Origin of the sequence: Salmonella sp. SAL04162 (assembly GCF_046551535.1) — a bacterium.
In the GTDB taxonomy this organism is placed as follows: domain Bacteria; phylum Pseudomonadota; class Gammaproteobacteria; order Enterobacterales; family Enterobacteriaceae; genus Salmonella; species Salmonella enterica.
In genome coordinates, this window is the sequence record NZ_JBGDVX010000002.1 from 452,857 (window position 1) to 510,527 (window position 57,671).

Sequence of the window (57,671 nt, forward strand, 5' to 3'; positions counted from 1 at the left end):
AACTAACCGGGCGGTGCGTCAATAGCCTTGCTACTCAACCGGCTATTTTTGCACCGCTCGACATTAATTACGCACGAATCGTACCATCGCCAAAGCCTATCCACTTATAGGTGGTAAGCGCTTCAAGCCCCATCGGACCGCGGGCATGTAATTTCTGCGTGCTGACCGCCACTTCTGCGCCAAGCCCAAACTGCCCGCCGTCGGTAAAACGGGTAGAGGCGTTGACATAAACCGCAGCGGAATCCACTTCGTTCACGAAACGCGCAGCATTATGCATATCACACGTCAAAATGGCATCGGAGTGCTGAGTACCATGTTCGCGAATGTGGGCGATAGCGCCATCCATATTTTCGACCATCACAACGTTCAGATCCAGAGACAGAAACTCGTTATCCAGCTCTTCCGGTTTCAGCGGCACCAGTTTGGCAGGGCCATGCAGTGCCTGCATGACGGTTTCATCCCCATGCAACGTTACGCCGCTCTCCGCCATCTGCTTGCTCAGCGCAGGCAAAAAGCGTTCTGCGATGTCCTGATGCACCAGCAAGGTTTCCACCGTGTTACAGGTGCTCGGGCGCTGGGTTTTGGCGTTGACGATAATCTTCAGCGCCGGGGCGATGTCTGCGCTGCTATCGACAAAAATATGGCACACGCCAATCCCGCCGGTAATCACTGGGATTGTGGATTGCTCGCGGCACAGTTTATGCAAGCCTGCGCCGCCGCGCGGGATCAGCATATCGATGTACTTATCCATACGCAGCATTTCATTGACCAGCGAACGATCCGGATTATCAATTGCCTGAACCGCTGCCTCCGGTAAACCGCAAGCTTTCAGTGCCTTCTGAATGACACGAACGGTTGCGGCATTCGTGCGATGCGTCTCTTTCCCACCGCGTAGAATCACCGCATTACCGGTTTTCAGACACAAAGAAGCCACATCAACGGTAACATTCGGACGCGCCTCATAGATAACGCCAACCACGCCCAACGGCACGCGGCGGCGCTCCAGACGTAGCCCGCTGTCCAGCAGACCGCCGTCGATCACCTGCCCGACCGGGTCGGCGAGATTACAGACCTGGCGCACATCGTCAGCAATCGCTTTCAGACGCGCAGGGGTCAGCGCCAGGCGGTCCAGCATCGCTTCGCTCAGGCCGTTGGCTCGCGCCTGCTCAACATCTTGTACGTTCGCGCTGAGGATACTTTCCATTTGCGCTTCCAGTTCATCGGCTATTTTTTCCAGCACGCGATTTTTTTCGCAGCTGGAGAGCAGCGCCAGCTTATACGACGCCGCTTTAGCAGCAATGCCCATTTGTTCCAGCATATGCCTGTTCCTTATCGAGTAATCATGTCATCACGATGAACAGCGACCGGGCCATATTCATAGCCCAGAATCGCATCGATTTGTTGAGAGTGGTGGCCGGCTATCCGCCGCAGAGCATCACTGTTATAACGGCTGACGCCATGAGCGATATCACGCCCTTGCAGGTTACAAATTCTGATGACCTCCCCCCGCGAGAAATTGCCCGTCACGCTTTTGATGCCTTTTGGCAGAAGTGAACTGCCACGTTCCAGCATTGCCGCAGTCGCACCTTCATCAACCGTAATTTCGCCTGCCGGCGGCGCGCCGAAGATCCAACGTTTGCGGTTCTCCAGCGGCGAGGCTTGCGCATGAAAACGGGTGCCGACGGAAATCCCCTCCATCACATCGCCGATCCCGCCCGGTTTACTGCCTGAGGCAATAATCGTATCAATACCCGCGCGACAGGCCACGTCTGCCGCCTGAAGCTTAGTGCTCATACCACCGGTCCCCAGTCCGGAAACGCTGTCTCCCGCGATAGAGCGCAGCGCATCGTCAACGCCATACACATCTTTGATAAGCTCCGCCTGCGGATTGCTACGCGGATCGGCGGTAAATAATCCTTGCTGATCGGTCAGCAGCAGCAGTTTATCCGCGCCTGCCAGGATCGCCGCCAGCGCGGAGAGGTTATCGTTATCGCCCACTTTAATTTCCGCTGTCGCAACGGCATCATTTTCATTGATAACCGGCACAATATGGTTATCCAGTAATGCACGCAGCGTATCGCGGGCGTTCAGAAAGCGCTCTCTGTCTTCCATATCCGCACGCGTCAACAGCATCTGCCCGATATGGATACCGTAAATTGAAAACAACTGCTCCCACAGTTGAATCAGGCGGCTTTGCCCTACCGCCGCCAGAAGCTGTTTAGAGGCAATTGTTGCCGGCAGTTCCGGGTAGCCGAGATGTTCACGTCCGGCGGCAATCGCGCCAGAGGTAACAATAACAATACGATGTCCCGCGGCGTGTAGCTGCGCGCACTGGCGGACAAGTTCTACGATATGGGCACGGTTCAGGCGGCGCGATCCGCCTGTTAGCACGCTGGTGCCGAGTTTTACGACCAGCGTCTGGCTGTCACTCATGATTCTCTGCCGTTCAAAATAAGAAATAAAGACCAAATGAACGTTTTAGCAGGACTGGCTCCGGTTGCCAACAACCTGTACGCGTAGCGTGAAATTTTGTTGCGCAGGATCAGCAAGCGTAGCGGCAGAATTTGACCATTTTATTACCGCAACAATTAAACATATTTTTTTAAAAAAATTCTCACTTTGTCATAAATCTTTCATTACCGAACGTTAAAAACCTTCCTGTTTTTTACCGGGTCTCCCGACAAATCATAGCGCGTAATTAAAACAGGAATGGAAATGAATAAGAGCACTCTGGCAATAGTGGTGAGTATCATCGCATCAGCATCTGTTCACGCCGCCGAGGTTTACAATAAAAACGGTAATAAGCTTGATGTGTATGGAAAAGTTAAAGCCATGCACTATATGAGCGATTATGACAGCAAAGATGGCGATCAAAGCTACGTTCGTTTTGGTTTTAAAGGCGAAACGCAAATTAACGATCAATTGACCGGCTACGGGCGCTGGGAAGCTGAGTTTGCCGGTAATAAAGCCGAAAGTGATTCGTCCCAGCAAAAAACCCGCCTGGCCTTTGCTGGTCTGAAATTAAAAGATATCGGTTCTTTTGACTATGGACGTAACCTGGGCGCGCTGTACGATGTTGAGGCCTGGACGGATATGTTTCCCGAATTCGGCGGCGACTCTTCCGCCCAGACCGATAATTTTATGACTAAACGCGCCAGCGGGCTGGCGACTTACCGCAATACCGATTTCTTCGGCATCGTTGATGGACTGGATCTTACCTTACAGTATCAGGGGAAAAACGAAGATCGCGATGTGAAAAAGCAAAACGGCGACGGCTTCGGCACATCCGTGAGCTACGATTTCGGCGGCAGTGATTTTGCCGTCAGCGGCGCTTATACTCTCTCCGATCGCACCAGGGAGCAAAATCTGCAGCGCCGCGGTACGGGCGATAAAGCCGAAGCCTGGGCTACGGGTGTAAAGTATGACGCGAATGATATTTATATTGCGGCTTTCTATTCAGAAACCCGCAACATGACGCCAGTTTCCGGCGGATTTGCCAATAAAACCCAAAATTTCGAAGCGGTTATCCAGTATCAGTTTGATTTTGGTCTGCGTCCGTCATTAGGCTATGTGCTGTCAAAAGGCAAAGATATTGAGGGCGTCGGCAGTGAGGATTTGGTGAATTACATTGACGTTGGCGCAACCTATTACTTCAACAAAAATATGTCCGCGTTTGTAGATTACAAAATCAATCAGCTTGATAGCGATAACACGTTAGGCATTAATGACGATGATATTGTGGCAATAGGGTTGACCTACCAGTTCTGATAAGTCGCATTGTGCCTGATGGCGCTACGCCATCAGGCATGGCAGCAGGGTTATGCCGACAGTTTTACCGGCTCGTCGTTGAAATCGTCAGACGGCTCCAGCGCCAGCTCCATAGAAATCAGCAGGTCGCGTAGCTTTTCATGAAACTCGCGTAGCGTGTATTCCAGTCGCTCCACCACTTCGGTTTCGTTAATCGGCACTGCGGTCCAGTTGCCCTCTTTATCAAACAAACCAAACTGATAACGATAAGTGAAGCGTTTCTCTTGTGCTTCCAGCTCCATCCACCAGCCCCAAAATTCACGCTTCTCTGGCGCGGGCTTCACGTTGACGCAAACTGCCAGGCAATCGAAAAAAAAACGATTGTCTTCGCACTGCCCTTCCCGGATATAGGGGCCAAGCGCGGTAAATTTCTTGATCAATCTACTTTTCGGGTGTCCACTCGGTAACGTCATTGCGATCTCCTTTAATGAAGCAACTGTTTTACCAAATCAATAGAATTTATCAATCTATTAACACAATCTATGATTAATCCAGTCGGTAATTTCTTGCAGCGCGTGGTCAAAATTGCGGTACACCGGGTTAAAAGGGATCTCTATCAGCTTACCGTCTGAAGATGATGTTGTAATTAAGCGAGACTCTTCTTCCGGGCTGAAAGGATCGTTTTTCCAGAATCCGGAAAGCATTGGCGTAGGACAACGTCTGCCCAGTAGCCCCTGTACTTTCAACGAATAGCGATTGAGCTCCACACGCAGCGCCTCATCCGAAGCATCATGCATACCCAGACGGCTGGCCAGCACATCCAGATACATCTCCGGCACCGTGCTCTGTCGTTGCGGATCGCTAAGTAGCGCATGGACCACCGGCCCCAGGCAAGCCACCGCTTTCAAACGCGGCGCTTCCAGATAGGCCAGACGCACCGCAACGTTGGCGCCAAAACGGAAACCAAACGCCGCAACACGGGTATGATCCACCCAGGGGACATTAGGAAGCGCTTTTAACACATGCTGGTGGAGCAAGCTGGAATCCTGGGTTAATTTCCACTTTGATGAAAATCCAACCGAAGGCATATCAAGCGTTAACATCGCGATACCGCGCGGCGCGAAATAGCGTTCATACAGGGTGTAATAGTCGGTTTGCATGGCGTCCAGGCCGCCGCACATGAGCACCGTCGGAAACGGACCATCCCCTTTCGGCATATGTAAAAACGCGGTGACAGGCGAACCGCCAGGAACGGCAAATTCCATTTCACGTAACGAGCCGGGCAACCGCTGCGCGGCCTCTTCATAGGCGCGATTCGCCAGCGCCTGCGCCTGCTCCGCCAGCTCATCGCCCTTCAAATGCGGGTAGGCGGCAATGTTATAGAGCGTTGAGGCATGAAGCCAGTAGCGTCCGCTGCGCATGGCGTCCTGTTCCTGACAGGCTTTCTGCTGCCAGTCCATCGCCTGCTTTGCCCACTCATAAATCCAGTTGCCGCCGCGGTAACCGATGACCGTATCGTATAAATCATCATCCGTTCGCTCTGCGTCGCTCATCACAATGCGCGCCTGCACATCAAGGATTTCTCGTGGGTCAACGCCGCGCCAAATCCACATCAGGCGGTTTATCATGCGATACCAGTGCGGAACGTTCTTACCGTCCAGCGCGGATTGCATGGGCGGCTGCGACCCACGATTGAACCGACGGACAAGGGTAGACGTTTCAGTATGTTTAAAGCGGGGTTTGAACAGGGTTTCGCTGAGGTTAGCCTGTGTCATTCGTGCAGCCTCCTTGGATACTCATAGAGGCTTATTGTAACCAATAAAACAGCGCCCGGCATTGCCGGGCGCTCTGAAAAGCTGCTGATTAACGACCTGAAATCGGCGGTACAAATACCACACCCATATCCCAGGGCTGCTCAATCCAGGTGTTCTGAGGAATATCAATAACATAATCATCAACCAGCGGACGGCCCGCCGGTTTAGCGAAAATCGTGACGAAATGCGCTTTAGGGTACATTTCGCGAATCGCGACGGCGGTACCGCCGGTATCGACCAGATCGTCGATGACGATAAAGCCTTCGCCATCGCCTTCTGCACGTTTCAGCACTTTCAGTTCGCGCTGGTTATCGTGATCGTAGCTGGAGATGCATACGGTATCGACATGACGAATGCCCAATTCACGCGCCAGTAGTGCGCCCGGTACAAGGCCGCCACGACTTACGGCAATAATGCCTTTCCATTGTTCTGAAGGCATGAGGCGGCTCGCCAGTTTGCGTGCGTGAATCTGCAACATGTCCCAGGTGACGACGTATTTTTCGCTCATGTGAAGTGTCCCAGCCTGTTTATCTACGGCTTAAAAAGTGTTCGAGGGGGAAATAGTTGCGCGAGATTATAGAGACCTGACGCGCTAAAAACCAGTGTTTAGCGGAATCCACGCCTCTTTTTGTATGCTTTATACTACCCGCAGGCGGAGAAAGTGGTATTCTCAGTCGCATCTCGTAAGAGTTATCAATTCCGCTAACCCTGTGGCCTGTAAGAACGTTTTTCAGACCACCGCCAAGGAGACTTATCGTGTCTGAACTGTCTCAGTTATCACCACAACCTTTGTGGGATATTTTTGCCAAAATCTGTTCTATTCCTCACCCGTCCTATCACGAAGAGCAACTCGCGGAACATATTGTGAGTTGGGCCAAAGAGAAAGGCCTTTACGTGGATCGCGACCAGGTCGGTAATATTCTGATCCGTAAGCCCGCCACTGCAGGTATGGAAAATCGCAAGCCGGTCGTTTTACAGGCGCATCTGGATATGGTGCCGCAAAAAAATAGCGACACCGTTCACGACTTCACTACAGATCCTATCCAGCCTTATATTGATGGCGAATGGGTTAAAGCGCGCGGTACTACGCTCGGCGCCGACAATGGTATTGGAATGGCTTCTGCGTTAGCGGTACTGGCTGACGATAATGTCGTCCACGGCCCGCTGGAAGTGCTGCTGACCATGACCGAAGAAGCGGGCATGGATGGCGCGTTCGGCCTTCAGTCCGGCTGGTTGCAGGCCGACATCCTGATCAACACCGACTCTGAAGAAGAAGGTGAGATCTATATGGGCTGCGCAGGCGGTATTGATTTTACCTCTAATCTGCCGTTGACCCGTGAAGCTGTACCCGCAGGATTTGCATGCTTTAAGCTAACCCTGAAAGGTCTGAAAGGCGGCCACTCCGGTGGTGAAATTCACCTCGGCCTTGGCAATGCCAACAAATTGCTGGCGCGTTTCCTGGCCGGGCACGCAGAAGAGCTGGATCTGCGTCTGATCGATTTCAACGGCGGTACGCTGCGTAACGCGATTCCGCGCGAAGCGTTCGCTACCCTCGCCGTTGCCGCAGACAACGTAGGCGCTCTGAAAACATTAGTGAACGCTTACCATGATATTCTGAAAAACGAACTGGCGGAAAAAGAGAAAAACCTGACGCTGCTACTTAATGATGTTGCCAATGATAAAGCCGCATTGACCGCGCCGTCACGCGATACCTTTGTGCGCCTGCTGAACGCAACGCCGAACGGCGTGATCCGCAATTCAGACGTGGCGAAAGGCGTAGTGGAAACATCGCTGAACGTTGGCGTGGTCACAATGTCTGATGCGAATGTCGAAATTCACTGCCTGATTCGCTCTCTTATCGACAGCGGTAAAGATTATGTGGTGAGTATGCTGGATTCGCTGGGCAAGCTGGCTGGCGCGAAAACCGAAGCAAAAGGCAGCTATCCTGGCTGGCAGCCCGATGCGAACTCGCCGGTCATGCACCTGGTGCGGGAAACCTATCAGCGTCTGTTCAACAAGACACCGAACATCCAAATTATCCACGCCGGCCTGGAATGCGGTCTGTTTAAGAAACCCTATCCGGATATGGACATGGTTTCTATTGGGCCTACCATTACCGGACCTCACTCTCCGGATGAGCAGGTGCATATCGAAAGCGTCGGCCACTACTGGACTCTGCTGACCGAATTGCTGAAAGCGATTCCTGCGAAGTAAGAAAGCGCTAAAATGCCCGTCCCATTTCTGGACGGGCTATCAATATGGAATATCGGGTATCCATTGCCAGATAAGCTCTCCTGGATGCGCTGAAATAGCGCTGCGGCTACACGCGAATAGCCAGACAGCCCGATAACAGCGCCGGTAACACCTAATTATTGTGGCGTAAACGCCATTCCTTTAAATATCCGCAGCGGATTGCCGCGCTCAATCTGATGATGGAACAGACGCCTTTCAGACTTCAACGCCGCACACTCATTTTGCCGTTGCTGTTCCAGCCGCCAGGCAATCAGCAGCCGGGCCAGACGCTTATTCGCATGTTGACTGCGCTCCGACTGAACCTTCACGCTAATCCCGCTCGCCAGGTGCGTGGCCCGCACTGCCGAGTCGGTTTTATTAACGTGCTGCCCACCCGGGCCGGAAGAGCGCAGAGTCTCGAAATGAATCTCATCAGACTGCATCTGTTCGTCGGCGGAAAAGCGCCCAATGCCGACGTACCAGTTTTTTCGCCCATGGTGCGGGCGATACGGGCTGGTACAAATCCACAGTAACGTTCCACACCAACGTTCACTGAAAGCCATAGCTTTTTCACCGTCCAGCGAGACCAGTGCGGAGCGCAGCGTGTCTGGTAATCGTCCCGGCTCCGTTTCAAGTCGTGTCAGCGATACCTTTTCTCTGGCAGCTTCTTTCGTCAGACAATCCAGCGCTTTTTTTACCGCCAGACAACACTCGTCCGGTCCCTGTGCGGAAGAAAGTTGCAGTAAGATCATGCGCTTTTCTCCCCTGAGGTTTTCAGCGTCAGCACCGGACGCAGGCAGGCAACCGGCGTAATCAGTCCGGCGTCTGCCAGACAATCCACAACGCTATCGATGGATTTATACGCCTGCGGCGCTTCCTCATAAATGAGCTGGCGATCGCGGCAAATCACCCGGCTGCCCATCCCGGTACGGCAGAGCTGTCGCGGGGTAAATTTTGCCGATAACCGGTCTTTACACTCGGTACGCATCCATTTGCGCCCCGCGCCGTGCGCCAGGGAGAAGAGGCTCTCCTCGCTGACGACGGGTTTCACCAGCCAGCTATAATCGCCGCGCGAGCCGGGGATAATCACCAGTCCCTGCCCATCTGGCGTAGCGCCTTTACGATGCAGCCACCCCGCCTCACCCGCGACAGTACAGGGTTCAACGAAGTTATGCGCCACATCCAGCCGCGGTTCGCCCTCAGCCCTGAGCTGTTGCAGTATCCGGCGGGCAATCAGCGCGCGATTACTGCGGGCAAATGCCAGCGCATCGTCATGTTCTGCAAGGTAGCGGCGCGCATCGTCGCTATCTTCCGGCAAACCGTTATGCGAAAACGCCTCCACATGACGACGCAGGATAGCTTGCCCCAGACCGCGTGAACCACTGTGTACCAGCAGTAATAACTGCGCTTTTTGCAACCCCGACAAAGCGAACGAATCAGCATCGACGATGCGATCGACCTGCTGCAGCTCGGCAAAATGATTGCCGCCGCCAATGGAACCCAGCGCAGAGCGCCACGAATGATGCTGCATTGCGGCGGGGACATTCTCCTCCAGCCACTGCGCGTCCGCCACGTCAGGCAGCGACGCCAGCCGCTTCTCCAGTTTATCGGCGTTATATTTACGCCCTAAAATATCCGTTTGCCATAACGCCATGCCGCAGCCGATATCGTTGCCGACCAGCGCCGGATAAAAGCGTCCACGCGAGAAAAAGGCTGCGCCAATAGGGTAGCCGCGCCCCGGATGCAGATCTGGCATCCCGATAACGCGTCTCATACCGGTTAACTTAGCCGTCGTATATAATTGTTGGATCGCGGAATCTTCGATCCACAGGTTATCTGATGCGATAGAAAATACCACATCTGATAAAGGACGAATATAATTGCCCATATACCATTCCATATATGAATTAAAAAATCAGGAAATGGCAGACTAATCCAGAGCAATAAGAGAAAATTAATCCTGGAAATGTCTGCAAAGTGCGTTCAGAGAATAAAGTGTCATGATGAACCTCCTTTGCAGTTATTGAGAATGAGAAAACGCGGGTATAGTAATACTGAAATTTAGATGGCGCAATCGTAATAGTGATAAAATCTTAATGGCCTGACTTATAACCCTAACACCAACTGTCGTTCCAATTGAGGGTCGAGCAGCGTTACGTGTAGCCCCACCAGCCGTACGCCGCGCTCGCCGCGACGCTCGTTCCAGGTTTTACGGGCGGTGGTAATTAAGTCTTCTTTATTTAATTGCGGCCAGACATGTTCCTGAGTGGTTTGCTGAAAATCATTAAATTTTAATTTAACGCCCTGTCGGGCAATCAGTAAATCGGGCTTCACTATAGCCAGACGACGCTCCAGCTCCGGATATAAATGCTCAATAATAGCCTCGCAGTCCGACCATTCATGAATATCCTCCGCCAGAGTACGCTCAACACCTACCGATTTACGCAGCCTTTCGCTGTTAACATCACGCTCGTCAATACCCTGACTACGCTCCCATAATACCCGGCCAAATTTACCAAAGCGTTTGAGAAGCATCGCCAGATCGCACTGTTGAATATCCCCGCAGGTTCTTAACCCCATATTTTCCAGTTTGGCGGCGGAAACTTTCCCCACGCCTGGAATTTTGGCTAACGGCAACGTTTTAAGAAAGTCGGGTACATCGGCTGGCGTAATAACATATTGTCCGTTCGGTTTATTGAGATCGGAGGCGATCTTCGCCAGAAATTTCACTGGCGCAACGCCGGCGGAGGCGGTGAGTTGCAGTTCATTGAAAATAGTCTGACGAATCTCCCTGGCGATCAGAGTCGCCGATCCATAACAGTGTGGGCTGTCAGTCACATCCAGCCAGGCTTCATCCAGCGAGAGCGGTTCAATCAGTGAAGTGTAGCGGGAAAAGATGTCACGTACATGCCGCGAAGCCTCTTTATAGGCGTCAAAGCGGCCAGGCAGTAAGGTGAGATGGGGGCACAGCTTTAGCGCCATGGCAGTCGGCATCGCGCTACGTACGCCAAACTGGCGCGCAGGATAGTTGGCGGTACTGATAACGCCTCTTCGCTCACGACTCCCGCCAATGGCAATGGGAATATCGCGTAACGCCGGATTATCACGCATCTCTACCGCGGCAAAAAAACAGTCCATATCAACATGTATGATTTTGCGCATCGCTCGCCCCCACAATACTGTTTAAGTGTACAGTATGTTTTATTGCGCGCAAAGAGACATTCGCGTTAAAAATGCGACATATTCGAAGGTATGACGACGAAAGCTGCGGGAAAATTGTAAACGTACACACGGGGACTTGCGAAAAACTGCCGTGGTGCTAATGTGAGCGCTCCAAATCCAGATTACTCCGATTTGGGGACTCTTTTGCCGTTCTGGCGTGTGTAACCGTTTTATCAAGGAACAAGCAGTATGCGTAAAATCGCATTTTTTCTTGCGATGCTTCTGATGCCGTGCGTCTCATTTGCCGGTTTGCTGAGCAGCAGCAGCCCCGTCACGCCGGTCAGTAAAGAGTATAAGCAGCAGTTAATGGGCTCACCGGTCTATATTCAGATTTTTAAAGAAGAGCGCACTCTTGATCTCTACGTCAAAATGGGTGAGCAATACCAGTTGCTTGATAGCTACAAAATTTGCAACTATTCCGGCGGGTTAGGCCCGAAACGCCGTCAGGGCGATTTTAAAAGTCCGGAAGGGTTTTACAGCGTTCAGCGTAATCAACTCAAGCCAGACAGCCGTTTTTATAAGGCCATCAACATTGGTTTTCCCAATGCCTACGATCGCGCGCATGGCTATGATGGTAAGTATCTGATGATTCACGGCGCCTGTGTTTCCGTCGGCTGCTATGCCATGACCGACAGCGGCATTGATGAGATTTTCCAGTTTGTCACCGCCGCGCTGGTCTTTGGTCAGCCGAGCGTGCAGGTGAGTATTTATCCGTTCCGGATGACCGACGCCAATATGCAGCGTCATAAATATTCTTATTACAAAGATTTCTGGGCGCAGCTAAAACCCGGCTACGATTATTTTGAACAGACGCATAAGCCGCCAACTGTTTCTATCGTTGATGGACGTTACGTCGTGAGCAAACCGTTGAGTCACGAAGTTGTTCAGCCACAGCTGGCCTCAAATTATACGCTCTCCGAGGCAAAATAACGCCCATTCGCCTGGCATAATCTTTTGCCAGGTTTCATTCCCCGTTAGCGGCTGGGTAGCAATCACGGTAACCACGTCATTTGGCGTGGTCTGTGAACTGAAATCAATTTCCATGTCCTGATCCACCAACGTGGCTACGCCGAACGGCGCCCGGCGAGTGATCCAGTGCAAATGGGTTGAGCAAAACGCCATCACATATCGCCCATCTGACAGCAGCATGTTAAAAACGCCTTTTTCACGTAATACCGTCGCCAGTGTCGCAATATATTTAAATACCGCTGTCATGTTGCCCGGCGTGCGGGGATAACGCTGCGTTAATTTATGCAATAGCCAGCAAAACGCTTTTTCGCTGTCGGTTTCCCCCACCGGACGAAAATTACCGGTTTCCAGCGACTTATAACCGTTGAGCTGACCGTTATGAGCATAAGTCCAGTTGCGTCCCCATAATTCCCGGGTAAAAGGGTGTGTATTTTCCAGCGCCACTTCACCGCGATTAGCCTGACGGATATGGGCGATAACCGAGCAGGACTTGATCGGGTAATTCTGTACCAGTTTCGCAATCGGCGAATGGTAGCTCGGTTGCGGATCTTTAAACGTGCGACAGCCCTTTCCTTCGTAAAAGGTAATTCCCCAGCCGTCTTTATGCGGCCCGGTTCCGCCGCCACGCTGCACCAGCCCGGTGAAGCTAAAGCAGATATCCGTCGGCACATTGGCGCTCATCCCAAGCAGTTCGCACATACATCACCTCCACAAACGCCTTAAGCGGGAAGGCGTAATTTTTACAGCCAATCAAAACTAAAAATATCAAAGAAAACAATATGCTATACCCTAAATAATTCGAGTTGCAGGAAGGCGGTAAGGGAGGAAATCCCCAGGAGCATAGATAACTATGTGACTGGGGTTTCTGAGCGCAACCAACGCACCTGCAGCTTGAAGTATGACGGGTATAGTTATTTAACCATCTCTTTTTCGATCAACTGAATCAGGATATGAATCACTTTGATATGAATTTCCTGAATACGATCGGCATAACCGAAGTGCGGTACGCGAATTTCAATATCCGCCGTTCCCGCCATTTTGCCTCCGTCTTTGCCGGTCAACGTAATCACTTTCATGCCTTTTTCACGGGCCGCGGCAATCGCTTTAATCACGTTACCAGAGTTACCCGACGTCGAGATCCCTAACAGGACATCGCCTTCGCGCCCTACCGCTTCAACGTAACGAGAGAAAATATAGTCATAGCCAAAATCATTACTGACGCAGGATATATGGCTAACATCAGAAATCGCAATTGCCGGGTAGCCCGGACGATTTTCACGATAACGACCTGTCAGCTCTTCAGCAAAGTGCATCGCATCGCAATGGGAGCCGCCGTTACCGCAGGAAAGTACCTTACCACCCGCTTTAAAACTGTCAGCCAACAGGACCGCCGCGCGCTGAATGGCGTGAATATTGGCGTCATCTTTTAAAAAATTAGCCAGCGTTTCCGCCGCTTCGTTCAGTTCGTTACGAATAAGATCCTGGTACATGAGGATATCCTTCAGCATGAATGTAAATGACAGTATGCAGTGTACCGGATAGCAGTACAGGCGAGAAGCATAAGCCGAATTAACGCCTCACGCTTTTGATTTTTCGTGCCCCCAAAAACGGCAACAATGTGAGCTTTGTTGTAATTATTTTGTAAACACATTGCTAAAAGATTTTACATCCACTACAACCTAATCATCACAAGTGGTCAGACCTCCTACAAGCAAGGGAGCTTTTCGTTATGATGATTTTGAGTATTATCGCTACGGTTGTTCTGCTCGGCGCATTGTTCTATCACCGCGTGAGTTTATTTCTCAGCAGCCTGATTCTGCTCGCCTGGACCGCCGCACTTGGCGTCGCTGGCCTGTGGTCCATCTGGCTGTTGGTTCCTCTGGCCATTATCCTCGTGCCGTTTAACCTCACACCGATGCGAAAATCAATGATTTCCGCACCGGTGTTCCGCGGCTTCCGTAAGGTCATGCCGCCGATGTCGCGCACTGAGAAAGAAGCGATTGATGCCGGTACAACCTGGTGGGAAGGCGATCTGTTCCAGGGCAAGCCAGACTGGAAAAAACTGCACAACTATCCGCAACCGCAACTCACTGCCGAAGAGCAAGCGTTTCTCGACGGTCCGGTAGAAGAAGCGTGCCGGATGGCGAACGATTTTCAGATTACCCATGAACTGGCGGATCTGCCGCCGGAACTGTGGGCTTACCTGAAAGAGCATCGTTTTTTTGCGATGATCATTAAAAAAGAGTATGGCGGGCTGGAGTTCTCCGCTTATGCGCAGTCCCGTGTACTGCAAAAACTGTCCGGCGTCTCCGGGATTCTGGCTATCACCGTCGGCGTTCCAAACTCACTCGGCCCTGGCGAGTTATTGCAGCACTATGGTACGGAAGAGCAGAAGAATCACTATCTGCCGCGACTGGCGCGCGGCCAGGAGATCCCCTGCTTTGCGCTGACCAGCCCGGAAGCAGGTTCTGATGCAGGCGCCATTCCGGATACCGGCGTGGTTTGCATGGGCGAATGGCAGGGCCAGCAGGTGCTGGGTATGCGCCTGACCTGGAACAAGCGTTACATTACGCTGGCGCCGATAGCTACCGTGTTGGGCCTGGCGTTTAAGCTTTCCGATCCGGATAGATTGTTAGGCGGAGAAGAAGAGCTGGGTATTACCTGCGCCCTGATCCCCACCTCAACGCCGGGTGTGGAAATTGGTCGTCGCCACTTCCCGCTTAACGTTCCGTTCCAGAATGGTCCAACCCGCGGTAACGATATTTTCGTGCCTATTGATTATATTATCGGCGGCCCCAAAATGGCCGGACAGGGCTGGCGTATGCTGGTGGAATGTTTGTCGGTAGGACGCGGTATTACCCTGCCGTCCAACTCCACTGGCGGGGTGAAATCCGTCGCGCTGGCAACCGGCGCCTATGCTCACATTCGTCGTCAGTTCAAAATTTCTATCGGCAAGATGGAAGGTATTGAGGAACCGCTGGCGCGTATTGCAGGTAACGCTTATGTGATGGATGCCGCCGCATCGTTAATCACCTACGGCATTATGCTGGGCGAAAAACCGGCGGTACTGTCGGCTATCGTGAAGTACCACTGCACCCACCGCGGCCAGCAGTCCATTATAGACGCGATGGATATCACCGGTGGTAAAGGCATTATGCTGGGCGAGAGCAACTTCCTGGCGCGTGCTTACCAGGGCGCGCCTATCGCGATCACCGTGGAAGGCGCGAATATCCTGACCCGTAGCATGATGATCTTTGGTCAGGGCGCCATTCGCTGCCATCCTTATGTACTGGAAGAGATGGCCGCAGCGCAGAATAATGATGTGAATGCCTTTGATAAACTGTTGTTTAAACATATTGGTCATGTCGGCAGCAATACCGTCCGCAGTTTCTGGCTTGGCCTGACCCGCGGATTAACGAGCCATACGCCAACCGGCGACGCCACGAAGCGTTATTACCAGCATCTGAACCGACTGAGCGCAAACCTGGCGCTGCTGTCCGACGTGTCAATGGCGGTACTGGGCGGCAGCCTGAAACGCCGCGAGCGTATCTCCGCGCGTCTGGGCGATGTGTTGAGTCAGCTTTATCTGGCCTCAGCCGTACTGAAGCGTTACGACGACGAAGGTCGCCACGAAGCCGACCTGCCGCTGGTGCACTGGGGCGTACAGGATGCGCTGTATCGTGCTGAACAAGCGATGGACGATCTGCTGCAGAACTTCCCGAACCGCGTCGTGGCCGGATTGCTCACCGCGATGATCTTCCCGACTGGCCGTCATTATCTGGCGCCGTCTGATAAGCTGGATCACGCCGTGGCGAAGATCCTGCAGGTGCCGAACGCCACACGTTCACGCATTGGGCGCGGTCAGTATCTGACGCCCGCCGAACATAATCCGGTCGGTTTACTGGAAGAAGCGCTGCGTGATGTCATCGCTGCCGACCCTATCCACCAGCGCATCTGCAAAGAGCTGGGTAAAAATCTGCCGTTTACTCGTCTGGATGAACTGGCGCGCAATGCGCTGGCGAAAGGGCTTATAGATAAAGATGAAGCCGCCATTCTGGCGAAAGCGGAAGAGAGCCGCCTGCGCAGTATCAACGTTGATGATTTTGAACCTGAAGCGCTGGCGACCAGGCCGGTAAAGCTGCCGGAGAAAGTGCGTAAAGTCGAAGCCGCATAATCAGTCTCGTGTCTTTCCTGCCCCGCTTTCGCGGGGCTTTTTCTTGCCGCTTTTTTATTATTGCTCATGCTACAGTGTAAAGACGCTGTTCAATGAGGAGCTCCGATCGTGTCTGGTTTGAAAATTACTCTGTTGCAACAACCTTTAGTCTGGATGGACGGCCCGGCAAACCTGCGTCATTTTGACAGACAGCTAGAGCTCGTATCTGGCCGGGATGTGATTGTTCTGCCTGAAATGTTTACCACCGGCTTCGCGATGGAGGCCGCTAATAACTCACTTTCGCAAGATAGCGTGATTACGTGGATGCAGGCCAAAGCCCGACAAACTGACGCTCTGATTGCCGGCAGCGCGGCGCTACAAACTGAGCGCGGCGCCGTAAATCGCTTCTTACTGGTTGAACCGGAAGGCAAGGTTCATCTCTATGATAAGCGCCATCTGTTTCGTATGGCGGATGAACATCAACATTATGCCGCAGGCGATAAACGCATCATCGTGCAGTGGCGCGGTTGGCGCATCCTGCCGCTGATCTGTTACGATCTGCGCTTTCCGATATGGTCGCGCAACCGCAATGATTACGATCTGGCGCTGTATGTAGCGAACTGGCCTGCGCCGCGCTCGCTACACTGGCAAACATTACTGACAGCGCGCGCTATTGAAAATCAGGCTTATGTCGCAGGCTGCAACCGGGTTGGCACCGATGGCAATGGGTTACATTATCGCGGCGATAGCCGGATCATTAATCCCCAGGGCGACATTATTGCCACCGCCGAACCACACCAGGCGACACGTATCGATGCCGATCTTTCTCTCGTCGCCTTGCAGGACTATCGCGAAAAATTTCCAGCCTGGCGCGATGCCGATCCATTCACCTTGTAAGCAACCTGCCGCTCACCGCGGCGGGATTGTTTCACTCCGTAACTCTCCGTAAAACAAATTCGCGTGGCGTAATGTGGCAGGCAACGTATTCTGACTAAGAGCCTATCCCACCAGGCGTTATTGGCGCAGCCAGTTTGGACACGGACAGCGCGCAAAAACCGGAGCGTACACGTAGTACGTGAGGATTTTGAGCACTGCCCAGGTCCAAAATGGCAAGTAAAATAGCCCTAATGGGATAGGCTCTAAGATAATTGCTCGCCATTCGTGGGTAATAAAAACGGTTAATCACTCCCTTATCAGGATATCTTCATGAAAAACTTTGTACGCACAACTTTACTGGCAGCGACTCTGGCGGGCGTTTCTTTTGGCGCTTTCGCCACCGCTGTCCCCAATCCTCCCCTGCCCGCCCAGGATCCTATTGTCCAGCATCTGAAGCTGACAAACGATCAGATTACCCGGATCAAAAAACTTCACCAACAACTGGAAACCGACGTCAGTCAGATTTCTATGAAGGGAATTAAAGACGGTGCGCTGATAGAGGTGATTAAATCCGGTAAATGGGATGACGCCGCCGTAAAACAGCAGCTTGCAGCCTTCAGTAACATAGAACAACAGGCTCGCTATTATCGGGTTAAATATTATTTTGATTTAAGCAAAGTCTTGACACCAGAACAACGTCAACAGGTACAACAAGATCTCGCCCAGGCACTTGAGTAAATATTTTTGCCCGTTATTCCTGGATAACGGGCTTTATTCTGGTCGGGTACAAATTCATCTTCATCTTTTTCTTACAGCATCGCTCCATCTCACACTACCCGTTACATAACATAGAAGTGAAACCGTACGTGGGGCTGGCATACGTTGGGCAATTTGGCGAGGAGATGGATTTCCATACCGACGATTATCGTATTGTTATTTAAAATCTTCATCTCATTTTTTACCCGCTTACAGAAAACCCAGCGTTACAATAGACCGTTTTTTGGGCTTCGTTTATGTAATCGTTATATCACACCCTATACCGTGAAACTTGTCTTTTAGCCCAATATTAAGGCAGGTTCTGAAATGAAAAACTTTTTCGCAGTCTGCATCATTCCCCTTGTGGTAGCCTGGTCCGCTACTGCATCAGCAAAAGAAGGGATCTATATCACCGGGAAAGCGGGGACATCCGTAGTAAATGTCTATGGAATCAACTCAACCTTCAGCCAGGATGAGATAGTCAATGGTCATGCAACGTTACCTGACCGTACCAAAGGCGTTTTTGGCGGCGGGGTTGCTATCGGTTATGACTTTTATGATCCATTCCAGCTTCCAGTACGTTTAGAACTGGATACCACTTTCAGAGGTGAGACGGATGCTAAAGGCGGGCAGGATATTATTGCATTTGGTCAGCCAGTACACATAAATGTAAAAAATCAGGTCCGAATGACCACTTACATGGTTAATGGCTATTATGATTTTCACAATAGTACGGCGTTTACACCCTATATCAGCGCAGGCGTTGGCCTCGCTCATGTGAAGCTAAGTAATAACACCATTCCTGTTGGTTTTGGTATTAATGAAACTCTGTCTGCTTCAAAAAATAACTTTGCCTGGGGCGCAGGTATCGGTGCAAAATATGCTGTAACAGATAATATTATGATTGACGCCAGTTATAAATACATTAATGCAGGCAAAGTAAGCATTTCAAAAAATCACTATGCTGGTGATGAACATACCGCTTATGATGCAGACACAAAGGCTGCCTCCAATGACTTCATGCTCGGCATTACTTACGCCTTTTAAACACTATCGGTAAAATAGCTGGTCCTGTGGGTTCCCGAAGGCGCAATGGAGGATATCAGTAATGAATACTCCTGCGCCTTCAGAAAATCGTTGAACAGGTGCAACCTGGCGCCATTTTTCAGTACACTGCAACGTTTCTGGTATGGGCTTAACTTCCGGCTGCCCAAAAACAGCCCCGTCCTGTTGTATGATCTCTAAATGTGAATGGCACGATTATGCGAGATACTTACAAGTGTCTGGTATGAAGATATACTGCGAACGCCGATGTAAACGGCGCGCGTAACATTTTAGAGCGGGACACGCCGTGCTTGCCTGTGGAAGGAGCGTGCAGTCAGGCAGCCCGTTGGAGCAGGAACCCACGCCCTTCAGGACGTGGAGGATGTCAATGCACAAGAATTGGGGAATCTTTAGCAGAATTTATTATCTCTACAGTAGCATCTCTCTTGTTCCCGTCATAAATAACCCAATGCCTCCAGAGCTGAAGCCGCCTTCAGCATGAGCACTGGCTGCAAATAACACCAAATAAAATAATAATATAACAACTACCGAGACAAAAAACACCTCTCTAAAGTATTTAGAATTCATACAGTCAGCTCATTTAAATTTAACGTCACATGCAACCATGCATGCGTAAAACAAGAACCACACTCATATTAATAATGATTAGTAATGTGAGTGTGCGTATAACGAGATACAGATGTATATTCCTTAATGTAACGGAACATCATCAATGCAAATAGCAACCATCGATATATTAAACTAAAATAATACATCTAGTGCATATATAAACCATTCGTATGGTGGCTGTAATAAACTTGTTGATAAACGGTCACCCCCTAAACTTCCAGCCTCCCCACCACACGAACAATGATGTTCTTTATATTTAATCGTAATAAAAAACAAAACAATAATTAAACAAAAAATAAATAAGATATTTTTGATTCAAATTTTCACTCCTTCTGTTATATACACCAAGTTTCATTTTTTTTATGATCCCGAAAGAAAAAACCGTCATATGACGATGGCCATTGCATTCCATACATGTAATCAACTTCGTTCTGGTACACGGCCCTCTGTTCTACATCATTTATATCCCCGACAAGAATCTTTTGGAACTTATGATAATGATAAACACTACTAATAAAATTAGGATCACGAGGCACTACGCAAGCCTGAAAAAAGAACCCAAGGTTTTTAATTTCACTGGAATAAGAATGTTTACCACAAAAATCAAACCAAACTTCCATACCATAATCTCTGCGACTCCTGATGTACTCGCTCAGAAATTTGTGGTTGTTATTAAAGTCAACAGAAACAGCAAATAACCCGACGCTATTTAATTTACTGATCCTTTCCATATGTATGAGCACAAATTCCCAGGGAATCCTGAGTATATATTTATTTAACCCATATTTATGGTTGAATAAATTAAATGACTTTTGTAACTCTTCAAAAAACATCAATGACTCAATTATGTGGTTTTCGCCTTCTTTCCAGAAGGGTTCAACGAAATAAATATCAGTAACATCATCTGTTTTAATGCGGTTTTTTGTTACATGCACGGGGTGATATTTAACCATGTGATATTCCGCTGTGTTATTCTGTGCCGCTTAATTTCACCACTGCTGATTAAAATCCTTGTTCAACAGCCGCAATCTGCCGTTGTTGTTCCGTAAGAAGGATAATAATGTATTAAATCAGTAAGTACACATCACACTTTCACACTGGCAGTTCGTTTGTTTCTTTTATTTGCTCAAGAACAAAGCTCGATGCAGATCCACTAATTGAAGAATTAGTTAATATTATTTTCTCATAAAAACTATAGTAATCGTTCATATCTGTAAATACTGTATGCATTAAATAATTAAATGATCCAGAAATTCGATAAAAGGCAATAACCTCACGCATTGACTTTATTTTCTCAGAAACACTAGCGTATTGCTCCTCAGATATGTTAATCATAATAAAGACATTAAGTGAAAGACCTAGTTTTTCTTTATCCAATAAAGCGAACTGACCAATGATAACCCCCCTGTCTTTAAGTTTTTTTAAACGCTTGAAACATGGTGTGGGCGTAAGTCCCACTTTATATGCAAGTTGCCATAAAGTTTGCGCACAATCTTTTTGGATTTCTTTCAATAATTCTTTATCTTTATCATCTAAATACTCAGTCATAGGAAAGCAGAACCTCACGCATTGATTTTCATAAGTGAATAGATTTTCTTTATTAAATAAAACAAGTATATAAAGAGAACTCTGATTTAAAAAACCATATAAGAAAGATATCAATAAAATAAATAATTACTGTCAGGGGGTTTGTGTTCCCATCAGCATTGTCACTGTCAGCGTTCCCTGATACTCACCAGAACGCTTCTCCCTGATGTTAAAGGGTTGTGTTGTCAGGGTAAGGGGCACTGGCACACAACGTACCGCCTGCCGTTGCCCGGGAAGTAGCACCGGACGCGTTGCTGCTTTATCCACGTTATCCAGACTGAACTCCACGCCACGGGTGACAGGAATACTTCGTCCCCCATAATTCATACTGACCGCATAATCAATCGTATCAGCAGAATCGCTCTTTATAACCTGAAATCCCGTACCTGACTTATTGCTTCCTTCTATCTTCATCTGTAATGAACGGGCTTTCACACCTCCGTCATACAGACACATATCCAGATTAGCCCTGCCCGACATTTGTGAGGCATTCAGCCGGTGAAGATTCAGGTCAACACGAGGGGTTGCAGTACCAAACTGCGGAAAGTAAATAGCCGCATTTTCTGCAAAGTGGTCTGTTACATTCAGCGTGATATCTGTAGTTGATGTGCCTAAAGGATCGTCTCCGCCCCATTGTAAATAATCCAGGACTAACGTTGCTTTCCATGTTCCGCTTGTAGGTATCTTCGCAAGCTCTTCTGAAGGTATCCTAAGTTTCAGCGACCTACCCCATTGACATGCAGCAGCGTTCATGTGCACGACACCAGTATAACAGGCATTACGAACACTGCCGAGCAGTATGAGCGTGATTTCAGCATGGCTGATTTGTTCTCTGAAACGCAGACGAATTTTTGAATAAGCTTCAAAAGAATACCACCATACCAAATGTGTTTCTTCACACGCCCCCTCATTTTCATTCCTGTTTGAACGACATACCCATCCCCCCAACACATTTGCTACACTCCATTCTTGGGACCAGACAGGAGTGATGACCGGTACATTGTTCTTGTCGTAATTCAGGTCGACGGTAATCGCATCGGCGACTTGTGGCAGTGTAGCGCCAGCCATCAGCAGGATGGCAATTATCCTTGCTGGATAAACATATTTTCGGATGAAATTAATAATTGCTGACCAATGGGCTGTCATACTTGTCCACTTCATTTTATTCTTCATACTATCGCCTTTATCTTTATGTCAGGCTTCCTGAACGGAATGGCGCAGCAAACCTGCCACGTTCAGCAAACGGATGACCCGCGGCGATATTTGCAACGCCTGTGGCAGGGCATCCACGTCACTTAATTCACACCGCACATCACCCACTACCTGCATAACATCCCGACGTTTATGTACTGACATCGGACAACGCAGGATCCTGTTTTTAGACAGCAGCCACAGGCTGGATTCTTTATGCTCGCTCTGCAGGCTAAATCGCCCGGAAGGTCCCAGCGACAAAAATGGATGGTTCAGTGGCTGTGCGTCCAGCAGCGGTCTGCCATCCTTGTCCAGTACGCGGCCAACGTACAGTCGGCTCATACTGGCGCTGATGTTGTGAACCAGCAGATGCCCGGGTGTCAGGAAGTAACGCCTGCTTCCCCCTCCCGCTTTTACGTCTGCCATACCCTGTGAACTAACCCCTGCATCCTCAATGGTCACCTCCGTGGCGTTATAGCCTTCCATCAGCAACAGCGACTGCTGACCAAAACCGAGACTGAACGGCTGGCTGCTGCCACGAACGCTGACTACTTTCCCGCTACTACCCTCGTCCCCCTCTGACTCCACGTTCACCGCCATGCCAGAGGCCGGTTCACCGTCCTGACCACCTCCCCAGAACAGTCCATTACGGGATAACGCCAGAGACGAGCTGTAGCCAGCGGTGAGTGAACTGGCGCTGCCCGCATTACGTTGATGGGAGTTACTGATAGTGGCGCTCAGTTCACCCATACGGCCGCTCATGCGTCCGCCGAGACTCCCGCTCCAGCTGTCGTCGTTATAACCGGAGAAACCCACCGACAGTTCACGATACAGATCCTGCTGCCAGGATCTCACATGGTTCACATTCCAGGACGTCTGTGTTTTTTGATTCCGGCTACTGTGAATATCGGTCCCGGCTGAGGTATACCCATTACTGCCAGTCATTGTCGGTGGTTGAGAGGCATATGACACACTGACACTCATAAACAAGCCATCATCATTCACTCCGTCATTTCGGGTTCGCCATACTCCCCCATGGGTATTAATATTCATGCCAGCCATATTAAGGTTGTACGTTGCACTAGCCTGAGCAGATTCGCGGTGAGAGGCAGGGATGTATGCCTGTCGCCAGAACACATTTTCTTTGTCACTGTTATCATCATATCCCCGGTAAACCGGCCGACCTTCTGTCCTGCTGGTACTGTATCCCAGCAGGGCATACCAGTTCCCCACCGGAACCGACAGGGAGGCGTTCATCGAAGTCTGGCAGGTCATACTGGCATGCACTGACTGTGGATGACGACCACTACAGGCATCACTTTCCGTATGGTTACGCCACAGACTCGCGGAAAATCCGTCGTTGTATGTCACCTGCTCAGTGTTACCGCTCGTGCTGTCTGTCCCATGCAGTATCCCGGCAGAAAGGTCCAGCGTGCCATCCAGCACTGCATGCTGTGAATTCAGTCGGGTTTCACTGTACCAGGCCTCATGTGCCAGAGAGATACCTTCGGTCAGACTGATATTTTTCCGCAGCCCAGTTCGGAATCCGGCAGCCATGACAGTCTCACCGTCATAATGGCTGGCTTTATCCCCGGTATCTTCCTGCCCGCCCTGAATAAACCACTGGGTCTGTGCACTGAAGCTATTACCCCCCTTACTGAAGGGCTGGCTCTCCGTTCGTCGCAGAATTCCATCCTCATATATCCGCAACGCCAGAGGATAGCTTCCCGGTGGAAGAGAGTGAGTATCCAGGGTATGCATTCCCGGGGTCAGGAACTGACTCCCCAGCAACTCGCTGCCACGATAAATATCAATACGGGCATTTCGGGTAACCTGAACCATAACCGGAGTGGCATTCTGGTCCACCTCATGGTTAACATAAGCTTGGGTGGTCCCGGTTCGTAATCCATCAAACCGGCTCAGGGGAAGCAGACTGAACCCAAAATCCCCCCCCGTGGCGCTGGACAGATTCCGCTGATCCATCCGACCAGCCTGGAGATAATACTGATTGCCGAGATCCTGACGGACAAACAGATTGTCAAACCAGGTCTGACTGTTATTGTAATGTTCTGACTGATTCCAGATAGCTGCCCAGTTGCCTCCCAGATAACGACCGTCACCAAGCCCCAGGGCACCGCTACCATTCAGTGTCATATTACGACTGTGGAGATCATCACTCAGATACAGCGTCTGGCGGTGAATAAATGCGCTGACACCCTCCGGGGTCGGAGTCAGCCAGCGTTTATCACGTCGTTCTTCATCCGGCAACCAGTCCCGGTTAAGAAACAAAGATAACTGACCGTTGTTCTCATCAAAAATAACCGCAACATCCTCTTTATCTGTTGCCACGTAACCACACTCGCTGCTGTCTTTTGCTTCTGAGACACCACAGACCAGATTGCTGTTACGTAGCAACGGACGGCTGAGTGCAGCCAGCGCTTTTTGCCGTTCTGCGGCCGGCAACGCGGCAAGCCCACTGCTTTCAAGTACCATCAATGGGGACATAAACTGCACGGTGTCCGGTTTAACCACCACCGGAAATAATCCCAGTGAATGCCCTGGTAGCAACACTTCAATTTGCTCAGTCTGTCCTTCCAGCAGAGATTCAAATCCAGGAGGGGGAATAAGAGTTGCCTGGCTGGTAAAACTGCACAATCCCAGTAAATAATACATCCAGAAATAACGACTCACGTAAAGAGACCTGAATTGCAATGAATAATAAGATCAATACCGGATCCGGTTCAGGTACGAACGGTGACACCCCAAAACCGGATCAGATGAAGAGCTAATAACCGGTTATTAGCCGGCAGTGACGGCCTGTGAAATCACCAGACTGACCAATCCGCTGTATTCACCGGCAGGCAGGTTTTGTAAGGCTGCTCCAGCCTTCTGACCAATATCCAGGTTCAGCGGAGCTGAAGCATCGCCAGTTTTTCCGTCCGGGAACAGGGTTTTAGCTTCCAGTACAGAATTGGTGGTGGTCAGTGACCGTCCTCCCAGAGTCACTTCCATATCAATGGTTTTGGTGGGATCCAGGACGTTGATAAGTTGTGGAGCATTCAACAGTTTTACATTAACCGACTTGGTCTGATCGTTGCTGTAAAGGCGGGTCTGGAGTGATTTATGGACCAGGCCCTTACCCGGCATGAAATCCAGCTTCATAGTCGACGGGAGGGATGAACCATCGGCCTGCAGCAGTTCAAGTGTACTGTCAATATTGGCAGTGACGGTAATATCCTTCTGAACCGCAGAAACAGAAAAAGAATAAACGGTGGCCAATGCCACAGCTGCGGCAATAAAAGATGTTTTCATGTTCATAAAAAATAACCTTGCTTTGTTGTTTATTACAGTGATATATGTACACTCGGTATACATCCGCTCCCCCTGAGAATAAATGTAGGGTATAGCGTACGCTCCGTGTGTTTTTACTTTCCGGCTGCTGTTAAATCAGCAGAGATTACCGGTGAATTTGCACCCGTACGATATTCCACACGAAATGCATTACTTTTTATTCCGGCCGGAATATCAGCACTCCCGCCGGGATAAATACTTTTGTCTATATTCTGCCAGTGGCATGTGGTGTCGCAGTTGCCGGCCCGAATAAGAGAAAGCCGGGTATTTCCCGTATTCAGCAGGTGGTGACCGTTCGTTACCAGCGCAGGCCTGGGGTCTGACGGAGAAACACGCAGCAACACCCCCCAGACAAGATTCACACTTACGGATGAATTTTGCTTTCCACCTGCCTGTGGATCATCTTCCAGTTCAGGAACAGCCTCGAAGTATACCCGCCAGGCTTCCTCTCTTTCCGGTGCCTGAGTACTGATAACACGTATTGTTTTTTTTGTTCCCGGGGAAAGGGCAAATTTCTCCGGGGAGACAACAAGTCCTGTCTCTATATCATTCCCTGCTGGTACCTCCTTCTCCTGTGGCATACCAGGATGTTCAATACGCATGATTCTTGTTCGAATATATTGCACATGATCTGATTTAGAATAGACGAACAGCGAGGTGGCCTCTTCGCGGCTACTATTAATTTCTGCCGCCATGGGATAAACGAGCATATTCGCCCTGGCATGACCACATGCAAACATAGCGACACAGAGAAACACCCCGGGAAGAGTATCTTTAAAATTCATACCAGATTTTACCGTATAAAAGTCATCTAAATTTTAGTATTAGCATAGACAGAAAGTTATCAGCATAAAGAAGCAAATTACGATTCAGTGTTAATACATTTTGTGTGGAGGGCATCATACGGAATAAAATTTTTCGCTCAATACCTCTGTTTTTTTCAGGAAAGGAAAAATTAGTAAATAAAAGTCCACGGATTTCATTCACCAAAAGCGAACGACAGATCTGTAAGAATCGCTGAACAATTAATAACGCCGCAGTAAAAATTTTGGAAATTCTTCATAAGAAAGTTGTTACTGTGTACCTGACTTACTCAGATAAATGGAACTGCATTTCCCCCTCCTTCAAAGCAACAAATACGTAACATAACAACGTAGGAGACAGAGAATCTAAAGAAAGCCCTCCAGGAGGGAGATACAATTCAGACTACAAAACCAAATAAACCTTAAACAAAGCCACAAATAGACTGATCATCATGAGGTTTTACAAAACCAGGTAAAAAAAAGTAAGCAAAGTAATTAATTTAGAAAACTAAAGTTACAGTTAGATCAGATTTACTTGCTCAATATCTGTTAAAAATATGATATCAGCAAACAAAAACTTATATACATCATATGGTTACACTTGATGTTTACACCTCTCCAGCAAAGTGTAATCAATATAATACACTATTTTTAGATGAAATATTGGTTAAATATTCCATAAACAACAATATAAAACAGAACAATTCACCATGAAAATACAATTCACCTTTTAAAACATAATGTTATAAAAAACACCATTCAAATTGATGCCAGTCCCTTACCTGTCAATGTTGTTTACGGTTCCTTTCCCCCTTTTGTGCGAGTAAGCAACATGAATATACAAGTCTTAACGACCAATGCCTCTGTCAGCCCAAAAATAAGTCGACATTCCTGTGCATGGCGCTGCAGCAGGAATAGAACGGCAGACATCAGCGCGGAATGGAATCCCGGCTGAAACAGGCTCGTCTGCCATGAGTCAAAACGCTGGAGCAGTTCGACTTCAGCTTCCAGCCAGGCATCGATCATAAGGTCGTCCGGGAGTTGGCCGGTCTGGCGTTCGTGGAGCGCTGCGTGAATGTGATCCTGCTGGGGCCCCCGGAGTGGAGAAAACCCACCTGGCCGCTGCCCCCGGTGTGAAAGCGGCAGATGTGGGCCATCGGGTGTTGTTCATGCCGCAGGACAGGTTGGTAGACGCTGATGAAAGCGAAGCTGGAAAACCGCCTGAAGCGCCAGCTACAACAACTGAGCTATGCGCGGGGGCTGATCCTGGACGAAGTAGGTTACCTGCCAATGACCAGTGAGGAAGCCAGTCTGTTCTTCCGACTGCTGAACCGACGGTATGAAAAAGCGAGCATTATCCTGACGTCAAACAAAGGCTTCGCAGACTGGGGAGAGATGTTCGGTGATAACGTGCTGGCAACAGCGATCCTGGATCGGCTACTGCATCACTCAACCACACTGAATATCAAAGGAGAAAGTTACCAACTGAAGGAAAAACGCAAAGTCGGGGCGCTGACCAAAAGCGCAACGCCAATCAGTGAAGATGAAATGGCGGAAAGCGGACAGCAGAAGTGATCAAACAGCGGATATTAAAAATAGCGAAAAACGACCATAAATCCTGGCGTTGACATCCTCAAGATTTAATATCAGAAGCTTCCATGCCGCCGCATCCAGACTTCCAGTTGTCCCTGGTGGCTTCAGAAATACCGGCCTCCCGGTAGACATCTTTAACAGTCCGTCCGGATTCAACTGATCTAATCACAGCGATGATCTGGTGCGCAGTAATACGGGCATTACGCACAGCGATCTCCTGCGTTGGCAGATTGATTATGCCGGATGATCTCTAAATGTGAATGGCTCGATTATGCGGGATACTTACAGTGCAACCTGGCACCATTTTTCAGTACACTGCAACGTTTCTGGTATGGGCTTAACTTCCGGCTGCCCAAAAACAGCCCCGTCCTGTTTCCGGGTATTATCATTTCCGTCAGTCGGCATCATGTTTTGTATTGGGCATCGTCAAAAGACGACTGGCTGACCAGTCGCATATCTCGATGCCTCAATTCAGTCATCATCATGTGGGTTTAAGTCAGGAACGTGTCAAAACCATTCCAAACGGGTTAATCATCATTCAGAAAATCAATTTGTGGGCGATTATTCCATTTATCTTCAATAAAAGACAGAAAGCGTTGAAATAAAGGAGAATAATACTGACGATGACGCCATACAAGATAAATGGGGAGATCTGGGACCCTCCATTCAGGAAGTATAATTTCAAGTTCATTATTTTTTAAGTATTTGGTGGCAAGCCAGGCCGGAGTCATGAGGTTGATACCCTTTCCTTCTAAAACCAAATTAAGAACACTCAAAAGATTATTGGAAGATAAATGAACATTAACAGCGCCACTAATAGTGTATGATTCATCTTGACGGAAAAGAGTAAGAGGTCCGGAAAGACCATGGTTGTGAAGACCCACAATAATGTGATTTTCCAAATCGCCAGGATGTGAGATCCTGCCATATTTTCTAATATATTTCGGACTCGCACAAAGAACCAACTTTAAAGGGCTTATCTTTCGATACACGAGATCCTCACTTTCGATTATGCCACTTTTAAAAACCAGCTCATCAAACTCCAGGGATTTACTAAAAAAATCGCTACGCTCTCGTGAATCCAGGTAGATTTTTGTATCCGGATAGCTAGCTGTAAATTCCCATATCCACTTATTGGCAAGAAACTCACAGACAATAGCCGGAGCCGAAAATTTTATACTCCCTCTGATAATTTTATCCGGATTTCGCAATTCATCCAGCAAGGACTGAAAGGAAGATGTTATCCTTTTCATGCTTGCATAGGCTGTCTGACCAGCTCCAGTCAGTTCTAAGTGATGTGAATCGCGCCGAAGTAAAGTAACCTCAATAGAATTCTCAAGGCGACTAAGCGATTTACTGACAGCAGAAATGCTAATATCTAATTCCCGTGCAGCCCGGGAAAGATTCCCTACTTCCGCCACTTTAATAAATATCATCCAGTCTCGCATACCACGATTATTGATCAGTTCCATCATTATCTTCCGTTGATAAAAGAAATTCTTATATTAAAGGAGCTATCAACGACTTACTGATGCGTCATTGTGTGCCTCAATGTCCTTGATATCATCATAATAAAAAATCTATTGGCTGCAAAATAGCATCTGAATCGATCATGATTTTGCATCCATCTCCGGTTACTAATTGAACCTGTTTACCACTCAGTGTAAATACCCTATCTCAGAAGTGATCGTCAAGGTTGTCGCCGAACCAGATACCAATAATAAAGTGGTTCATTGTCATGCGCCCGTTCTGCAAAGGCATTGTCCTTTTCTGTGACGCAGTCTGGAACGCATTAATTGTATCGTTCACCTAACAAAGTATCCCGTGGAAACAAGCAAAACATCGCCAGATTATTCTTACTTGAGTCCCCCCCACCCGGCTCGACATTATTTGTGAAAGTGGAGGAAAAAGAACAGACGGTTTAAATAAGACGCTTACTCAAAACATAAACCTATGTGCAGGCTCCTCTCATTTCGTCACGTCGCTGATATCCAGCTTTACTGGCGCCAGGGGAAGATATCTGCGCAAGGCAATAATTCCGGCGCAACAACAACCACTCCCGCTGGGCCTCTGTACATTCAAAATCTCCCATGACCAAAAGCCAGCGGGTAGAAGCCCTGCGCCAGTGACCTGCGGCCTCCAGATTCTGCGCAACCGGGTCTATCACGGCCTCCGGTGTTATCTTATTTCTGCTCAAAATCAGCACCATCATTTGGGATATAGCCTACAACCCCTGCCCGCCGATGATGGGGGAGGATTCGGTATGCAGCACTTTCATCCTGGTCTCCGGCTCAGTCAGCTATCCGACGTGCCCCCTTATGCCGGGCCAGCAGCGAAGAAAATCCGGGCGTGGTGTGATAAAACAGACGACGTTTCAGCCAGCCCACATTCTTTCGCTCCTTTGTGTTGATACGACCAATACGCTGTGAACCGATGACTGGATTGTTCATACGCCTTTCTGTGGTATACAGGTATGTGAACCCCAGCTCTTCAGCCACATGAATATAGTCAGAACAATACCAGCCCTCAGGCCAGCACAGATGCTGACTGCAGTAACCCAGCATCTCCCTCATCCGCTTACGACTAAGAAGAATATCGACACGAAGCAAATCCGACGGATTACGGGACACAGGTTTCTGGTCCCAGCGTCGGTGGGTGTGCGTGTGCGAGTGAAACTCAACAAGGCCACTGAGGTGCATCTCCCGGACCTCTGACCAGCGCAGCATGACCTCATCAGCCCGGCCTTGTTTAACCAGCATCTGACACTCATCATGAGAGTACACCGGTTCGCCTGCAGGAATACGGACCGGTCCGTCACTGATCAAACTGGTCACAAGAAAGAGATGCGCATGCAGATTAAACTCCTGCAGCACCGGAAAAACCTGCAACCAGTTATCCAGCCAGCCGCCATCAAAGGTCAGCATGACGCTTTTACGAGGCAATCTTGCACCATGATAAAAAGCTTCCACCTCTGCTGCGGTAACGGTTTTCCAGCCAGATTCAGCCAGCCATTTCATCTGCGCCCGGAACGTACGGGGAGATAAGGTTATCTGTCCGGGTTTATCACTGACATGGTGATACATTAATACCGGTAAATGTCGTGCATAAGACATATGCTTTATTCCTTTATGTAAAAAATAAATTATTTTTACGCCTGAGGGGACAAGAAAAAGCCCCCTAAACATAAAATCTTAAATATCACATATGAATACCTGACAGATAAACAAACCTTATACCAAGGGCTTATAAAGACCCGTTCACAAAAGAGTGAATCAAACAAATCCACAAAACAGAAAATAATAAAGGCATCAGTGTCTGTTAAATTATTTTACGAAACATAATATTCCTCTCCCTACAAAAAAGATGAATTTCAGATTTTAAAATAAATCAGCAATTGATTTTTCTGCAATGAAGATTGCTAACCATATTTGCCTTGAGTAAATTTTCAATACATCCTCGAACCTGATATACAGTATTCGCCTTATTCACTTATACAGGAAGTATGAGTGGAACAGACGGCTACGTATCCTCCTGCGCCAATGCACAGGCCTTAAAATCCAGCGTCCAGGTGTCCGCAGGCACTTCCTGATTGCCATCAACGACCACACTGAAACTGGCGTTATCTGCAGCGGTTCTTAAAATGGCGCCACGACCACTCACCGTATCTGGTTGCCACCCCTCGCCCTCCAGGCGAACCTGAATGTGATGGCGAGGATCCTGTTGCCCGCTCAGCAGCAATACGGTAGGCGTGTTACCCGCCTTTTGCTCATCGCTCCATACCCGAAACCCGCTGTGACTGCCGTGATAAGTCACCCAGCCTTGCGCAAGCACCATCCCATCTGGCACGTGCCCAGCCCGAAAGTAAGTACCTACACGTAGCGTTGTCTGAAGTTTTTCTGCGGCGTTCGCTATCGGCACCAAGCTACTGGCAGTGACCAGTAAGCTTACGCTATAGATAACCGTTTTCACTCGCTGTATTTTCATCCACATTATTCTCTCCTTCAGAATCGGCTATCTGCAGAGACCGCTCATTTGATACAAGCCCGCGATTCCCTTGTGGGCAGGTAGCTGGTAGTTAACCCGACATTGCTGTGCTCCCCATTTCACCGTCAGTTCGCCCTTATCCGCCAGACCAGTGAGATAAACCTGGCTATCAGTATCCACCAGAGCAGCACTGCCATCCTGCCCATTGACTGTAACCTGCGCCCCGAAAGGAATGGCGCTACCATCTTCCCGTTTCAGCGTCATCAGTGCCCTGGCCCCGATGCGAGTGTGAAACTTCGCTTCCACCACCGCCCCTTCGGTTGGCACCACGCGCACATCGGTTTGTGTGACCTCTGCGTCATCCGGTAGTCGCGACGGATCGAGGCTGACTGTATTCTCCTGATAGACGTTCAGGTTGCCCACTGTGGTGTCGCCACGAAAATCCGTCTTAACGCCAGGCCAGCCGCCAACTGGCACCCCCGAGGCCCCTGGCGCTTCAACCAGCGCCACTGAGCCTTGCAAAGGTTGCCCCAGCGTCACACCATGATGGTGGATAACTATACCTCCCGCGATATTGACTCCCATCTGGCTCATCGCCCGGCTGTAGCTATAGTCACCACCTAACAGGCCGTAAGCCCCATTCCATGCCAAGTGCAATGCGCTGTTATTACCACCACCTGGCGGGGCATCGGCACGGTAACTCTGACGCACCTCCCAATCCAGTTGCTGACTGAATGCCTCTCCGTTGACCCCCACTTGTTGCGTCTGACCACCGTGTGATGGTGAAGTCATCTGCCAACTGGCACTTACATTATTCCCCGTCCAGCGGCTTAATGGCATACTGAACCCCAGGCTGGTTATGTTCTCTTTACGGTGCGCGCCATTGCGCCACAGCGTTCTGTTTTGATTCCAGTTCAATGACAGCGAGCCCCCTCCGATAGAGGTTCCCCAACTCAGTCCGTAGCTGTCATCATGACCGGGGCGATTACGCCAGTCGGTACGGGAACCGGTTAAACTCAGATTGCCCAAATGCCTCCCCCATGACTGACTCAACATCAGGGTGGTACGCGAGCTCGGCTGCAAATTATCTCGCCACGACCATAGACGGTTGCCATCATGTCGATAACTGTCGAGCACATCGGATAAGGTGTTATAGCCCTGCGAGGCATACTGCCATCTCGTCAGAAAAAAATTTGTCCCCGTCGCAGTCAGCTGGTTGCTGTAACGCAGTCGCCAGGAGGCTCCTTGCTGTACCGCCTCCCCCTGACGCTGACTTTGTGTGTCGCTTCCATCGACAGATAAACTCCCCCATCGCCCGAGAGATCCCCCCAAACCAAGCAATGCAGCTTGATAGTGCGTTGCACTCTGTATACCGCCGTATGCAGTGAGATTCCACGGCAGACCATACATCAACGTAGCCTGCGCGATCTGCGCCTTATCCGTTGCAGAGTCTGACGATCGGTATCGGCCCGCCAACAGGCTGTACTTCAAATATCCCTGGTGCAGTGCTATCGCCGGGGTCTGATACGGCACCACAAACATTTGTGTACTGCCATCGGCCTCCCACACGGTGACATGCAGATCACCACTACTGTCTGTTACCGACAGATCCCGCAGTGCAAACGGTCCGGGCGCCACGGTGGTGTTGTAAATGGTGTAACCATTCTGTTTGACCTCCACCCGAGCCTGCGTGCGGGCAATCCCACGCACTACTGGAGCAAACTGCCGCTCACTGTAGGGCACCATGTTGTCATCCGATGCCAACATCACACCGGTAAATGGCACACTATCAAATATCTCCCCCTGCGAAGTCTTTTGCCCCAGAGTCAGACGACTTTTTAGTGGGTACAGTCCACGCTCAGCATAGGTATATGCTGCCTGCCACTTCCCCGACAGTTGACTACTCCGCTGCCAGCTGGTCGCATTGCGGACACGCCACGCACCTATATTGATTCCCGGTTGCAGTTGTACCCAGGAAGAGTTGTCACGCCTCTCCATATCCATTTTGTAATCCGTCTGCGTTGTCCTCGCACTGTAGTTCATCAGAAACGCCGGAATACCATCATCCCAGAGATCTTCAGGAGCGATCCCCTTAAATTCCGGACGCAACGCCAACTGCGGAATACTCAGTTGCAGTTGCTGATTATTGATATCCAGTACCGCTTTAGCCTGTGGAATGGCGGTCAGATCCGCACACTCATCTGGGGTCTTTGCTGCTTTCCACAACTGAGGGTAATCTTCCGTTTTTACGCCGTAGCGTGAAAGCTGACTGACCGTCAAACAAGGAGCCAGAAAAGGCGTTCCTTGCCCATCCTTTTCCAATTTGAACACCACATCACGGGTGTCGACACGTTTACCATTCACCATCACGTCCACTCGATAAGTCCCTGGCTGTTGTACCCCCTGGTTAAAGAGCGACATATCAACCCCTTTCGCTGCATCGCCCAACATTGATGCATCGAATGTGTAAGCGTGCGCATTTGCGCAATGAACCACTCCCGCGATGAACAGTAGCAAGGCAGGTTGTTTGAACTTCATTTTCTGCCGCTAAATCCTTGAATTTATTTAAAAACGTAGTGGAACGGATGACTTTCACCACCTAAGTCTGTAATAATTTTCCACTCGACATCACCACGAGTGCCACCTGGCATATTTAGTGTTTTGTCAGCAAAGGGGGGGATATACTCAAGCCCTGTAATGGGCTTTCCCCCTACTGTGACAGAGGCTAAATTCATGTAAAACGGGGTGGGGTTCTCTACCTTAAGTTTGTTGCCCGTCTCCACCCATCTTAAATTTCCTGCAACATCTTCCGGCGTCCCCTTCACGGCATCCGGGCGGAAAATCAGCTTGTCACAGGTGCTGATGGACAAATTGAGGTCAAGGGTCGCGCCCTTAGCCTGTGTATCCGACTGTTCATTTTCGGGTGGTAGCGCCTTTATACAGACCCACTGTAAAGTCTCGCGATCCGTTGGCATGTCACCACCAGTACGGATAATACGCAGTTGACTCTGCTGGTTCGCTTCTAAACGAAATAGAGGCGGCATCACCATAAAGGGGGCTGGCGAATTTTTGTCTTCTGCTTTGACTGAAGACTGAACCAAAATAGGGTAATTCTGCGGGTTGCTCACCGAGAGCGTCGCGCTTGGTGTACCAGCGTGATAAATCACACGTGTAGCTCCCAGCTTCACGCTGAATGATTTAGTGGCTGAATTTAATTGCTGCCTGGCGGCATATACTGAAACCATAGAATTAGAGGCGAACAAAGCTGCCGCCATTAAAACAAAATTAATTGTTTTCATATCAAAAATTGTAAAAGAAAAATGAAAAACTTGATGTGTATTACGCCTTAAACAAGGCGCAATACACTAATAGTTGTTTACTATTAAGGCTGATATCCCACTACGTCTACAGTCAGTGGGTACGTATCAGGTGAGATATCCTGACCCGCTACTGCAATAATATCAATTGGGACATTGGTATCAAAGGTGAGCCATTTTCTCCCATTCCACATTACCGGGACATGAGTTTTGTTTAGATCATAATCTGAAAAGCGCACAATGATTGGGTTGCCACCATTTTTACCAGTTATTTTCCATTCACTGCCAGCATCGTTCATTAGCGTGCCAGAAATCCCCCTGACCCCGAACTCTTTAATAGAAGTAGAATCAACTGTAAGCTTCGCAATATCCATATCCTTAGCATTCTTCCCAGCCATTAAGCCTGGCATCTGATCAAACGATATGGTTAAATGTTCGGGAGCGGCAAAGCTAATATCCACTGATTTCTGTTGCTCTGTGTTCGGCAAAACTGAAGCATAACAACTAGCAGCCATCATGCTCAACGCACTTGCGATAATCAATTTTTTTATGCTTTTCATTTGAATAACCACCTTTTTTAAACCAAATTAAAATAATCCAGCACATCCAGAATACATAACGCCATACCAAATCTTACCGTATGGAAAAATCCGTGGCTGGTAATAACAGCTTGTACTTATTGGTATTTGTTACCAATTCAAATAAGTAATGTCATAAAAATCTATATATCAGAGCACCTCTTAATCTGAAAAAAATTGCGTTATTGCCAATATAAACAGTGTTGATGTTAACATCGTGTTGTCAGGGTGGAATAGAATACTAGTCAAAAAGCAATTATACCTTCCATTTACATTCAAGTGATAACATTACAATGACACCCACCACACTGGGTGTGGGAAACTTATCTTCGAAGAGAGGATAATTATCAGGCATCGTTGCAACATTGTTTATATTTAAACATACATCTCCTAACTCGACGGTAAGATTATTAGTTAACTTTTCCTCGCAGGGAAGATCTTTAGTGGAAAATCTTGTTTTCCGAAACGGAAAAGCAATTATAACGCTCCAACGAGAGTCTCAACACTAAGAGCTGACTGACACAGGCCAGACTGATTATACAGGCATGAAAAAGCTCTCCCCTTCCTTTCAGTTCTTGCTGGATTATGCAAACGTCGCACCACCTCCCCGTGAACATGGCACATTAATTTGAAGCAGCTCTCATCCGGTATCGTTTTTCAGTGCAGCGAAATTCATCGCAGGTGCCCCTGTAAATAGACCCGTTTTAGTTCCATGCATTTTTAAGATTCCGGCCAGATAATGTTGTTAGCGGTATTCCTTCGGTATCATATTGTTCCGCGATTCATATGGACGTTCGCAGTTATATTCTGATAACCCTTTATCCGCAATTTCCCGCACCTCATTCAGCGTTCTGAACAGATAAGAATTGAGTATTTCTGTACGGTATGTCCGGTTAAAGCGCGCGATGAAAACGTTTTTCTTCGGCTTACCCGGCTGGATAAACGCCAGCTTTACTGCATGTTTCTTTGCCCATTCAGCCAGTGCCAGCGAGATAAATTCCGGTTCCTTATCCATACGCAGCATGGCCAGATAACCGCGGTTGCTGTAATCCTGTCGAGTACACGGACCACTCGCAGAGCTGGCAGATTCAGATCGATTTCAATCGACAACGCTTCACGATTACAGTCATCAACAACATTGAACGTGCGAAAACGACGCCCACAGACCAGCTCTGGTTCAGCGCTTCCGGCGTGACCAGTGGCGAGGGATTGCGTACCGGCAGCCGTTGTTTACCCTTACGGCGAAAATTCAGCTTGAGCAGACAGTAAATACGGTGGAGCCTTTTGTGATTCCACGCGTATCCCTGCCGCCGTATCCAGACTTCCAGTTGTCCCTGGTGGCTTCAGAAATACCGGCCTCCCGGTAGACATCTTTAACAGTCCGTCCGGATTCGACTGATCTAATCACAGCGATGATCTGGTGCGCAGTAAAACGGGCTTTACGCACAGCGATCTCCTGCGTTGGCAGATTGATTATGTCGGATGATCTCTAAATGTGAATGGCTCGATTATGCGGGATACTTACATACTCACGCATTGAGAGACTTTCAGTTCGTTTGTACGGTGAATGGATGCCGCAGGCGGGGTTTATTAACGGGATGCCCGTCAAGGTGCGGGTAATGAGGGATTGCATCGTGATCACGCCGCAGCATACCCACGGACTCTTTGTCTGTATTGAAGGGATGGGCGTAACCCGCATTAATAAACGGAGTGCAGAACAGTGGTTAAAAAAATTTCTGGGGGCGCTGAACAATACCGGAGATATTCCGGTGATTAAACGCAAAAGAACGGAACAGGAGTTAATGAGTAATTGATAATAAAAAGCCGGGAAAAGATAACCCCTCCGGCTTTTACACATTATTCCTCCGGTTCCAGATGTTTTATTTCAATCCTTTTGGTTTTATTTCGGGATGTTTTTCATATAATGGATTCATTATTTTAATAAGCATTTCACCCATGATCAAACCAACCGCTTCTCGATATACCTTAAATTCATCCTCATCACAACGGGACTGAACAACAGCAACAGATTCATCAAGTTCCTTACCGAATCTCAACATTAACTCACTAATTAATACAGCTGTATCCTTATCGTTAACCATACTTATTCCTGTAGTAAAAAAATCAATAGCCTTGATTTCCTTTACATTCGTCAACACAATTCCAGCAAGCAAATCCGTTACTTTTTGTAGGTAAAGACATAAATGAGTATTCACTAATGCAATTATTTTCAACCATTATTCATCTTAATAACGTGCCAGGATCACCTCTATCAGTACCACAAGTAATAAGACCAAGAAGATTACTATCTGTAATAGGATTCAGAGGATAATGATATCGGTTCCATCCCCCTTTCAGCCCTATCGGGTCCTGACTGACGAACCAACCACACTCCGGTGCATAATATCTGAACAGATTTTAATGCAGCCCCGTCTCGTCGTCAAAATACTGTCCCGGCAGCCGGTTGCTCATCACTGGCCGGCTCCCGGGGCATCGTCATGTAGTCGTTGTCGTCATACGCAAACTCGCGCTGATACTGTGCCGGATTTTACCCACTGTGAGTTCTATTCATGGGTTGAGGGACGTTCAGTTCGTTTATGCGGCGAATGGATGCCGCAGGCCGGGTTTATTAACGGGATGCCCGTTAAAATTCGGGTGATGAAAGACTGCATCGTGATCACGCTGCAAAATACCCGCGAACTGTGAGGCTGTATTGAAGGGATGAGCATGACTTTTATTAATCAAAAGAAGGTGAAAGCGTGGCTGAAAACCTTTCCGGGGGCGCTGAACGATACCGGAGATATTCCGGTGATTAAGCGGAGCAGGCTCGAAGGCGGGATTTGATGGGGGTTAAATAATAAAAGCCGGGAAGATTTGAGGATCTGTCCCGGCTTTATCTTCAGATATTATTTAATAGCTTTTTAATATCAAAATCACCATATGGACTTAACTTATGATATTTTAGAGATTCCTCTTTAGATATGGAAATTTCATTACCAAACACATCAACTCTTTTACATAAACTTTCAAGACCGTATGTAAAATATACATTTTCAACATCTATAGGGGAAAAGTTACTCTGATGACAAATAACTCTCCAGTCACCATCTTTGTATACCTTTTTATCAAACAAGCCATAAGTATCAATTACAATGGGCGAATAAATTCTTTTTACCTTATTAATCTTTTTTTCTGTAATTTCTGGAGCGGCTGACATATAATCAAATAACTCAGCAACATGCCCAGTTATTATTTTAGATATTATCCTGCCAAAACAATATCTATCTCCATCTAATTTAAAACAAAATATGTCTCCGAGCTTCACAAAGCGCAACATCGTTCTCAGCTTCTTATCCCAGTCCCAAACTTTAAAATAACTCATCCGCATTTCCCCCTATAGGAGCCAACTCCCTTACTATTTTAAGAGTTTTTAAATGCTTGTGCGCTGGGATCTGTTCGCCCATGATCAAATGAATTATATTTATTCTCTCTATTTGTTGAGGAATTTTTTTCACCTATGGTTCCGGTTCTGGTTTTATATTTCTCTATATAATATTGCTCGTAACCTCTGACTTTCCATTAGATTACATTTTCATCAAGTGGCAGCATCCTTCCATTTTCTTTTGATAACCTGCCAGTGCTTTAATGCTCGGCCCTTCGTCGATCCATATCATTAGTAATACCAATGTAATAAGGTTTATTTGCTCCAGGAGCAAATAAACCATAAACACTATAACCTGTCGCATCAACTGGATTCAGGTCTAGCGGATCTATCCAGGTTAATGGGTTATGCTATCTTCCCGACCTCAGAGTTGCTGTTTCCCCTGCCAGACAATCGTGCCATCTTCGGCTAGTAACGCCTAAATACAGGCAACTATATCGCTAAAGAGCACTCACGCTTTATTTAATGGTTGAACATACAATCAAATCACCATGATCATTTTCACATATAAGCCAAGATAGTTCATGATCTGCAACATAATATTCAAAATATCTGCAATTTTCTATAATTTCAGGCAGGGAGTTAAGAGGAACGTTATATACATATATTTGCTCATTATCTTCATCAGCAATCAAAAATATATGTTTGTTGATTACATTGCTTTCATTGAGTTGTTTGCTTACTATTTGTGATATGTTTTTATATCCAGAATTATCGGTATAAGAAAAGACATATTGTCTATGTTTTAATGATAACCACCAGGTTCTAGGATTACCATTAACATATATCTCTTTTATCTCAGAAACGATTTGTTCGGGTTTATCGACACGATAGTCATGAATACCGAGATTTTTAATCGCATTCTCCAGTTCGATTCTAAGTTCAGACATATTTGAATTTAACATTTATCATCTCCCTTAGAGTCAGAGCGATGCGGATGTTGTGGGCCATCATAAGTAATATTACCTCTATTAGCTCCTCCGGAACCTCTTTTTCCTGCGGATTGCCAACCAACATGTGGTTTATCATGCCCTGCTGTCACATCCATATCTGCATGAGGTGCATCATAAGCAACTTTAGCCCCATTTGGACCTTTAAACTCAACAACAGTACCAGTTTTGGGATCGACTTTCGAGAAAGTGACATCCTCAGGGTTTGTCATACCCGCATTTTCAAATCCGGTTCTCCTTGCCGCATCAAAATTAGATTGATGCTCCAGGATAGCAAGTCCTAAAGGATCGATCCATCTAATCGGATTCGGCGCATACTGATAAAGGTTTAACCCGCCCCTTAACCCAATCGGATCCTGACTGACGAACCGTCCACACTCCGGTGCATAATATCTGAACAGATTGTAATGCAGCCCCGTCTCGTCGTCAAAATACTGCCCCGGCAGCCGCAGCGGCTGGTGAAAGTACGCCCCGCTGTTGCTGATGTCCGCCGCATTCTCTCCAAACCCCCTGATATACCCCGCCCACACCAGCGTCCCGTCCGCCACCGTCACCTCCTGCGGCGTGCCCGTCACGTCCGTGTGGTAATACCACACCTGCCTGCTTTCTCCCCGCCCCGTCACGCTCGCCACCGGCGTGTACGGCTGTTCCGCATCGTACAGATAGGTCCGCCAGCCCTGCTGCTGCACGTTCTCCTGCAACAGCCTGAACCCCTCCCACACAAAGTCCGTCCGGCTCCGCGCCGTATGGCTCGTGTGCCGCCCGTACGTCGCCTTGCGGGTTCGCCTCCCCAGCGCATCGTAGCCGTAGTGCGTCTCCGTGTTGCCGCTGATGACCCGCGTCAGCTGCCCCTGCGCGTTCCACTCCAGTTGCTGGTCGCGCCGCGTGGTCAGCTCGCCCCACTCGTTATAACCGTAACGGTCACGACCACAGCCTGGCAGCCGGTTGTTCATCACCGGACCCTGCCCTTCGTTATCCAGCAGGTTGCCCGCCTTATCGTAATAATAACGGTCATGGTCATACATCTGACCTGAGCGCCCGGTCAGGTAACCGCTTCTGTCATAGCTGTACACCACGCTGCCACGCAGGCCGTCGTCAATCGTGCCCACCTCGCCGTGGTTGTTCCAGTAATAGTCCCTCGACGTCACGCAGCCCTGCCGCGCCGGGCGCTGGCCGGGAAGAACAGGGGCACTGCCGGGCGCCAGACTGCGCTGCCAGCTCAGCAGCCCGTCGTCGTCGTAGCCGCTGTACGTCGCAAGCTGCCCCTGCGTGCGCATTATCTGACGGTGCAGGCTGTCGCGCTCATACTCGCTCACCGTCAGGCCGTCCAGCGCCGTCTGTAACAGATGCCCGCTCCCGTAATACAGATGCGTCAGGTGCTGCCCGTCCGGCAGCGTGATGTCCGTCGGGTTGCCCAGCGCGTCGCGCTGATAACGTATGCTACCGTTCCCCGCGTGCTCCGCCGTCAGCCAGCCGCTGCGGTCATACTCAAAACGCACCGTGTCGGCCTGCATCCGGTGCTGCTGTTGCCCCGCCTCCGTGGGCGTGAGCGTCACTGCCGTTATCTGGTCCAGCCGGTTGTAGCTGAACGTCCGCTGGCCGTGTTCATTCTCCGTCCGTAACAGACGGCCCAGCGCATCCCGCTGCTGCGTCTCCCGCCGCACGCCGCCCTGCGTGCCCGTGGTCTGTATCGCCGTCAGATAACCGCTGTCGTCCAGGATAAAAGTACGGCTCAGTCCGTCCGGGCGCACCTCACGCACCAGCCTGCCGTCCGCATCGTGACTGAACCGGTACTGCGCCCCGTTGCCGTTGGTCAGCGCGGTCACCCGGCCTTCCGGCGTGTACTGCCAGCGCGTCTCGCGCTTCTCCTCATCCGTGTGCGCCGCCAGCAGACCGCGCGGCGTATACCGCCAGCTCTCCACGCTCCCCGTGATGCGCCGGTGGCTGCTCATCAGCCCCAGCGCATTCCAGGTATACCTGTCCTGCTGTTTCCCCGGTGAGTTCACCGTCTCCGGCAACCCAAGTCGGTTGTAACTGATGCGCACCACCTTCCCTTCGGCGTCCGTCACCCGCGTCAGGTTGCCGTCCTCATCGTGGTCATATCCGGTGCTGCGCCCTGAACAGTCGGTGTACCGCGTCATCTGCCCCCGGCTGTCGAACGCCGTCACCACCGTGCCGCCCGCCGCATCCGTCCGGCTGCACATCTGCCCCTGTTCATCGTAAGCATACTGCGTCACCCGCCCTTCCGGGTCCGTCTCCTGCACTGGCTGGCCGTGGGCGTTGTACTGCGTTTTCCAGACAGCGTCATCGTCCAGCGCCGTGCGCGTGATTTCGTCGAACTCGCCGTTCCACTGCGTCTGCGTCACCCGGCCTTCCGGATCTGTCGTCTTCACCACCCGGTTCTGGATGTCATATTCATACGCCACCGTGCGACCGCCGGGCAGCTCAATGTTGACAGGGAAGTGGTCTTCGTTGTACGTGAAGCGGTACATTCCACCGCCCGGCGTCCGGTGCGCGGTGATATACGTCTCCCTGTCGTACCACCACTGCCATGACTCCCCCTGCCTGCCGGTGACGGTGGTGGTGCCTGCGGCAAAATCATAGTCAAAGCGGTAATGTTCGCCGTCACTGGTGTCGTGCTCCGTCACGCGCGGCGCGGCGTCGAGTTCCTGCCAGCAGTAGCGGCAGGTGAACCCCGCCGCATTGCTGTGCGCCGTCATCAGCCCGTTTTCATAAGCAAACTGCCGCACCAGCGTTCCCGCCCGGTTCACCACGCCGGTCAGTTGACCGTTATCGTCATACCGGTACTCTACCAGGTTGCCACGGGTGCCGCCCTGCACCAGTTCAATTCGCGACAGCCGCTCCCCTGCCGGGGTCTGTGTGCGGTGCAGTAACAGGTGATGCCCGCTGCTGGAGGCTATCCGTACCAGTCTGCCTCCTTCGTGCCCGAAGACAATGCGCTGGCGGTGCGGCGTCTCCATAAACAGCAGGTATGCCATGCCGTCACTGTCAAAATCACCAAATACGTAATAGCTGCGATCGGTGTAATGCAGCACGTAACGCCCGTCATGCAGGCGGCTGAGGTATAACTGTTCTTCCGGGTCAAATATCTGGTGGCCGGGCGTCAGCATCGTTTTCGGGTAACACAGTTCCCGCCCCTGTACGCCGGTCAGCGTGATGTGTTCATCGTCCTCGCGCAGGCTGGTTTCCCAGTTCAGCCGCCAGCCCCGTCCCAACAGTCCCACGGTTTCCAGGTGGCTGGCGTAAAAACGCGAGCAGGTGACCGGCAGGCGACCGGGCAGGGTGAAGTCCGTTTCCGGCAGCAGGATTTTCTGCCCGGTGGTCACATCCACCGGATTGCTGAACAGCCCGCTGATAGCCTCACCCACGGCCATCCCGGCAAGCTCCCCGCCGATAAACTTAGCGGCACATTTAGTGCCAAATTTCGTCCCCAGCTTTGCCGCCTGCCGCCACGCCCCGGCCAGCCCGCCGAGCAGACTCGCCACGACAAACAATACATCCACCACCTTGCGCAGCCAGTCCGGAATTTCAGAACTGATTTCCAGTACCGTCTGCGTACCGCCGCCCAGAAACACATTCGGCGAACCGTCTTCAATCACCGCGTCGCATTCGGTGTGGTCATCCTTACGGGCGGCGGGCTGGCTGTTAATGTAGATATTTTCCGACCCCTGGGCGATGCGTTTTTCTGCGATATGGTTATCGCATTTCACCGTACTCAGTACCGCGCGCGCCGCCGGGCGACTGTTGGTGCTGACATTCTCCGAACCGGTGAGGATTTTTCCTGCCGTGTGGTGGATGGAGCGCCCGATGGCTTCGCCCAGTTGCAATACCCCGGAGGCTATTTGATCGGCCATAAAACCCAGAATCAGCCCGGCAAGAAAACCGCAGCTAAAGAAGGCAAAGGCGGCAAGCGCGATAATGGCGATGCCGATGATAGCGCCGATAAGAAACCCGGCGAGCGCGCTGGTGTGGTAGATAGGATCATCCACACGGGCTGCTTCATACATGGTCACACCTCCGTGTGATTATTCGTTTTTATCCGGCTGAAAGCCTGCCAGCCAGGTGTTCCAGAGTAGGTCTGCTTTATCATCAAAAGGACGGGGACTGGTCAGGGTGAAGACCAGTACCTTGCCAGGGGTTGCAATAAACCCGGCCTGACGCTGGTACACTTCCGTTTTCCCGGATTTATGGGTGGCGGCAATTTGTTCCCCCATAAGGGCATTATTGCCCGTTCCTGCCTGTGCAGGCGCTCGCGACAATACCCGGTGCTGACCGAGATTTTTTTTCATCAGCGCAATCTGGCGGTCAATATAGGCGGGCAGGTCTTCATCAGGTTTTAGCGTATCGCGGGAAATATTCAGACTGGGCGATGTTCGTTCATTGCCCTCCAGGATAAAAATATTAACGCTGCGATCCGTAAATGTTTCAGGCAGGACAAAACACCCTTCCTGTATGCGGTATGGTCGATCCATGAGAACTCCAGGTTTAATTCAGATCATTCAGAGGTGGGAAGGGGGGCAATATCATCGGCGGTTACGGCTGTGCCGCCATCCGGGTTCATATCAATACCTTTACCAATCAGTTGCATGACATCGCTGGTATGTAACATCAGTTGCTTGCCACAAAACTCAATGGAGCCGTCCTTATGTAAAACAAGCGCCGCATTGCCGCAGCGAAGCGTGAATTGATCGCCAACATCTAAACGATAAGTGGTGCCGATATTGATCGTCTGCGCCAGTTTTACGGAAAGGCCGTCATTCTTCGTTACCGTGGTGTTTCTGTCCTCACCAATACTGTTGGTTTCATTTTTAATAATGGTTTTAGTGCGATCCACCATAACCGTATGCGTTTCATTATTCTTCACCGTGGTGTTGAGATCTTTTTCCGCGTGGAACTTCACTTCCTCCGCGCCGGTTTTGTCGTCAAAACGCAGCATGTTGCCGTTCGTTGGCCCGCCATACAGCGAGTGGCTGAAGATCCCGCTCTGCGACGCCATTCCCGGCAGTCCCCACGGCGGCATGGTGTCCTGGTTGTAGGTACGCCCCACGATGATCGGCAGATCCGGATCGCCGTTTTTGAAATCCACCAGCACTTCCTGGCCGATACGCGGGATCTGGATCATCCCGAAGCCTTTGCCCGCCCATGGGTAGCTGACGCGTATCCAGCAGGAGCTGTTTTCATCCATTTTGCCGTAACGGTCCCAGCCAAACTGCACCTTTACCCGCCCGTACTGATCCGTCCAGATTTCCTGGCCCGCCGGGCCGGTGACGATGGCGCTCTGCGGCCCTTTGGTGTGGGGTTTGCTCACCGTCCGCTGCGGGCGGAACACCTCACGGGTCGGGTGCAGTTCAAAACGGGTGGAAAAGGTAAAGTGCTGGTCCTGCCCGCTGTGCTGCGCGTTGTCCTGCACAAACAGCGTAGTCTGCGCCAACAGATATTCCTGGTTGAGTTCTGCCGTAGGGTGATTCATCAACGCAAAGGTGTAGCCAGTCATCAGCGTACGGATATTCCCGGCACCGTGAACCCGGCTGCCAGGGCTGCGCTGCGCTTCCATACGAATGCGCGTCAGCATTTCGCCTTCGCCCTTGTCGAAATAATCGCCCGGCCATTCGTAGTGTTCGTAACTGGCATGGCCGGTTTCACGCGGGTTTGCCACTGTGTTCGCCAGCCGCGAGCGCGGTTTTTTAAAGTCAAAATCATCCAGTACCCACTGCCCGGTACGCAGACTTTCATTGGCTATAATGGTGTGGATAAATGCTTTATCCAGCTTTAACCCTTTTTGATGCCATTCTACCTCCGGTGAATCCGGGCAGGCGTGATGTGTACTGATGGCATCCGCCAGCACCAGCGTGTGGCTGTCCTCGCTGTGCTCAAACCACCAGTAGATGCCCCACTCCTGCATCAGTCGCTGAAGAAAATCAAAATCAGTTTCACCGTACTGTACCTGCCAGGTGCGTACCGGGTAGCTTTCCACCAGTCGCTTTTCCACCGGATACGGATACTCAGCCAGCACTTCATCGAGAATGTCCACCACGGTTTTATTCTGGAATGCCTTGTAGTCGCTGGTGTGGGTCAGCAGTTTTACCCACGGCTCCATACGCAGCTCATAGGTAACAGAACGCCCTTCATGGCCCACCACCCGCGCCGCCGTGACCAGCCCGCTGATATGCCGTTTGCCGCCGCCATCCAGTTCGATGTTGACGCACAAATCTTTGCCCACCATCGTTGATCCACGACAGCCAGGTACACATCAGTGAACTGGCCTGATAATTAATGATGGGCGGGATCAGGTCGTGGTCGATATCTATCCGCCCGTCAGGATTCAGCCCGATGATGCGGGTCAGCGGCAGGCCAATCCAGGCGCCCGTCACCGCCTTTTCCGGCAGCAGCCGCAGGCGCAGGTGACTGAGCTGTAATAACTGCGCGCCACGTCCCAGCGAGTTGGCGTCGCGGATGTCGTGTTCATGTACCGAGAAACGCGCCAATGATTCCGGGTTATTGTCAAACGTAGTTTCTTCGCTGTTCGGCGCGCGTACCGGTACCGCCAGACAAATCTGCTGGTTCAGGTGCTCCGGCAGAATGGTCAGTGGCGGCGGCAGCGGGGTGTGGTCCGGTGCGTTAAACGGCGTGCCGTCAGGAAAAATCCCTGATGCCTCTTTCAGTATCAGTTTACCGATGTTCAGCGCTTCGCCATCAATATTGTAGTGGCTGAATCCCCAGAAAAAGGGGGTCAGCGGCAGGCTGCGGTAATGCATGACGTGTTCCAGATAACGCTCTTGCTGCTGAAACATCTGCGGCAGTAAAAATTGTCCTTCACTCCAGACTACGCGGTCATTCCAGCTCATAATTCATTTATCCCGTTCCGTAATTACAATGGCGCTTTGTTCCAGTTCCGCCTCCAACTGCACTTTTCCTTTCCCCGGTACGAAGTTGCTGTACCAGGCTTTTTCCGGGGCTTCCGGGATTTTGTAGGTTACCCGCCAGACCGATTTGGCCAGGTTACGGTATCCGGCCAGTACGCCGATTGCCGTGGTCTGCGCATTCAGCGGGCGACGCAGTTTTTTCTCTTCGCCGGGACGCAAAATAAAGCTGTCGCGACGCACTAAATCGTCGGTAAGGACGGATTTGTCGTTGTCATGGAGCGACCAGTAATCAGCTGTCGTGAAAGCGGCGTCATTTTTTAGTTCATAAACACGTATCTCAATGGGCGCGGCCTTCTTCTGATTGTCAGGATTCACCTTATCAGAGGCTTTCACGCTCAGGTCGAGTCGCTGTGATTCGAGGTCAGGTAACGCATCGCTACTGCCGCATCCGGAAAGCAGGAGCAGTGCAAAAGGCATAGCTACCGCACATAACCGCCGAGTGGGGTTACGCCATTTATTCACTGTAAATTCCTTTAAAATCAAAACAATAAATCCGGCCAGATATAAATCTGGCCGGAAAAACAGCCGTTAAATTTCTTTGTTCGCCTTGAAGTCGTAACCTGCGGTGATAGTGCCGCCGCTGCCGCCCTGCTGGTTCTGCACCACGTATTCCTGTTTCACAGTGCTGAAAGAAAGCTCGACCGTTTCACGGGAGGCGATTTCACCATCGTGGCTGCCGCTCGGGGAAACCACGGCGACAATCAGGTCGGTGAAGGTATACTTGAGGTACTCCAGCGGATTGCCGCCAGCCTTACGCATAACCAGAATGGCCTGCGGAATGTGCTTGCCGGAGGCGCAGTATTTGAACAGGTTCGGGCTGGCGCGGTCGATATAGTGATCAAAATCCAGGTTGGTGACGGAGACCTTACCGGAGCCGAGGCCGCTACCGGCGTGCATGGTGGATTCCTGATGAATATTCCAGCGCCAGCCCAGCACCTCGATTTCATTTTTGTGTTTATCATCCATTGACTCGCCGTCAATGCCGTCAATTTTCAGAAAAATATCATAAGACATATCTACTATCCTTTTAACTACCTAAATAACGTCCTGATTTATCTGCTTTATTAGGTGAATAGATTAACTATTACTGTACAGCTCTCTATTACCCATAAATTCATCAGAGCAAGAGAACATATGCTTTTAATATCTTTGAATTTTACTTCTCGACACGCCTTTTAATTAATTCATTTAATTCACTGTCGTGGATAAAATCTATGCACTTCATGGTATTAAAATCTGATGATATCGAGCCATTATATTTCAATCCTGAATATTTTTTCGCAATCTCATCAATTTCATGATAAATCTCCACAGATTGTTTACCATATTCAAGGTAAGCACTGGCCGTAGCTCTGGCATCGTTTTTAACGACATCATCTTTGTATACTAATGCCAGACAATGACTCAGCGCCCAGTTTTTTAAGAGTTCCGACTGTGAATATTGTGTGGTCAATGCTTCATGTGCAAAGGATGGCTGCCATACCAACATTCCACTTATGCTGAAAGTAACTAATATTAACCATTTCATGGCAGTATCCACAGAGTCCCAACTTCAGGAACAAATGGTCCATTATCTGGGTCATTTAATAAGTGGCACTGATCTGAACAGATACTGCCATTCCATAATGTAACGTGTCCTCTGGCATTGCTCCAGCCATGCCCTTTTACTACGATAATTCCTTTCTTCCCTATAAAGTCACTCTGTTTCGGATTATTAACAATAAGATCAGGCTTGCCCATGTTATGAGTAAGATGATCAATCATATCATTCACGCGATAAATATAGAATTTATTATCGGCACCACTAACCTTTGCATACGGGGAGTTATGGGCTATTGGGAATCCTGTCGCATTCAAAACATAGCTCATTCGAATAGGACAGGCATTTTGAAAATAACCACCAGTTATATTTTTCCCAACGTTTCCACCAATAATGCTACCCACATCAGCGACGGAATGATTCACCTTCCTAAAAGCTAGCCACGCTTCATTGAATGAAGGTCTGTTCATTTTGCTTACCCTCTAAAAATTCTGTGTAGCTCATTAATTCTCAACACGTATCTTCACGGACGCCGCTTTCTTCTGATTGTCAGAATTCACCTTGTAAAACGCTTTCACGCTCAGGCCAAGCCGCTGCGATTAGGGGTCAGGTAGCGAATCGCTACTGCCGCATCCGGAAAGCAGGAGCAGTGCAAAAGGCATAGCTACCGCACATAACCACCGAGTGGGGTTACGCCATTTATTCACTGTAAATTCCTTTAAAATCAAAACAATAAAACCAGCCAGACATAACATCTGGCCGGAAAAACAGCCGTTAAATTTCTTTGTTCGCCTTGAAGTCGTAACCTGCGGTGATAGTGCCGCCGCTGCCGCCCTGCTGGTTCTGCACCACGTATTCCTGTTTCACAGTGCTGAAAGAAAGCTCGACCGTTTCACGGGAGGCGATTTCACCATCGTGGCTGCCGCTCGGGGAAACCACGGCGACAATCAGGTCGGTGAAGGTATACTTGAGGTACTCCAGCGGATTGCCGCCAGCCTTACGCATAACCAGAATGGCCTGCGGAATGTGCTTGCCGGAGGCGCAGTATTTGAACAGGTTCGGGCTGGCGCGGTCGATATAGTGATCAAAATCCAGGTTGGTGACGGAGACCTTACCGGAGCCGAGGCCGCTACCGGCGTGCATGGTGGATTCCTGATGGATATTCCAGCGCCAGCTCAGTACTTCAATTTCATTTTTGTGTTTGTCATCCATCGACTCACCGTCGATGCCGTCAATTTTCAGAAAAATGTCATAAGCCATTTTTATATCCTTATTAAGTTTTACTTAAAATAAACCTGGTTTATCCTGATAATTTGCGCAGAAATAAACCGTTGCCGTACAGAATCCCCTTCCCCGTAATTTCAGGAGAACAGAAGGCTGTCTTTTTCCGCTGCCAATATTATTGAAGTATTTACTTCACGAATAAATCTTAAACATTAACAGGCATCTTTTATGCGTATTCTGGCATCAGAGTATTCATATAAAGATTATATATTTTATTTACAAATCAATTTCGCCGGTAAGACATCCGGGCTCCAGCATGTCGCGACCGTTCCCTGAACTTTTCTGGCAAGCAGAACAGCCCACTGTCCATAACTACACGAGAACCAGATCCCCCGGCGATTATCCTCCGGGTCTATCTCCCACAGGTGCCCCTTTTTCCCATCAACGACTGCATCTTCACCTTTCAGATCTGCCTGCTCTTTGGGATCGCCAGACGAAAGAAAACCACCATCATTCAACATACGCGCTGCACGGGATGAGACATTCCATCCTTCCGCTGAGGAAATTATTGGAGCCTGAGAAAAATGAATAACCGCAGGGCAGACAATCTCATCGGCATGAACAACTATTACCGGAAGTAACCACAGAATGCCCCCGACAATACAGGTGCTATTCAACGATAAAATAGGCTTCTGCATTATTACTCATCCTTATATAAGTCCCGTCACTACGAACACTTCCATTATGCAACTTTCTTATATAACGTTTGGACACACGGGGTTTTGCGATATCATCTTTCCATTGATCCATCACCCATATCCCGCCAGCATCTTGCCCCAAAAAAAATGCAGCATGGTTGCCACTATTGTGGTTCGGATATCGCCCATTCACAAAAGTAGCGATAACTGTCCCGACTTCAATGTTTTTGTTTCCAAATACTGCGGCCCCTTGCTGCCATGTACTCGCTTGTCCTACTCGTATATAGTGTTGAATAAGTTCAACACACTGATGGTGGTTTCCTACCTTTTCTGTATCCTGTAAAGCCTTTGCATTAGCATAAACATATGGCATATATTCTCTTAATATCCTCTGATATCATTTATACATTCACAAAATAAATGCATCAGGCATTGCCCTGCTTCACTGACGGCAGTTTTGTCACCAGGCGCAGCGATCCCGTCAGCCCTTCAAGCTGGAAATGCGGACGCAGGAAGAATTTCGCGTCGTAATAACCTGGATTGCCTTCCACCTCTTCCACCACTACTTCAGCGGCAGCCAGCGGACGACGGGCTTTAGTTTCTTGCGAGGAGTTAACCGGATCGGCGTCGACGTAATTCATAATCCATTCATTTAGCCAGCGCTGCATATCCTCGCGCTCTTTAAAGGAACCGATTTTGTCGCGGACGATACATTTGAGGAAGTGCGCGAAGCGCGAGCAGGCGAACAGGTACGGCAGACGGGCAGACAGGTTAGCGTTGGCCGTCGCGTCCGGATCGTAGTATTCCTGTGGTTTTTGCAGCGACTGTGCACCGATAAAGGCGGCATAGTCTGAGTTTTTACGGTGGATCAACGGGATAAAACCGTTTTTCGCCAGTTCAGCCTCGCGGCGGTCAGAGATGGCGATTTCGGTCGGGCATTTCATGTCCACGCCGCCATCGTCAGTCGGGAAGGTATGGCAGGGAAGATTTTCCACCGCACCGCCTGATTCCACACCGCGAATCAACGTACACCAGCCGTAGTGTTTGAAGGAGCGGTTGATGTTTACGCCCATCGCGTAGGCCGCGTTGCTCCAGACGTATTTGGTATGGTCAGAACCATCCGCATCTTCTTCAAAATCAAACTCGTCCACCGGGTTGGTTTTTGCGCCATACGGCAGGCGGGCAAGAAAACGCGGCATCGTCAGGCCAATATAACGGGAGTCTTCGCTAGCCCGCAGCGAGTTCCACGGCGCATATTCCAGGTTCTGGGTGACGATTTTGGTCAGGTCGCGGGGATTCGCCAGCTCCTGCCAGGAGTCCATTTGCAGTACCGAGGGGGAAGCCCCGGCAATAAACGGCGCATGGGCCGACGCGGCGACTTTGGCGATAGAGCCAAGCAGATCCACATCGGGCGGTGTATGGTCGAAGTAGTAATCCGCAATGATACAGCCATAAGGTTCGCCACCTAACTGGCCGTATTCGGCTTCATACAGTTTCTTGAACATCGGGCTTTGATCCCAGGCGATGCCCTTGTAACGCTTCATGTTGCGCCGCAATTCATCTTTTGACAGATTCATGAAGCGGATTTTCAGCTTTTCGTCGGTCTCGGTGTTGTAAACCAGATGCTCCATACCGCGCCAGGAGGATTCCAGCTTCTGCCAGTCGGGATGTTGCAGAATCAGTTTGATCTGTTCGGTCAGTTTAAAGTCGATCTGCGCAATAATAGCGCTGATGCTTTTATAAGCGTCATCGCTGACGGTGATCGTGTTCGCCAGCGCCTGTTGCGCCAGCGTCTGCACCGCGGCTTCCACGGCTTTTGCCGCCTGGGTAGTCTTGGGTCGGAAGGCCTGATTCAGCAACGCATCAAATTCACCGGATGCGGAGACGGTATCCTGAGCAACCGCGTCGGTTGCCTGCATATTACTGTTTGCCATGAAAATTCCTTAAAAATTCGACGTTATTCCGCTGATTCATTATCCGCTGACACACCTTGCTGGGTAGCGGCCGGTTTCGGCGCATTCGCCAGCGTTTTCAGCAGGGTCGGGTCCTGCAACAGTTTATTGACCAGATTTTCCGCCCCGGCCTTGCCATCCATGTAGGTCTGGAGGTTCGCCAGTTGGGTGCGGGCTTCCAGTAACTGGTTCAGGGCGTCCACCTTGCGGGCAATCTGTGCCGGCGAAAAGTCGTCCATATTTTCCAGAGTGATATCGACCATCAACTGACCTTCACCCGTCAGCGTATTCGGCACAGCGAACGCCACGCGCGGCGCAATGGCTTTCATGCGCTCATTGAAGTTATCAATATCAATATCGAGGAATTTGCGATCCGTCACCGGCGGCAGTTCTTCCCGCGGTTTCCCGGCCAGATCGGCCAGCACCGCCATCACGAACGGCAGCTCGATTTTTTTCTCGGAACCGTAAATCTCTACGTCATATTCAATCTGCACGCGCGGCGCGCGGTTGCGCGCGATGAATTTCTGCGCGCTATTGTTGATAGCCATACTCTTTCATTTCCTTATCAATCTACCGACGACCGCCCGGACAGCGGTGCAACGGCACAGTTTAAAAATCATACTCAGAGAGTTTTTTTATAATCTCTTTGTTTTCTTTGTACTTTTCCCGTAACCCAGGAAGTGCTTTTTTCGCCGGAGGGCACCAGGTATTAATGCCCTTTTCTATGTCTTTTTTATCCTCTTCCGGTAAAGAACTGTCCCATTCGCCGGCCAGATGCTGGCACATCTCTGCATTGCTCAGAAAATGCTGCACATCCTGTGGTAAAGGCGGTTCGCCATGAACACTGAAAGCGAACATCATTAGCAAAGGAGTCAATAACGCCGGGTAACGTAATGTCATATTTAATGCCCATCAATTGACCAGTGGGGTTTATCTGTATTTCCGCCGACAAACTTAGTCACGCCATAAACCCACTGCGCACCACTTAACTCTTTTGGCATATTCCTTCCTGCGAGGTTGTCTCAAAAACAATCTGCTCATCACCATTAACGCCGATATCAATCTGCCTGATAGCGGCTTTTTCCGTCATGGCCTGCAACCAGTAGCGCGACAGTTGTGGCAAAATGTGCTGTTCGATGTAGCCAATCAGCAACCGCGCGCCCGTTTCATGCATTGGACAGCACGCCACAATATGTGCGACCAGTTCCTCGCTATACGTCAGCATCACGCCGTGCTGTTCACCCATCCGCGCCACCAGTCGGTCAAGGTGCAGACGGGCAATCACGCCACGCGACGTTTCGTCCAGCGGCAGGTAAGGGATCACCGTCACGCGGCCCAGAAATGCCGCCGGGAAATGCTTGCGTAATTCCGGCATTAGCGCCTCTTTAAGCCCCGTAGCATCGGGCATTAAAGCCGGATCTTCACACATCTGGCTGATGAGGTCGGAACCCACGTTGGTGGTGAGTAATAGCGTGGTGTTTTTGAAATCGACATGTGTACCCTCGCCGTCCTCCATCCCACCCTTGTCAAACACCTGATAGAAGAGTTCATGGACGTCATGGTGCGCTTTTTCGATCTCGTCGAGCAGCACTACGCTCCAGGGGTGGCGACGCACCGCTTCCGTCAGCACACCACCCTCGCCATAGCCCACATAGCCGGGCGGCGCGCCTTTCAGCGTGGAAACGGTGTGAGCCTCCTGGAACTCGCTCATATTGATGGTTACCAGGTTCTGCTCGCCGCCGTAGATAGCCTCCGCCAGCGCCAGCGCGGTTTCGGTTTTACCGACACCGGACGGCCCGGCCAGCATAAACACGCCCACCGGTTTGCGTGGATCGCCCAGTCCCGCCCTGGCGGTCTGAATACGTTCACCAATCTGCGCCAGCGCGCCGTCTTGCCCGGTAACGCGTTGCGCCAGTCGGGCAGGCAGTTCCAGCACCTGGCTGGCCTCATCTTTCACCATGCGCCCGGCAGGAATACCGGTCCAGTCGGCGACAATCGCCGCGACCACCGCCGCGCTGACTTCCGGGAACACCACCGGCGCGTCACCCTGCCACTCCCTTAGCGCCGTTTCGGCCTGTTGCAGCGTGGTTTTGTCATCAGCATCAGACTCTGCGAGACGCAGTTTCTGCAACGTATGTACCAGTTCCAGCTCCCGCTGCCAGCGGGATTCGGATGCAGTCAGTTCATTGTTGAGCGAGAAAATTCGCGCCATCAGCGCATCGCGCCGCTCATCTGACTGAATCCCCATTTTTTCCTGCTTCTGCAACAGCGACCGTTCCATTTCCGCCGCTTTTAGCTGCTGGCGCAGGAACTGTACGCTGGCAGGCGGCGTGTGCAGCGTCAGCGCCACGCGGGCCGCGGCGGTATCCAGCAGGCTGATGGCCTTATCCGGCAACTGCCGGGCGGGAATGTAGCGGTGAGAAAGCTGTACCGCCGCACGTACCGCCTCATCCAGAATCAGTACGTTATGGTGTTTTTCCAGCGTATCCACCAGACCACGCACCATTTCCATTGCGGGGATTTCTTCCGGTTCGGCAATCTGCAACACCTGAAAACGCCGGGTCAGCGCCGGATCTTTCTCAATATGGCGCTTGTATTCGCTCCAGGTGGTGGCGCCGATAGTCCGCAGGGTGCCGCGCGCCAGCGCCGGTTTCAGCAGGTTAGCGGCATCGCCCGTGCCGGATGCGCCGCCCGCGCCCACCAGAGTGTGAACTTCATCGACAAACAGAATAACCGGCTGCGGCGAGCGCCCGGCCTCTTCCAGTAACCCTTTCAGACGCGATTCAAACTCGCCTTTCATGCTGGCTCCGGCCAACAGAGCGCCAACGTCCAGCGCCAGCAGCCGTACTTCCCGCAGCGCGGGCGGTACTTCTCCCTGCGCAATCGCGAGGGCAAAACCTTCGACGACCGCCGTCTTTCCGACGCCCGCCTCACCAGTCAGTAGTGGATTATTCTGGCGACGGCGCAGCAGAATATCCGTCATGGTGCGGATTTCATGCTCACGCCCCGTCACCGGGTCGATTTTGCCGTCGCGCGCCTGTGCCGTCATGTCCTGACAGTATTTCGCCAACGCGGATTTACCGTCCTGCCCGCCGTTGGGAATCGCCTGACTGCTTTCACCGGGAATGGTTGATGCCAGGCCGGAGCCGTCGTAAGGGCGCTCCTGCGCTTCCGGCGATGTTTCGATCAACGAGGGCAGTATTTCCGTCAGTTCATCAACCGGAAGCGTGGCCAGCGGCGCGCAGATACTGCTCAGTACCCGACGCAGTTCTGGCGTGGTCAACAAGGCCAGCAGCAACCAGCCGCTGCGAATTTTGTTATCGCCGTAACGGACGCTCGCCAGCATCCAGGCCTTTTCAACGCTGAGATCGATATGGTGAGAAAAATCACTAATGGCGCTGGCCCCGGCGGGCAGCATATCCAGTTGCCGGAGTAACGCTTTCTCCACATCAGAAAGAGGGATCTGGTAATGCCGAAGAACGTGGAGAATATCGTTATCGGGCTGCTGTGTTAACTGGTGCAGCCAGTGAGTCAGCTCAACCCAGGGATTAGAGCGTAGTTTGCAAAATGCCGTTGCCGATTCCAGCGACCGGAATAGTGAGCCGGCCAGTTTTCCATACAACGCACTGCGTGAAACAGGAGTTTCCATGTGTTATGCCTTGTGACATAAAAATTCATAAAAATAATGCATCAATGCATATAAATATATAAACAATTCTTTATTGATAGCATCGAAAAAATATCGAAACAAAACAATGATACAGATCAGGGACTAATTAGCAACTAAGCCGTTAATATTAAATAATCAATGAACAGCAAGATAAAAATCGCAATTGCAGAATTAAAAGAAATAATATTTCAAAAAAGACATCTATGCATACAACAATTCATTCACGACGAAAATAATAAAAAGGGTGTCATCAATAATGACTCCCTATGAATTTAGTTAAAATTATTTATGAATTAAAACTCCCTAAACGTTTCCTCCAGAAAAATAAATACATTTAAGGGACATAATGAAACAAGACATGTGGGAATTACGGAAAATACAGTCGCAGGGTATAACGGATAACGCACAGTATCCCGCAGGGACATACATCGTATTTACTGCCGCCGCCCCCTACATTCCGCTTTTTGAGCAACATGGGAAAGACGATATCGCGCTCAGTCTTGTTCGCCACGAAGAGGCGTGGTGGATTGTTAATCACTCTGATGAACTGTGCTGTGCCGTCAATGAGCAGGTGATGGAACCTCATCACCGTATGCGGCTGAATGATGGAGATACGATTGAATGGGGTCTGTCATCCTGGTGCCTTGCCCGCACCAATGATGAGTCCCGTCCCGATGTTTCGTTTCCTCAGTTGGTTCAGTCATCTGAATCCGTTGCTGAGTACCTGGATCTGGACTGGTTTAAACAACAACAGCTCAATCCGCAGAACCCGTTCGATATTATTCCCGTCCGGGAAACCGCGCCCTCTTACACCGGCCATGAAGCGGATAGCACGCTACACCAGCTTTACCAGGAATATCAGCAGGCATTGCGGCCCTCCGGGCAGGAAAAGCCCCTCCGTGATAAACCGTTTCCCCGAAATGAAGACGCTGTCACCCAGGATTTGACGTCGTTATACGATAAAAAGGGCGACACCGACACGTTACAGGATATGGTGGCAGGCGCGCCCGGTATTGATGCCATTCTGGATACGCTGGACACGACCGGTGAGGGTGAAATGCACTGGCTGGCGATGGAATCAATGCCCGATATCCTACAACTGCTCTCGCCGGAACTGGGGGGGAAAACCGCACATAGCGAGATACTGCCCGATCTGACCCGCCGCGAGCATCGTATTATTGGCATCGATAGCCACTACCGAATCACTCCGACACAGAAAAATGGAAATACCGCCTATGAAAAAAACTGACACGCTTCCTGCTACCCTGTCCGCGCTGCTACAGGAATACTCTATTGCGGAGGGGATTCAGATGGCGGAGCAGAAGGTTCGGGAAAATCCGGCGAAGGCGCTCTGCCGCCACAGCCTGTTTCAGTTGCTGTGTGTGGCCGGAGACTGGTCGCGGG

The 57,671-nt window shown here is 50.0% G+C and carries 53 protein-coding genes and 10 pseudogenes (1 of these 63 running past the window's edge); 13 read left to right on the forward strand and 50 right to left on the reverse strand.

What is annotated here, in order from left to right:
- Nucleotides 1–67: 67 nt before the first annotated feature.
- Both proA and proB read right to left on the reverse strand, forming a co-directional pair.
- Entirely contained in the window at nt 68–1,318 is a 1,251-nt protein-coding gene (proA, locus tag ACLJRH_RS06450; RefSeq protein WP_023136370.1) for a glutamate-5-semialdehyde dehydrogenase, read from the reverse strand.
- Between the two features lie 11 nt (nt 1,319–1,329).
- On the reverse strand, nt 1,330–2,433 hold the full coding sequence (proB, locus tag ACLJRH_RS06455) for a glutamate 5-kinase (RefSeq protein ID WP_410958007.1): 1,104 nt from the start codon (nt 2,431–2,433) through the stop codon (nt 1,330–1,332).
- 282 nt (nt 2,434–2,715) lie between these two features.
- Here proB and phoE point away from each other — a divergent pair, with 282 nt between their 5' ends.
- A complete protein-coding gene (gene phoE / locus ACLJRH_RS06460) occupies nt 2,716–3,768 on the forward strand; it encodes a phosphoporin PhoE (RefSeq protein ID WP_023136371.1) in 1,053 nt (350 codons plus the stop codon).
- A gap of 50 nt (nt 3,769–3,818) precedes the next feature.
- Here the strand turns inward: phoE and crl are convergent, their stop codons facing one another.
- The 3 genes from crl to gpt form a co-directional block, all read right to left on the reverse strand.
- The gene (gene crl, locus ACLJRH_RS06465) at nt 3,819–4,220 is read right to left on the reverse strand and encodes a sigma factor-binding protein Crl (RefSeq protein ID WP_000174693.1); all 402 of its coding nucleotides are present in this window, start codon (nt 4,218–4,220) and stop codon (nt 3,819–3,821) included.
- Nucleotides 4,221–4,277: 57 nt separating this feature from the next.
- Nucleotides 4,278–5,522 (reverse strand): esterase FrsA, encoded by a 1,245-nt coding sequence (gene frsA / locus ACLJRH_RS06470; protein WP_000189586.1) that lies wholly within the window; start codon nt 5,520–5,522, stop codon nt 4,278–4,280.
- Nucleotides 5,523–5,610: 88 nt separating this feature from the next.
- Nucleotides 5,611–6,069 (reverse strand): xanthine phosphoribosyltransferase, encoded by a 459-nt coding sequence (gene gpt / locus ACLJRH_RS06475; RefSeq protein WP_001292018.1) that lies wholly within the window; start codon nt 6,067–6,069, stop codon nt 5,611–5,613.
- A 248-nt stretch (nt 6,070–6,317) separates the two neighbouring features.
- On the opposite strand from gpt, the gene pepD reads away from it, so the two are divergent.
- Nucleotides 6,318–7,775, forward strand: coding sequence for a cytosol nonspecific dipeptidase (pepD, locus tag ACLJRH_RS06480; protein WP_001292972.1), 1,458 nt, complete (start codon nt 6,318–6,320; stop codon nt 7,773–7,775).
- Between the two features lie 155 nt (nt 7,776–7,930).
- Here pepD and prfH read toward each other — a convergent pair whose 3' ends face one another.
- The 3 genes from prfH to dinB all read right to left on the reverse strand — a co-directional run bounded on the left by prfH (nt 7,931) and on the right by dinB (nt 10,955).
- Nucleotides 7,931–8,545: a peptide chain release factor H gene (prfH, locus tag ACLJRH_RS06485; protein WP_000602090.1), complete on the reverse strand. Its 615-nt coding sequence runs from the start codon at nt 8,543–8,545 to the stop codon at nt 7,931–7,933.
- Nucleotides 8,542–9,681: an RNA ligase RtcB family protein gene (locus tag ACLJRH_RS06490; protein WP_000528906.1), complete on the reverse strand. Its 1,140-nt coding sequence runs from the start codon at nt 9,679–9,681 to the stop codon at nt 8,542–8,544. Before ACLJRH_RS06490 ends, prfH begins: the two co-directional genes overlap by 4 nt.
- A gap of 218 nt (nt 9,682–9,899) precedes the next feature.
- Nucleotides 9,900–10,955, reverse strand: coding sequence for a DNA polymerase IV (gene dinB, locus ACLJRH_RS06495; RefSeq protein WP_001226199.1), 1,056 nt, complete (start codon nt 10,953–10,955; stop codon nt 9,900–9,902).
- A gap of 249 nt (nt 10,956–11,204) precedes the next feature.
- On the opposite strand from dinB, the gene dpaA reads away from it, so the two are divergent.
- Entirely contained in the window at nt 11,205–11,945 is a 741-nt protein-coding gene (gene dpaA, locus ACLJRH_RS06500) for a peptidoglycan meso-diaminopimelic acid protein amidase (protein ID WP_001225658.1), read from the forward strand.
- On the opposite strand, the gene ACLJRH_RS06505 is transcribed toward dpaA, so the two are convergent.
- On the reverse strand, nt 11,916–12,683 hold the full coding sequence (locus tag ACLJRH_RS06505) for a class II glutamine amidotransferase (protein WP_000333387.1): 768 nt from the start codon (nt 12,681–12,683) through the stop codon (nt 11,916–11,918). The two genes, dpaA and ACLJRH_RS06505, sit on opposite strands and share 30 nt — an antisense overlap.
- Before the next feature lie 212 nt (nt 12,684–12,895).
- The gene (lpcA, locus tag ACLJRH_RS06510) at nt 12,896–13,474 is read right to left on the reverse strand and encodes a D-sedoheptulose 7-phosphate isomerase (RefSeq protein WP_000284051.1); all 579 of its coding nucleotides are present in this window, start codon (nt 13,472–13,474) and stop codon (nt 12,896–12,898) included.
- A gap of 239 nt (nt 13,475–13,713) precedes the next feature.
- Here lpcA and fadE point away from each other — a divergent pair, with 239 nt between their 5' ends.
- From fadE to pagN, 4 genes are all read left to right on the forward strand, one after another.
- Nucleotides 13,714–16,158: an acyl-CoA dehydrogenase FadE gene (fadE, locus tag ACLJRH_RS06515; RefSeq protein ID WP_000973043.1), complete on the forward strand. Its 2,445-nt coding sequence runs from the start codon at nt 13,714–13,716 to the stop codon at nt 16,156–16,158.
- A gap of 108 nt (nt 16,159–16,266) precedes the next feature.
- Nucleotides 16,267–17,034 carry an amidohydrolase gene (locus tag ACLJRH_RS06520; protein WP_000015789.1) on the forward strand — a complete coding sequence of 256 codons (768 nt, stop codon included), beginning with the start codon at nt 16,267–16,269 and terminating at the stop codon, nt 17,032–17,034.
- Between the two features lie 309 nt (nt 17,035–17,343).
- A complete protein-coding gene (locus ACLJRH_RS06525; RefSeq protein ID WP_000788200.1) occupies nt 17,344–17,751 on the forward strand; it encodes a Spy/CpxP family protein refolding chaperone in 408 nt (135 codons plus the stop codon).
- 345 nt (nt 17,752–18,096) lie between these two features.
- Nucleotides 18,097–18,816: an adhesin/invasin protein PagN gene (gene pagN, locus ACLJRH_RS06530; protein WP_000787605.1), complete on the forward strand. Its 720-nt coding sequence runs from the start codon at nt 18,097–18,099 to the stop codon at nt 18,814–18,816.
- 3 nt (nt 18,817–18,819) lie between these two features.
- Here pagN and ACLJRH_RS06535 read toward each other — a convergent pair whose 3' ends face one another.
- Nucleotides 18,820–19,008 carry a hypothetical protein gene (locus tag ACLJRH_RS06535; protein WP_031603649.1) on the reverse strand — a complete coding sequence of 63 codons (189 nt, stop codon included), beginning with the start codon at nt 19,006–19,008 and terminating at the stop codon, nt 18,820–18,822.
- Nucleotides 19,009–19,064: 56 nt separating this feature from the next.
- On the opposite strand from ACLJRH_RS06535, the pseudogene ACLJRH_RS06540 reads away from it, so the two are divergent.
- Nucleotides 19,065–19,177 (forward strand): annotated as a pseudogene (locus ACLJRH_RS06540) (hypothetical protein); the annotation flags it as partial.
- 601 nt (nt 19,178–19,778) lie between these two features.
- Here ACLJRH_RS06540 and tioA read toward each other — a convergent pair.
- From tioA to ACLJRH_RS06575, 7 genes are all read right to left on the reverse strand, one after another.
- Nucleotides 19,779–20,396: a protein TioA gene (tioA, locus tag ACLJRH_RS06545; RefSeq protein WP_000241747.1), complete on the reverse strand. Its 618-nt coding sequence runs from the start codon at nt 20,394–20,396 to the stop codon at nt 19,779–19,781.
- 139 nt (nt 20,397–20,535) lie between these two features.
- Nucleotides 20,536–20,991 carry an Lrp/AsnC family transcriptional regulator TinR gene (gene tinR / locus ACLJRH_RS06550; protein WP_023136372.1) on the reverse strand — a complete coding sequence of 152 codons (456 nt, stop codon included), beginning with the start codon at nt 20,989–20,991 and terminating at the stop codon, nt 20,536–20,538.
- A gap of 132 nt (nt 20,992–21,123) precedes the next feature.
- Nucleotides 21,124–22,203 (reverse strand): fimbrial protein TcfD, encoded by a 1,080-nt coding sequence (tcfD, locus tag ACLJRH_RS06555; RefSeq protein WP_023136373.1) that lies wholly within the window; start codon nt 22,201–22,203, stop codon nt 21,124–21,126.
- A 21-nt stretch (nt 22,204–22,224) separates the two neighbouring features.
- Nucleotides 22,225–24,912 carry a fimbrial outer membrane usher protein TcfC gene (tcfC, locus tag ACLJRH_RS06560; protein ID WP_001632496.1) on the reverse strand — a complete coding sequence of 896 codons (2,688 nt, stop codon included), beginning with the start codon at nt 24,910–24,912 and terminating at the stop codon, nt 22,225–22,227.
- A gap of 108 nt (nt 24,913–25,020) precedes the next feature.
- On the reverse strand, nt 25,021–25,596 hold the full coding sequence (gene tcfB, locus ACLJRH_RS06565) for a fimbrial protein TcfB (RefSeq protein WP_000287812.1): 576 nt from the start codon (nt 25,594–25,596) through the stop codon (nt 25,021–25,023).
- A gap of 50 nt (nt 25,597–25,646) precedes the next feature.
- A complete protein-coding gene (gene tcfA, locus ACLJRH_RS06570) occupies nt 25,647–26,357 on the reverse strand; it encodes a fimbrial chaperone TcfA (RefSeq protein ID WP_001009507.1) in 711 nt (236 codons plus the stop codon).
- 813 nt (nt 26,358–27,170) lie between these two features.
- Nucleotides 27,171–27,401, reverse strand: coding sequence for a hypothetical protein (locus ACLJRH_RS06575; protein WP_000564356.1), 231 nt, complete (start codon nt 27,399–27,401; stop codon nt 27,171–27,173).
- Between ACLJRH_RS06575 and ACLJRH_RS06580 the strand changes: the two are divergent.
- A pseudogene (locus ACLJRH_RS06580) lies at nt 27,393–27,950 on the forward strand (ATP-binding protein). The gene ACLJRH_RS06575 and the pseudogene ACLJRH_RS06580 sit on opposite strands and share 9 nt — an antisense overlap.
- A gap of 64 nt (nt 27,951–28,014) precedes the next feature.
- Here ACLJRH_RS06580 and ACLJRH_RS06585 read toward each other — a convergent pair.
- The 11 genes and pseudogenes from ACLJRH_RS06585 to ACLJRH_RS06635 form a co-directional block, all read right to left on the reverse strand.
- Nucleotides 28,015–28,176: pseudogene (locus ACLJRH_RS06585) on the reverse strand (transposase); the annotation flags it as partial.
- A gap of 80 nt (nt 28,177–28,256) precedes the next feature.
- Nucleotides 28,257–28,376: pseudogene (locus ACLJRH_RS06590) on the reverse strand (hypothetical protein); the annotation flags it as partial.
- A 119-nt stretch (nt 28,377–28,495) separates the two neighbouring features.
- Nucleotides 28,496–29,443: a LysR family transcriptional regulator gene (locus ACLJRH_RS06595; protein WP_000970302.1), complete on the reverse strand. Its 948-nt coding sequence runs from the start codon at nt 29,441–29,443 to the stop codon at nt 28,496–28,498.
- Nucleotides 29,444–29,939: 496 nt separating this feature from the next.
- Nucleotides 29,940–30,177: pseudogene (locus tag ACLJRH_RS06600) on the reverse strand (PerC family transcriptional regulator); the annotation flags it as partial.
- Between the two features lie 82 nt (nt 30,178–30,259).
- Nucleotides 30,260–31,081 (reverse strand): polysaccharide deacetylase family protein, encoded by an 822-nt coding sequence (locus tag ACLJRH_RS06605; RefSeq protein WP_000119391.1) that lies wholly within the window; start codon nt 31,079–31,081, stop codon nt 30,260–30,262.
- A 406-nt stretch (nt 31,082–31,487) separates the two neighbouring features.
- A complete protein-coding gene (gene afaD, locus ACLJRH_RS06610) occupies nt 31,488–31,958 on the reverse strand; it encodes an AfaD family invasin (protein ID WP_000266941.1) in 471 nt (156 codons plus the stop codon).
- Nucleotides 31,959–31,979: 21 nt separating this feature from the next.
- The gene (locus ACLJRH_RS06615) at nt 31,980–34,490 is read right to left on the reverse strand and encodes a fimbrial biogenesis outer membrane usher protein (protein WP_023223323.1); all 2,511 of its coding nucleotides are present in this window, start codon (nt 34,488–34,490) and stop codon (nt 31,980–31,982) included.
- A gap of 23 nt (nt 34,491–34,513) precedes the next feature.
- Nucleotides 34,514–35,251, reverse strand: coding sequence for a pili assembly chaperone SafB (gene safB, locus ACLJRH_RS06620; RefSeq protein WP_001530955.1), 738 nt, complete (start codon nt 35,249–35,251; stop codon nt 34,514–34,516).
- 83 nt (nt 35,252–35,334) lie between these two features.
- Nucleotides 35,335–35,829, reverse strand: coding sequence for a Saf-pilin pilus formation protein SafA (locus ACLJRH_RS06625; protein ID WP_023136374.1), 495 nt, complete (start codon nt 35,827–35,829; stop codon nt 35,335–35,337).
- 763 nt (nt 35,830–36,592) lie between these two features.
- Nucleotides 36,593–37,163 (reverse strand): annotated as a pseudogene (locus ACLJRH_RS06630) (integrase core domain-containing protein); the annotation flags it as partial.
- A complete protein-coding gene (locus ACLJRH_RS06635; protein ID WP_001224041.1) occupies nt 37,097–37,294 on the reverse strand; it encodes a transposase in 198 nt (65 codons plus the stop codon). The gene ACLJRH_RS06635 and the pseudogene ACLJRH_RS06630, both read right to left, overlap by 67 nt.
- 52 nt (nt 37,295–37,346) lie before the next feature.
- Here ACLJRH_RS06635 and ACLJRH_RS06640 point away from each other — a divergent pair, with 52 nt between their 5' ends.
- Nucleotides 37,347–37,661, forward strand: coding sequence for a SymE family type I addiction module toxin (locus tag ACLJRH_RS06640; protein WP_023892102.1), 315 nt, complete (start codon nt 37,347–37,349; stop codon nt 37,659–37,661).
- A gap of 66 nt (nt 37,662–37,727) precedes the next feature.
- On the opposite strand, the gene ACLJRH_RS06645 is transcribed toward ACLJRH_RS06640, so the two are convergent.
- A complete protein-coding gene (locus ACLJRH_RS06645; protein WP_077906417.1) occupies nt 37,728–38,006 on the reverse strand; it encodes a hypothetical protein in 279 nt (92 codons plus the stop codon).
- Nucleotides 38,007–38,136: 130 nt separating this feature from the next.
- Nucleotides 38,137–38,310, reverse strand: a pseudogene (locus tag ACLJRH_RS06650) (RHS repeat-associated core domain-containing protein); the annotation flags it as partial.
- A 147-nt stretch (nt 38,311–38,457) separates the two neighbouring features.
- On the opposite strand from ACLJRH_RS06650, the gene ACLJRH_RS06655 reads away from it, so the two are divergent.
- Complete coding sequence (locus ACLJRH_RS06655; RefSeq protein WP_023136376.1) at nt 38,458–38,553, forward strand: SymE family type I addiction module toxin; 96 nt, start codon at nt 38,458–38,460, stop codon at nt 38,551–38,553.
- Nucleotides 38,554–38,746: 193 nt separating this feature from the next.
- On the opposite strand, the gene ACLJRH_RS06660 is transcribed toward ACLJRH_RS06655, so the two are convergent.
- The 19 genes and pseudogenes from ACLJRH_RS06660 to tssH form a co-directional block, all read right to left on the reverse strand.
- Nucleotides 38,747–39,229 (reverse strand): Imm26 family immunity protein, encoded by a 483-nt coding sequence (locus ACLJRH_RS06660; protein WP_000120036.1) that lies wholly within the window; start codon nt 39,227–39,229, stop codon nt 38,747–38,749.
- Nucleotides 39,216–39,362 carry a hypothetical protein gene (locus tag ACLJRH_RS06665; RefSeq protein WP_000723740.1) on the reverse strand — a complete coding sequence of 49 codons (147 nt, stop codon included), beginning with the start codon at nt 39,360–39,362 and terminating at the stop codon, nt 39,216–39,218. The genes ACLJRH_RS06660 and ACLJRH_RS06665 overlap by 14 nt, the downstream gene beginning before the upstream one ends.
- 385 nt (nt 39,363–39,747) lie before the next feature.
- Nucleotides 39,748–40,194: a protein SciX gene (gene sciX / locus ACLJRH_RS06670; protein WP_000935097.1), complete on the reverse strand. Its 447-nt coding sequence runs from the start codon at nt 40,192–40,194 to the stop codon at nt 39,748–39,750.
- Complete coding sequence (locus ACLJRH_RS06675) at nt 40,188–44,267, reverse strand: polymorphic toxin type 47 domain-containing protein (protein WP_023223325.1); 4,080 nt, start codon at nt 44,265–44,267, stop codon at nt 40,188–40,190. Before ACLJRH_RS06675 ends, sciX begins: the two co-directional genes overlap by 7 nt.
- Nucleotides 44,268–44,285: 18 nt before the next feature.
- Nucleotides 44,286–44,732 (reverse strand): DcrB-related protein, encoded by a 447-nt coding sequence (locus tag ACLJRH_RS06680; protein WP_000375833.1) that lies wholly within the window; start codon nt 44,730–44,732, stop codon nt 44,286–44,288.
- A 23-nt stretch (nt 44,733–44,755) separates the two neighbouring features.
- Nucleotides 44,756–46,483: pseudogene (locus ACLJRH_RS06685) on the reverse strand (type VI secretion system Vgr family protein); the annotation flags it as partial.
- Nucleotides 46,482–47,105 (reverse strand): annotated as a pseudogene (gene tssK, locus ACLJRH_RS06690) (type VI secretion system baseplate subunit TssK); the annotation flags it as partial. The pseudogenes ACLJRH_RS06685 and tssK, both read right to left, overlap by 2 nt.
- Before the next feature lie 3 nt (nt 47,106–47,108).
- Nucleotides 47,109–47,645 carry a type VI secretion system lipoprotein TssJ gene (tssJ, locus tag ACLJRH_RS06695; RefSeq protein WP_001045935.1) on the reverse strand — a complete coding sequence of 179 codons (537 nt, stop codon included), beginning with the start codon at nt 47,643–47,645 and terminating at the stop codon, nt 47,109–47,111.
- A 66-nt stretch (nt 47,646–47,711) separates the two neighbouring features.
- On the reverse strand, nt 47,712–48,197 hold the full coding sequence (locus ACLJRH_RS06700; protein ID WP_023136381.1) for an Hcp family type VI secretion system effector: 486 nt from the start codon (nt 48,195–48,197) through the stop codon (nt 47,712–47,714).
- Nucleotides 48,198–48,339: 142 nt separating this feature from the next.
- On the reverse strand, nt 48,340–48,723 hold the full coding sequence (locus ACLJRH_RS06705) for a type VI secretion system amidase immunity protein Tai4 (protein WP_000379082.1): 384 nt from the start codon (nt 48,721–48,723) through the stop codon (nt 48,340–48,342).
- Nucleotides 48,708–49,193, reverse strand: a complete 486-nt coding sequence (locus ACLJRH_RS06710) for a type VI secretion system amidase effector protein Tae4 (RefSeq protein ID WP_023136383.1) — start codon at nt 49,191–49,193, stop codon at nt 48,708–48,710. The genes ACLJRH_RS06705 and ACLJRH_RS06710 overlap by 16 nt, the downstream gene beginning before the upstream one ends.
- 42 nt (nt 49,194–49,235) lie before the next feature.
- Nucleotides 49,236–49,430 (reverse strand): annotated as a pseudogene (locus tag ACLJRH_RS06715) (type VI secretion system lipoprotein TssJ); the annotation flags it as partial.
- Between the two features lie 67 nt (nt 49,431–49,497).
- Nucleotides 49,498–49,983, reverse strand: coding sequence for an Hcp family type VI secretion system effector (locus tag ACLJRH_RS06720; RefSeq protein WP_000312802.1), 486 nt, complete (start codon nt 49,981–49,983; stop codon nt 49,498–49,500).
- A gap of 236 nt (nt 49,984–50,219) precedes the next feature.
- Complete coding sequence (locus tag ACLJRH_RS06725) at nt 50,220–50,645, reverse strand: STY0301 family protein (RefSeq protein WP_001171575.1); 426 nt, start codon at nt 50,643–50,645, stop codon at nt 50,220–50,222.
- Nucleotides 50,617–51,018 (reverse strand): BPSL0067 family protein, encoded by a 402-nt coding sequence (locus tag ACLJRH_RS06730; protein WP_001147173.1) that lies wholly within the window; start codon nt 51,016–51,018, stop codon nt 50,617–50,619. The genes ACLJRH_RS06725 and ACLJRH_RS06730 overlap by 29 nt, the downstream gene beginning before the upstream one ends.
- A gap of 52 nt (nt 51,019–51,070) precedes the next feature.
- Nucleotides 51,071–52,579 (reverse strand): type VI secretion system contractile sheath large subunit, encoded by a 1,509-nt coding sequence (gene tssC, locus ACLJRH_RS06735; RefSeq protein ID WP_000013884.1) that lies wholly within the window; start codon nt 52,577–52,579, stop codon nt 51,071–51,073.
- A 23-nt stretch (nt 52,580–52,602) separates the two neighbouring features.
- A complete protein-coding gene (gene tssB, locus ACLJRH_RS06740) occupies nt 52,603–53,145 on the reverse strand; it encodes a type VI secretion system contractile sheath small subunit (protein WP_000996815.1) in 543 nt (180 codons plus the stop codon).
- 61 nt (nt 53,146–53,206) lie between these two features.
- Nucleotides 53,207–53,497 carry a hypothetical protein gene (locus ACLJRH_RS06745; protein WP_000175471.1) on the reverse strand — a complete coding sequence of 97 codons (291 nt, stop codon included), beginning with the start codon at nt 53,495–53,497 and terminating at the stop codon, nt 53,207–53,209.
- Nucleotides 53,498–53,582: 85 nt separating this feature from the next.
- Nucleotides 53,583–56,246 (reverse strand): type VI secretion system ATPase TssH, encoded by a 2,664-nt coding sequence (gene tssH / locus ACLJRH_RS06750; protein ID WP_023223326.1) that lies wholly within the window; start codon nt 56,244–56,246, stop codon nt 53,583–53,585.
- A 367-nt stretch (nt 56,247–56,613) separates the two neighbouring features.
- Here tssH and tagK point away from each other — a divergent pair, with 367 nt between their 5' ends.
- Both tagK and ACLJRH_RS06760 read left to right on the forward strand, forming a co-directional pair.
- Nucleotides 56,614–57,516, forward strand: a complete 903-nt coding sequence (gene tagK / locus ACLJRH_RS06755) for a type VI secretion system-associated protein TagK (RefSeq protein ID WP_000806675.1) — start codon at nt 56,614–56,616, stop codon at nt 57,514–57,516.
- A protein-coding gene (locus ACLJRH_RS06760) for a type VI secretion system accessory protein TagJ (RefSeq protein ID WP_000750541.1) crosses the window boundary here: on the forward strand, nt 57,503–57,671 show its 5' portion. The gene runs 656 nt beyond the window's last position; 169 of the gene's 825 nt are visible here — the first part of the coding sequence; it begins with the start codon at nt 57,503–57,505; the stop codon falls past the right edge of the window. The genes tagK and ACLJRH_RS06760 overlap by 14 nt, the downstream gene beginning before the upstream one ends.

Bases quoted from the DNA above. Each gene is read 5' to 3' on its own strand.
- proA (WP_023136370.1), bottom strand. From the start codon at position 1,318: ATGCTGGAACAAATGGGCATTGCTGCTAAAGCGGCGTCGTATAAGCTG.
- proB (WP_410958007.1), bottom strand. From the start codon at position 2,433: ATGAGTGACAGCCAGACGCTGGTCGTAAAACTCGGCACCAGCGTGCTA.
- phoE (WP_023136371.1), top strand. From the start codon at position 2,716: ATGAATAAGAGCACTCTGGCAATAGTGGTGAGTATCATCGCATCAGCA.
- crl (WP_000174693.1), bottom strand. From the start codon at position 4,220: ATGACGTTACCGAGTGGACACCCGAAAAGTAGATTGATCAAGAAATTT.
- frsA (WP_000189586.1), bottom strand. From the start codon at position 5,522: ATGACACAGGCTAACCTCAGCGAAACCCTGTTCAAACCCCGCTTTAAA.
- gpt (WP_001292018.1), bottom strand. From the start codon at position 6,069: ATGAGCGAAAAATACGTCGTCACCTGGGACATGTTGCAGATTCACGCA.
- prfH (WP_000602090.1), bottom strand. From the start codon at position 8,545: ATGATCTTACTGCAACTTTCTTCCGCACAGGGACCGGACGAGTGTTGT.
- ACLJRH_RS06490 (WP_000528906.1), bottom strand. From the start codon at position 9,681: ATGGGCAATTATATTCGTCCTTTATCAGATGTGGTATTTTCTATCGCA.
- dinB (WP_001226199.1), bottom strand. From the start codon at position 10,955: ATGCGCAAAATCATACATGTTGATATGGACTGTTTTTTTGCCGCGGTA.
- dpaA (WP_001225658.1), top strand. From the start codon at position 11,205: ATGCGTAAAATCGCATTTTTTCTTGCGATGCTTCTGATGCCGTGCGTC.
- ACLJRH_RS06505 (WP_000333387.1), bottom strand. From the start codon at position 12,683: ATGTGCGAACTGCTTGGGATGAGCGCCAATGTGCCGACGGATATCTGC.
- lpcA (WP_000284051.1), bottom strand. From the start codon at position 13,474: ATGTACCAGGATCTTATTCGTAACGAACTGAACGAAGCGGCGGAAACG.
- fadE (WP_000973043.1), top strand. From the start codon at position 13,714: ATGATGATTTTGAGTATTATCGCTACGGTTGTTCTGCTCGGCGCATTG.
- ACLJRH_RS06525 (WP_000788200.1), top strand. From the start codon at position 17,344: ATGAAAAACTTTGTACGCACAACTTTACTGGCAGCGACTCTGGCGGGC.
- pagN (WP_000787605.1), top strand. From the start codon at position 18,097: ATGAAAAACTTTTTCGCAGTCTGCATCATTCCCCTTGTGGTAGCCTGG.
- tioA (WP_000241747.1), bottom strand. From the start codon at position 20,396: ATGGTTAAATATCACCCCGTGCATGTAACAAAAAACCGCATTAAAACA.
- tinR (WP_023136372.1), bottom strand. From the start codon at position 20,991: ATGACTGAGTATTTAGATGATAAAGATAAAGAATTATTGAAAGAAATC.
- tcfD (WP_023136373.1), bottom strand. From the start codon at position 22,203: ATGAAGAATAAAATGAAGTGGACAAGTATGACAGCCCATTGGTCAGCA.
- tcfB (WP_000287812.1), bottom strand. From the start codon at position 25,596: ATGTATACCGAGTGTACATATATCACTGTAATAAACAACAAAGCAAGG.
- tcfA (WP_001009507.1), bottom strand. From the start codon at position 26,357: ATGAATTTTAAAGATACTCTTCCCGGGGTGTTTCTCTGTGTCGCTATG.
- ACLJRH_RS06575 (WP_000564356.1), bottom strand. From the start codon at position 27,401: ATGATCGATGCCTGGCTGGAAGCTGAAGTCGAACTGCTCCAGCGTTTT.
- ACLJRH_RS06595 (WP_000970302.1), bottom strand. From the start codon at position 29,443: ATGATGGAACTGATCAATAATCGTGGTATGCGAGACTGGATGATATTT.
- ACLJRH_RS06605 (WP_000119391.1), bottom strand. From the start codon at position 31,081: ATGTCTTATGCACGACATTTACCGGTATTAATGTATCACCATGTCAGT.
- afaD (WP_000266941.1), bottom strand. From the start codon at position 31,958: ATGTGGATGAAAATACAGCGAGTGAAAACGGTTATCTATAGCGTAAGC.
- ACLJRH_RS06615 (WP_023223323.1), bottom strand. From the start codon at position 34,490: ATGAAGTTCAAACAACCTGCCTTGCTACTGTTCATCGCGGGAGTGGTT.
- safB (WP_001530955.1), bottom strand. From the start codon at position 35,251: ATGAAAACAATTAATTTTGTTTTAATGGCGGCAGCTTTGTTCGCCTCT.
- ACLJRH_RS06625 (WP_023136374.1), bottom strand. From the start codon at position 35,829: ATGAAAAGCATAAAAAAATTGATTATCGCAAGTGCGTTGAGCATGATG.
- ACLJRH_RS06640 (WP_023892102.1), top strand. From the start codon at position 37,347: ATGGCTCGATTATGCGGGATACTTACATACTCACGCATTGAGAGACTT.
- ACLJRH_RS06655 (WP_023136376.1), top strand. From the start codon at position 38,458: ATGCCGCAGGCCGGGTTTATTAACGGGATGCCCGTTAAAATTCGGGTG.
- ACLJRH_RS06660 (WP_000120036.1), bottom strand. From the start codon at position 39,229: ATGAGTTATTTTAAAGTTTGGGACTGGGATAAGAAGCTGAGAACGATG.
- sciX (WP_000935097.1), bottom strand. From the start codon at position 40,194: ATGTTAAATTCAAATATGTCTGAACTTAGAATCGAACTGGAGAATGCG.
- ACLJRH_RS06675 (WP_023223325.1), bottom strand. From the start codon at position 44,267: ATGTATGAAGCAGCCCGTGTGGATGATCCTATCTACCACACCAGCGCG.
- ACLJRH_RS06680 (WP_000375833.1), bottom strand. From the start codon at position 44,732: ATGGATCGACCATACCGCATACAGGAAGGGTGTTTTGTCCTGCCTGAA.
- ACLJRH_RS06700 (WP_023136381.1), bottom strand. From the start codon at position 48,197: ATGTCTTATGATATTTTTCTGAAAATTGACGGCATTGACGGCGAGTCA.
- ACLJRH_RS06710 (WP_023136383.1), bottom strand. From the start codon at position 49,193: ATGAACAGACCTTCATTCAATGAAGCGTGGCTAGCTTTTAGGAAGGTG.
- ACLJRH_RS06720 (WP_000312802.1), bottom strand. From the start codon at position 49,983: ATGGCTTATGACATTTTTCTGAAAATTGACGGCATCGACGGTGAGTCG.
- ACLJRH_RS06725 (WP_001171575.1), bottom strand. From the start codon at position 50,645: ATGCAGAAGCCTATTTTATCGTTGAATAGCACCTGTATTGTCGGGGGC.
- ACLJRH_RS06730 (WP_001147173.1), bottom strand. From the start codon at position 51,018: ATGCCATATGTTTATGCTAATGCAAAGGCTTTACAGGATACAGAAAAG.
- tssC (WP_000013884.1), bottom strand. From the start codon at position 52,579: ATGGCAAACAGTAATATGCAGGCAACCGACGCGGTTGCTCAGGATACC.
- tssB (WP_000996815.1), bottom strand. From the start codon at position 53,145: ATGGCTATCAACAATAGCGCGCAGAAATTCATCGCGCGCAACCGCGCG.
- ACLJRH_RS06745 (WP_000175471.1), bottom strand. From the start codon at position 53,497: ATGACATTACGTTACCCGGCGTTATTGACTCCTTTGCTAATGATGTTC.
- tssH (WP_023223326.1), bottom strand. From the start codon at position 56,246: ATGGAAACTCCTGTTTCACGCAGTGCGTTGTATGGAAAACTGGCCGGC.
- tagK (WP_000806675.1), top strand. From the start codon at position 56,614: ATGAAACAAGACATGTGGGAATTACGGAAAATACAGTCGCAGGGTATA.